The sequence below is a fragment of the endosymbiont of Riftia pachyptila (vent Ph05) genome (assembly GCF_000224455.1).
Lineage (GTDB): Bacteria > Pseudomonadota > Gammaproteobacteria > Chromatiales > Chromatiaceae > Endoriftia > Endoriftia persephonae.
In genome coordinates this window covers 1-52,182 of the sequence record NZ_AFOC01000010.1, presented here as the reverse complement: position 1 = coordinate 52,182, position 52,182 = coordinate 1, and the positions used below count along the sequence as shown (strand labels likewise).

Here is a 52,182-nt window from a genome sequence, read left to right as displayed (position 1 = left end):
CGTATTGGTGCGCACCCCCAGCAGATGGAAACGCACCCGGCGGGTTCCCACCGGTACCGCAACGAACCGGCTCTGTTGCTGCCAGCGGCTCTGCTCACCGATCAGATGGGGGCTCTCGGCCAGCTGACTGCCATCGGCGGCATGGAAGCTGACGAAGACCTCAGGGCGATCGTTGTTGCGCGACCAGGGACGCAGACGTGCGCCAAACAGCACCCGGCCCCCACCCTGGTCGATGGTCCCGGCCTGGGCGCTGAGATCGACCTCCTGATAGGCCTCGCCGATGGCGCTCTGCCCAGAGCAGATACCACCAACGACAAAGTAGCTCTCGCCAGCATCGGTGCCGGGACCACGGCAACCGCCGATCCGCTCACCGTTACGCCAGACCTGTACCGTACCCTGGGCCAGGGTCCAACCGACCATCCCCTGCTCCGCCCCCGGATTGACCAACAGATTGTTGCCGCTCAGCTGATCCAGATCGGGGGTGTCGGCGGCCTCCACCGCGCCAAACAGCAGCCGCTCCGCCACCGGTCGGGCGAAGTCGTGGCGCACGATGTTGCAACTCAGCTCCATCGCCATCCGTTCCGGGATGGTCGCCATCAGGCTGTTGATCTGGCTGTTCGGCTGGCTCAACAGGCTGCCGCCATCGAAACCACCATAGAACTTGCCCTGCTGGGTACGCCAGGCATTGCCATCGCGGAAGTAGTACCAATCCTCGCCGGTCAGGCTCAGCAGCTTGTGGTTCAGCTCCTCCGGGGTCAGCAGCCGCGCCATCCCCAGATCGTGCAGTTCGGCGCGGCTCTGCGCATCCAGCCCATCGGCGGATGCGGCGCGGAACAGCGGACTGAGCACCAGCTCGACCAGCAGATCCTTGACGTTGAAGGGGCCATGACCCTGATCGCGAACGAACTGGCCGGCGATCTCCTCCAGCAACCGGTCCTGTTGGTTGTAGGCGGCCAACCGGGTGGCGTAGTCATCCACCGTGCTGCTCATCGGCGCGCTCAGCGGGTCACGCTTGAACAGGGCGCGATACCAGAAGTGGACGCCACCCTTGGCAAAGCGGGGGTCCGCCACCAGATGCCATCCCAGCCACTGCAGGCTACCGTTCACCCCCGCCTCGCGGCTATTCACCGCCGGCAGTTGCAGACGCAGCTGAGTGGCGTCGATATAGACATCCGAGACACTCCCCGAACGGCGCAGCCCGGCCATCCAATAGCGGATAGTGCGGGTGCCCCTGGGCAGGGTCACCGTCTCGGTATAGCGCCGCCAGTAGGGACGCTGGTTGCGCAACCGGTTGCTGACACCGATCGACCCACCTTGGGCGTCGAGGAACTCCAGATAGACCTCGGGACGATCAGACCACCCCTTGTCGCGCAGCTGGGCGCCGTAGATCGCCTGCACCTGACCGGCGTCGATGGCCGCCGCGTGGCGGGCCACGCTGAGATCCTGGTGGACCAGGGTCTGGCGCTCGCTCACACCACAGCCACCGAGCATAAACAGCTGGCTGCCGTTATAGGGCGCGGGGATGGTGCCACAACCCGCCGCCTGACTGGCCAGCAGCACCCCCTGATCGACCACCCAGCCCTCGACATCCTGCTCCGCACCAGGGTTCTGCAGCAGATTGTCGGTCACCTCGGTCGCGGCCCCGTAGCCGCGATGCCCCCCCGGCATCACTTGGTCGCCATAACCGGCAGGCAGGGCATCACGGTACCAAGCATCGCCAGGACGATACCAGAGCAGGCCGTTGTGGTCGGGTGGAAAATCCGCCGACTTATAGGCCCGCGGCAGGGAGTCCCGGTCGCCCTGGCTACCATTGAAGTTCTGCTGGTAGCGGGCCGCCGTGCCCCAGCTCTGGAAGGCACCTGCCACCGGGTCCATCGAGGTATGACAGACCAGACAGGCGGGACTCTCCAGGGTCGGCACCAGGAAGTCACCGTTGTTGCTGTCGTCCAACGGGCGCTGCCCCAGGGCCTCGATATCGATACCGAGGAACTGCTTGAAGACCGACTTCGAACGGTGGCGGTTGCGGTTGGTGTCGGTGGTCGGGAAGCGCGACAGCCAGGCATGGGTGGTCAACACTCCGGCGTGGGGGAAGGGCTTGTCGATGCGTGCCGAGATCCGCGCCTGACGTGCCGGCACGAACTGATCCTCGCCCGCAAAACTGCCAGAGATCGGCTCGGCCCCCATCACCCGGCCGATGATCGGATTGGCCATGGTGTAGTCGGCGGTGACGATCTCGCTCCAGGGGCGCTCGTTATCGACGATATAGCTCAGCAGATGGACCGGCTGGTGGCGCACCGCATCGTGCAACTGGCCACGCTCCGTCCGGCTCAACCCGGTCAGCGCTGGATAGTCGTCACGACTCAGGCCCCGACTCCCGTAGAGCCCGGCGGCCCCGTTACTGAGGAAGCGTTCAAACCCCGCCCGCTCGGCAAAGCCATGCAGCGCGTCCCCCGCCATCATCCCCCGCAGGGTCTGGCGCAGAGTCTCGTCGGAGTCTACCGCCGCCCGCTCCGCCGCCGTGGGTATCCGGTTCAACAACAGCAGGCTCGCCTTGCGTAGGGTCGCCTGGGGATCGAGCAGACGGACCCCATCGGGGGCGCTGGCGTCGCGCTGCAGGGTCAGGTTCAGGCTGCCGGAGCGACTCGAACGGTTGCCCGCCGCATCCAGCGCCAGGATCTGGTAGCGGTAGCTACCCTGTTGCAGACCGGTATCGGTGAAGCTGTTCCAGCGGGTCGTGGCGATCAACTGGCCATCACGGTAGATCTCGTAGCCGGTCACCTGCCAGTTGTCGTCAGCGTCGGTCCAGGTCAGGGTCAGCGAGTCGTTGGTGGTGGCCGCCAGGGCGAGATCGACCGGCTGGTCCGGGCCTTGGGTATCGGCCGCCTGACCGGCATAGAAGTGGGCCAACGCCTGAACCGCCTGGGGATCGACACGATGCGCCTGGTCGAGACCACCGCGCATCGCCGTGGGGGCCTGACTGCGATCCGCCAGATAGTCGCTCAACACCGCCTCCAGATAGGGACGCCATTGACCCGCCAGACGCACCCCGGTCAGACCGTTGTCGCGGCCGCTGTTGGTATGACAACTCTCGCACTCGCCCTGGTGCAGACGCTGACCAAGCTGCTGCAGGTTGGCATCGACCGACTGGCTGATCTGGCTCTGCGGCAGCGCGGCGAAGTAGTCGGCCATCGCCGCGATCTGATCCGCCGAGTAGCCCTTGGCGACCCGATCCATCATGCTGGCGTGGCGGCGGCCGCTCTGGTAGTCGTTCATCACCCGCACGAAGTAGCCACGATCGAACCCGGCGATGGCCGGCATCGCCGGGCCACCGCTGACGCCGTCACTGCCATGGCAGATGGCGCAGTTGCCCACCAACGCCGCCACCGGGATATCGCCAACAGTCGGCGCCGAACCGCCGCAGGCGGCCGGATCGTCCAGCTGGCGCAGGAACTCCGCCAGGTTGCGATAGGCGAGGCTCTGGGCATCACCAAACGGCGCACCGCCGCCGTGGGGACGCGTGCCGATACTCTTCTCCAGCAGCGTCGCGCCACCCAGCTGGTTGGCGGCATCCACCACCACCTTCTGGTTACGGCTCGCCGCATCGGTCCCCTGATGGAGCACGAAGCGGGTCATATGGGCGAGACCGCCGGGGTTGTGACAGCTGGCGCAGCGCTCCAGATGGGGGGCGACCTCGCGCACGAAGAACGACTCGGTGGCGGCGCAGGCCGCGGCCAGGCTGACATCGGCCGGGTTCGAAGCCGCGGAGAGGTTACCCGCTGCATCGATCGCCTTGACCTGATAGCTGTAGCTGAGGCCCGCCTCGGCGGAGCTGTCGGTGTATTCGGTCTGCATCGCGGTGGCTATCAGGCGGCCGTCGCGGATCACCCGATAGCCGCTCACCGCCTGGTTGTCCCGCGAGACCCCCCAACTGAGGCGCACGCTCTGGTTGCCCAGCAGCTCGGCGCGCAGGCTGGAGGGGGTGGTCGGGGCCTCGGTGTCACCGGTGCGCACCTCCACCACCTGACTTGCACTGGAGAGGTTGCCCGCCGCATCCAGCGCCCGGATCTGATAGCGGTAGCGGCTGCTGCCCGCCAGCCCCTGGTCGCTGTAGCTGGTGCTGGCCACCCTGGCGATCAGCTTGCCATCGCGCAGCACCTGATAGCCACTGACCCCAACGTTGTCGGTTGCGGCCTGCCAGCTCAGTTGCATCGAGGTGGCATCAGTGGGCTGTACACTCAGCCCGGTCGGGACCGAAGGTGGGGTGCCGTCATCGGTGGTGACGGTGAGCGCGGCGGTCGGTGGCGAGGCATTGCCCGCCGCATCCAGGGCGATCACCTGATAGCTGTAGTGGCTGAAGCTCTGCAGACCCTGATCGGTGAAGCGGGTCGCGTTGACCGTCGCCACCGGCTCGCCATTGCGCAGCAGCCGATAGCCAGTCACCGCGATATTGTCACTCGCCGCGCCCCAGCTGAGGGCGATGCTGTCGTTGCTCCGTGCTGTCACTTGCAACGCCCCCGGCACGCCGGGGGGGATGGTGTCCGGCACCGTCAATTCAACCTGGCTGGCGGGAGACTCGGTGCCGTTGGGCCAGACCGCCTTCACCGCATAGCGGTAGGCCTGACCAACCTCGACCTGGGTATCGCAATAGTCATTAGCATCGACACTACCCAGTAGCCGGCCATCGCGATAGACATGGTAGCGCCCAATCAGGTCGTGGGGCTGCCACGCCAGGGTCACCCCCTGATGGCCCTGCTCGGTGATCTCCAGCCCTGCCGGCGCCTGGGGCGCACCGCTCTGGTCCGCCTGCCAGACCAGCTGGGCTACGGCACCGCCTCCGACCTCGAAATAGTCCATCCGGATCTGGTGGCGTCCCTGGTCGAGAAAAACTCGCTGGCTATACTCGGTCGGCGCCATCGGCCGCCAGGCATCGATCAGCAGCTGGTCATCGACCCACAGCCGCACCCCGTCATCGGTGCGGCTGGTGAAGCTGTACTCACCCGCCGGCAGGTCGAATGCACCACTCCAGCGCGCCGAAAAGTGGTCACGCCCCTTCACCCCTAGCGGCTTGCCACCGCCCCAGTCGAAGTCGATCTTCGGCTCCTGGCGGATATCTGCCAGCGGCCCCTTCAGGTCACCCTGGTTGTAGTATTCGGCGCAGAACGCCCCACCGGCAGCGGGGAACAGTCATCGATCGGCTGCCAGTTGACCTTCAGTACGGCACCGCCCCAACCGTCGAAGTGCTCCACTCGGACCCGGTGTTTGCCCTGGGTCAGTTGACGCACCGCCCGGTACTCGGTGGGTTTCTGCTGGTTCCAGTAGTCGATGATCAGTTCATCATCGAGCCACACCCGCACCCCATCGTCGGCCAGCGCCGAGAAGCGGTAGAGCCCCGCCTCGAAGGCGAAATCCCCCACCCACTTGTCGGAGAAGGTGTCGTGCTCAATGTTGTCGATCGGCAGATTTGGCCAGTCGAAGTCGAGCCTATCGACCTCCAGGGTGTCGGCCAGCCCCCCCTTGAAGCCCATTTCTTCATAGAACTCGCCGCAGAAACGCCCCTCCGGCACCACCGAGCAGTCGGGGGCTTTGCTCCAGCTCAGCTTCGCCTTAGCCTTGCCCCAGGCCTCGTAGTACTCCACCTTGACCCGATGGGNGCCAGCCTCCAGCTTCAGTAGCGTGCGCTGCTTGCCGTACCAGGGCCAGCTGCGTTTCCAGGCATCGATGATCAGATCGCCATCCACCCAGACCCGGAAGCCGTCATCGGCATCGCTACGGAAGCGGTAGTAGCCTGCCTCGAATTCAAAGTCACCCTGCCAGCGGGCAGAGAACTTGTCGTGACTCAGCGCCTCGCTGGGTCCACCACCCTGCCAATCAAAATCTATAGCCGGATCGAGACTCGCCTCCAGCGGCTCGCCGGAGAGATCCTGATTGGGGAAGTATTCGCCACAGAACTCACCGCTGGGCACCGCGTCGCAGCTGGGCGCGGTCTCCCAGAGCAGGCCCACACTGGCGTTGCCCCAGCCTTCGCGGTATTCGACCTTGATCCGATGGTTACCCGCGCTCAGACGACGCAAGACCTGGCGTTTGCCGAACCAACTCCATTTTGGATCCCAAGCGTCGATCACCAACGCGCCATCGATCCAGACCCGCATCGCATCATCAAAGTGGCTTTTGAAGCGGTAGGTGCCGGCGGCAAATGGGAAATCCCCCTCCCAGCGAACCGAGAACTTGTTTGCCCCTACCCCTACGATCGGGTTGCCGCTGCCCCAGTCGAAGTCGATCTTGTCGTAGAGCCGCGAATCCACCGGATCGCCGCTCAGGTCGGTGGTGGCAAAGAAGCTGGCGCAGAACTGCCCTTCCGGCACCTGCGAACAGTCGGCGGTCTCCTCCCAGCGCAGCTTGGCGACAGCACCACCACCGCTCTCGAAGTACTCCATCTTGATGCGATGTGTGCCCGCTGTAAGCGGCAGCATGGCACGGTATTCGGTGGGCCGCTGATGGCGCCAGCCATCGATGATCAGCCGCCCATCGACCCACACCCGGATACCGTCATCCCCGGTGGCGATGAAGCGGTAGCCCGACGCCTTGAAGAGAAAATCGCCCTGCCAACGGACCGAGAAGTTGTCCTTCCAGACCCCGTCGATCGGCGCGCCCCTCTTCCAGTCGAAGTTGATGGCCGGGTCGACGCGCCCCTCGCTGGGTGCTCCGGTGAGGCCCTTGTTACCGAAGAACTCGGCACAGAAACGCCCGCTCGGCACCGCCTCGCACCCCGCCACCCGCTGCCAGTGGAAGTTGGCGCGGGCACTGCCCCAGCGCTCTTTGTACTCCACCCGGACCCGATGGCTGCCCGCCGTCAGCCGATAGAGCCGGTGCTGCTTGCCGTAGAGCGGCCACTTGCGCGCCCCATCCCAGCTGTCGATGATCGGCTCGCCGTCGATCCAGACCCGCATGCTGTCGTCGGCATCGCTGACGAAGCGGTAGGCCCCCGCCTCGAAGGTGAAGTCGCCCTGCCAGCGCAGCGAGAAGCGGTCGGTGCGCTTGCTATTGTCCGGGCTCCCCTTGCCCCAGTCGTGGGCGATCTGCGCCTCAGTCCAGCCATCCACCGGGTCGCCCTGCAGCTCTTCGTTGTGGAACAGCTCGGCGCAAAACTGGCCGCTCGGCACCGTGCCGCAACCGGGCACCGCCTCCCAGCGGAGATTGGCCCGGGCGTCGCTCCAGGCCTCGCGGTACTCCATGCGGATCTTGTGCAGCCCCGGGGCGAGACGCAGCAGGCGGCTGTATTTGCCGCGGTAGCTCCAATCCATGCTCCAGGCGTCGATCACCTGGCGATCGTCGATCCAGAGCCGAATGCCGTCATCCACATCACTGGTGAAGCGGTAGGCGCCACCGTCGAAGTTGAAACTGCCCTCCCAGCGCACCGAGAAGCGGTCGGGGTTGACCCCATGCATCGGCCGCTGCCGGCCCCAGTCGAAGGCGATGGCCGGCGTCTGCTCCTGACGCACCGGCTCACCCTGGAGCTGCTCGTTGTTGAAGTAGCTGCCGCAGAAGGCGCCGCTGGGCACGCCGCCGCAAGGGTGGCGCTGCTCCCAATGGAACTGGGCCGTGGCCCAGCCGCCATGCTCCTTGTATTCGACCTTGATCCGGTGGCTGCCAGCCGCCAGATGCAGATCCTTGAAATACTCGGTGGCGGCCTGGGGCTTCCAGGAGTCGATGATCGGCGCATCGTCGATCCACACCCGCATCCCGTCATCGGTGCGGGCGATAAAGCGGTAGTCGCCCTCGGTGAAGGTGAAGTCCCCCTGCCAGCGGGCCGAGAAGTTATCCTTGCCGATCACCCCCGCCAAGGGCGACTCACCCTTCCACTCAAAATCAATGGCCGGCACATTGGCGGCGTGGACCGGCAGCCCAGTCAGTTCGCGGTTGTTGAAGAACTCGCCACAGAAGGCCCCGTTTGGCACCGACTCGCAGCGCTGCCCCAGCTCCCAGCTGACGTGGGCACGGGCCCAGCCGCCCCACTCCCGATATTCGACCCGCACCCGCTGCAACCCCGCCGGCAGCGTGACCACCTGGTTGATGCGGCCACCGTGCTGCCAGGAGTCGATGAGCAGCCGATCACCGATCCAGACCCGCACCCCATCATCGGTGTAGCTGTGGAGGTTGTACTCCCCCGCCTCGAACTGGAACTCGCCCAACCAACGGACTGAGAAGTGATCCTTGCCCAGTCCGCCGGCGGGTGCCTTGTCCTGCCACTCGAACGCAATCTGTTGATCTTCACGCACCAGCGCCGCATCACCGGCCAGGTCGTGGTTGTCGTAGTAGGCACCGCAGAAGCGCCCCTGGGGAATCGCCCCGCAGCCGACGGCGGCGGCCCAGCTCAGCTCGGCCACGGCGCCACCGCCAGCCTCAAAATATTCGGCGCGGATGCGGTGGCTGCCCGCCTTCAGCCAGAGGCTCTTCTGATGGAGGGTCGGCGCTTGCCCATGCCAGCTGTCGATCACCGGTTCACCGTCAACCCAGAGGCGGAAGCCATCGTCGGTCCGTACCTGGAAGTTGTAGCTGCCATCCTGATCAAACTGGAAGTCACCCTGCCAGCGTACCGAGAAGTTGTCCCGCGGCAGGCTGGCATCAGCGCTGCCGTTGCCCCAGTCAAAGTTGACCTGTGGGTCAATGCGCACCAGCGCCGGATCACCCTCCAGGTTTCGGTTGGCAAAATACTCGGCACAGAACTCACCCGCCGGCACTGAAGCACAATTGACCAGCTCAGCGCCCAACGGCTGCCAGTCGAGGGAGAGAAAGGCGTTGCTACCGAGACGGTACTCCAGCGCCAGCAGATGGTCCCCCTGGCTAAGATGAGCGGTGCGCATGGCATCCACTGCCCCGCCATCACTGCTGCCCTGGTAGAGGGGCTGACCATCCAGCGACAGCTTCAGCTCACGGGCGCCATGGCTGAGCATAAACTGGTAGTCGCCCTGGGCGAACACGAAGGAGCCGCTCCAGCGCAGCAGCAGGCCATCCGCCGCCACTCCCACGGGCAGATCGCCGAGGCTAAAACGCAGGCCGTTGTCGCTGATCTGGAGCTGCGCCTGCTCTAGAGGGAGCCACTGAGCACCGTCGAAATATTCAAGGCAGAAGCCACCGCCAGGTTGCAGGCAGCCGACCCGCTCCAGCGCCAGACCCAACGCTGCCTCGCCGCTCAGGTCCTGATAGTCGAGGCGCAGCTGATGATAGCCCTCGGACAGGGTGAGATAGCTACCCAGGGTACGTTGCGGAGATGGGGCGTCCCAGGCGTCGATCAGCGGTGTGCCATCGAGCCAGAGCCGCACCTTATCGTCGGCATCGAGCTCAGCACGGTAGATGCCAGCGCCCGGGTTGAGGCTGCCGATCCAGCGCAGCGAGAAGCCGTCCCGGCCAACACCGGCATCCGGACCGCCCAGCCCCCAGTCCCAATCGAGCAGCTGCTGGCGGCCACTGGCGGCGGTCGAGGCCGGCAGATCACCGGCCAGCGCCAGGGCCGGAGCGCCTTGGGGATCATCCTGGCCACTGTATTCGAGGCAGTAGCGTCCCTCGGTCACCCCCTCGCAGTGCGCCAGTTGCAGCCCAGGACGCTCCTCCAGCCAGAGTCCGGCGCTGTCGCCATCCACCGGAAGCAGCGCGGCGGGCAGACGCAGCTCGACCCCATCCCAGCTCAGCAGGGCCGGGTAGTCGCTAAGCGCCATCTGCTGGGCCGCCCGCCCCGGCTGGGGACGCGGGGTGACGCGCCAGAGGCGCTCACCGGGGTTGCCGGCGCTGGTGATGATAAAGGGGCGGGCGCGCTCGATCAGGCTGTCGATGCGGGCCCTTTTGCCCGTCGCACCCAACCGCTGCTGGAGTTCGCTCAGGGTTGCGGAGAGGAGTTGATCATCCTGCAGATCGCTATGCCCGGCCAGGTAGTCACTGACCCCGGACAGGCCGGCGTGCAGGATCAGCTCGCGGTAGAAGAGGCCACCCTGGCTGACCGATTGGCTGTCGCTGCCAAAGATCAGGCTCCCCTCCAGCAGCGGATGGATCGGCCGGTCCGAGGCCAGCGCCATACCGCGCAACCGGTCGATGGCGTCGCTAAGGCTGTCGAAGGGGGCGTTCTGGTTGCCGGAGAGGGGGTTGGGCTCGCCCTCCAGCAGCAGTTGTGACTGATGTGTGCCGACCTGGGCAGCAGGGTTGGCAAGCCGGCCCCAGACCGGGGCGACCGCAAAGGCGGCGTTCTGATCGTAGAACCCCTGGACGGAGACCTGGGCGGCGGGAAACCAGCGCTGTAGCGGCGTCACCACCACCTGCGCCAGCCAGGCGGCGCTGCGGCGGCCCATCAGCCGGTCCCAGGTGGGATGGGCCTCACCGTTGCGGCCCGCTGTTAGCAGCGCAGACGCATCTTTCAGGCCGATCGATTCGGCCAGCGGCACAAAGCCAGGACTGACGGTCAGGCGATTAAAATAGGCGTCAGGGTCGCCCTGCAGCAGACCACGGGCGTAGAGCCCCGCTACCGAGAGATCGCTGCTGGAATCGATGCTAAGCAGGTCGAGCTGACCACCCAGCCCGGCATAACGGGCCAGAAACGCCTCGACCAACGCCTGGCTCGTCTCGGCGCTGGCCTGCCACCAATCGGCCTGGCCCTGGGTGATCGCCGTATCCACCCCCGCACTGATGCGTTCACCGACCAGCAGCAGCAGACCCCGCTGGCCCGACGCAAGGTCACCGGTAGCAACCGCCGCCTCGGCAGCCAGTGCCTCCACCTCGGCAACGGAGCTGACCCCACTCAGATCGATCCGCTGAAGCTGAGGCAGGTTGGCAAACTGATCGGCAGAGGCATACAACCGGTAGCCCAGTGGCTGGGTGCCACCCATGGTCGGAAAGCACAGCCCCAGCAGCAACAGAATGGGCAGGAGGGTGCATCGGTAATGTTTCCAGCTGGCGATCATATCCATGCCTTCCATGAATCGAAATGGTACCTGCGTCGACTGCTGCCGCCTGGGATCAAGCACAGCAGAGACCGCCTCTCAGGGAATAATCTGAAATGCACAAACGAGCGTCATTCAGCCTGCCCAAACTGCAGAATTTGGGAATAAAAAGCGGATTAGGAATTTATTTAATCAATTTGCGGCGCAAATTGTGAAGCGCTAGACGCACCTCATGTGACATATGTCACATTTTTTTGATCGACGGGTCCGATCAACCCCGCCGGGCAATCACCACCCGAATCGCCTCTGGGCCGAGCCAGCGCTCCAGCCGCCGCAGCAGTTCGTCGCTGGGATTGACCCGCCAAGCCTCCCCCAAGTGGATCTCAGCGCTGGCCGTGGCAGAGCGATAGTGGAGACGGATCGCACATGTGCCGCCGAGAAACGGGCTCAGCAGCTGTTGCAGCTGCTGACGGAATTCGGCCACCTCGGTGGCGACCGGTGCAACCTTTAGGTCGAGGTGGCTGGCATAGAGTCCGCGCGCCTGCTCCACCGTGAGCAGGTTGTCGGCGCGCACGCTGAGGCCACCCCGGTACTCGTCGTAACTGAGGCTGCCGGAAACCACCAGCAGGTTGTCGCTGACCAGCAGATCGCGGTGCGCCTCGTAAGCCTCGTTGAACAGGGTCACCTCGATGCGACCGCTCTTGTCATCCAGCAGCAGGGTGCCCATGCGGCCGCGTTGGGTCTGCCGATGGCTGGCGGAGACCACCAGCCCCACCACCACCACCGGCACACCGCGCCGGCGACCGCCGCCTCCACCGCCGTTGTTCTCAACCGAGAGCTCGGCGATACGGCTGCTGGCCAGCTGTTTGCGATCCTGCTCGTAGCGGTCGATGGGGTGGCCGGTGAGATAGAGGCCGAGGGTCTCCTTTTCGCCTTGCAGACGCTGCTCGTCATCCCACTCCTCCACCCCCTCGGGCACCACTGCCGGCTCGGCCCCGCCCTGTGCCGATTCACCCATGCCGAACAGGTCATCCTGACCAACCTCCTGGGCCTCATGCTGCTGCTCCGCCATCTTCAGGGCCAGCGGCAGATGCAACATCATGGTGGCACGATTCTCGCCCAGACCATCCAGCGCACCGGCGCGAATCAGCGACTCCAGCACCCGCCGGTTGACCCGCTTCATATCGATACGGCGGCAGAAGCTGAACAGATCGGCGAACGGGCCGTTGGCATCACGCTCGAGAACGATGCTCTCGATCGCCGACTCCCCCACCCCCTTGATCGCGCCCAAGCCGTAGATAACGGTCTTCTCATCAGCGATGGTGAACTTGTACTGGGACAGGTTGACCTGGGGCGGCTCCACCTTGAGCTGCATGCGCCGCGACTCGTCGATCAGCGGCACCACCTTGTCGGTGTTGTCCATATCCGCCGAGCAGACCGCCGCCATGAAGGCCGCCGGGTAGTGGGCCTTGAGCCACATGGTCTGGTAGGAGACCAGCGCGTAGGCGGCAGAGTGGGATTTGTTGAAGCCGTAGCCGGCGAACTTCTCCACCAGGTCGAAGATCTTCATCGCCAGTTCGGCGTCGATGCCGTTGTTCTCCGCGCCCTCCTTGAACACCGCACGCTGCTTGGCCATCTCCTCCGGCTTCTTCTTGCCCATTGCGCGGCGCAGCATGTCGGCGCCACCCAGCGAGTAGCCAGAGAGCACCTGGGCGATCTGCATCACCTGCTCCTGGTAGAGAATAATGCCGTAGGTAGCATCGAGAATCGGCTTCAACGACCCATGTTGATACTGGGCGTCTGGGTAGGAGATCGCCTCGCGGCCATGCTTGCGGTTGATAAAGTTGTCGACCATGCCCGACTGCAGCGGGCCGGGCCGGAACAGCGCCACCAGTGCAGTGATGTCGTCGAAACTGTCGGGCTGCAACTTCTTGATCAGCTCCTTCATGCCGCGGGACTCGAGCTGGAACACCGCGGTGGTCTCGCACCGCTTGAGCATCTTGAAGGTGGCCGGATCGGCCATGTCGATGGCGCTAATATCGATCGGCTCCAAGCCCTGTTTGGCGCGCCCAGCATTCACCGTCTGCAGAGCCCAGTCGATGATGGTAAGGGTGCGCAGGCCGAGGAAGTCGAACTTCACCAGCCCCGCCTGTTCCACATCATTCTTGTCGAACTGGGTCACCAGGTTGCCACCGCCCTCTTCACAGTAGAGCGGGGCGAAGTCGGTGAGCAGGCCAGGGGCAATCACCACGCCGCCCGCGTGCTTGCCAGCGTTGCGCGCCAGCCCCTCAAGCTTGCGCGCCATCTTGATCAGCTCACCCACCTCCTCATCGGTGCGGTAGGCGTCGGCCAGATCTTCGCTCTCCTCCAGTGCCTTCTCCAGGGTCATGCCCAGCTCGAAGGGGATCATCTTTGCCACCCGGTCGGTAAAACCGTAGGGGTGGCCGAGCACCCGCCCGACGTCGCGCACCACCGCCTTCGCCGCCATCGAGCCGTAGGTGATGATCTGCGACACCGAATCACGGCCATACTTGCGCGCCACATAGTCGATCACCTCATCGCGCCGATCCATGCAGAAGTCGATATCGAAGTCGGGCATAGAGACCCGCTCTGGATTGAGGAAGCGCTCGAACAGCAGTTCGTGCTCGATCGGGTCGAGATCGGTGATCTTCAGCACGTAGGCGACCAGCGAGCCGGCGCCGGAGCCGCGCCCCGGCCCCACCGGGATAGCGTTGTCCTTGGCCCACTGGATGAAGTCGGCAACGATCAGGAAATAGCCGGGGAAGCCCATCTGGTTGATCACGTCGAGTTCGATCTGCAGCCGCTCGTCATAGGGCTTGCGGATCTCCGCAAAGTCGGCGCTGCTAGTGTCGAACAACTGCTCGAGTCGCCACTCCAGCCCCTTGCGCGACTCCTCGGAGAAAAACTGCTCGATGGTCATCCCCTCGGGGATCGGGAAGTCGGGCAGGAAGTGCTTGCCGAGAGTTAACGCAAGGCTGCAGCGCTTGGCGATCTCGACACTGTTGGCGAGCGCCTCTGGGATGTCGGCAAACAGCTCGCACATCTCCTGCTGGGTGCGCAGATACTGCTGCTCGCTGTAGAGCCGCGGGCGGCGCGAATCCTCCAGGGTGCGGCCATCGTGGATGCAGACCCGCACCTCATGGGCTTCGAAATCCTCGCTGGCGAGAAAACGCACATCGTTGGTCGCCACCACCGGCACATCCCGGGCCGCCGCCAGGGCTACCGCGGCGTGCAGATAGGCCTCCTCATCGGGACGACCGGTGCGATTCAGTTCCAGGTAGAACCGATCACCGAACAGCTCCAGCCAACCCGCCAGCAGCCTCTCCGCCGCGGCCTGGTTGCCCGCCAGCAAGGCGCGCCCCACATCCCCGTCACGCCCTGCTGAGAGGGCGATCAAGCCATCCACGCTGCCTTCGAGCCAGGCCCGATCCAGCATCGGCCGGCCTAGATGCTGGCCCTCACGATAGCTGCGCGAGACCAGCCGGGTCAGGTTGCGATAACCCTCAAGATTCTGCACCAGCAGCAGCAGACGGAAGGGCTTGTTGACATCATCCGGATTGCGGAGCCACAGATCGGTGCCGGCGATCGGCTTGATACCGCCGCCCAGCGCCGCCTGGTAGAACTTGATCAGAGCAAACAGGTTGGATTGATCGGTGAGCGCCACCGCCGGCATGCCCAGCTCCACCGCCTTTGCCACTAGCGGTTTGATGCGCACCATGCCATCGACCAGGGAGTATTCAGAGTGGACGCGGAGGTGGATGAAGTTGGGTTGCATGGGGCGTGACTTAAGGTGCTCGGTGCGGCGGCTAATTGAGGATGCAGAGCTTACCAAATCGCCCCGGCCAGGCGCGACCCTCGCCCCCCCCGGCCGGCTCAATCGAGCAGCCGGCGCACCGGGGCGAAGGAGCGGCGGTGGATCGGGCTGACCCCCAGCTCCTGCAACGCCTGCAAGTGGACCTTGGTAGGATAGCCTTTGTGACGGGCCAAGCCGTAGCCGGGATGGTGTTGATCGAGCTCGACCATCTCCCGGTCGCGCGCCACCTTGGCGATGATGGAGGCGGCGCTGATCGCCTCGACGCTGCTGTCGCCGCCGATGATCGCCTCCACCGGGCAGGCGAGCTGCGGGGCATGTTTGCCATCCACCAGCACCCGCTGCGGCGTCAGTGCCAGTGCCTCCACGGCGCGGCGCATCGCCAGCAGGCTCGCCTGCAGGATGTTGATCTGGTCAATCTCCTCCACCTCGGCGCGCCCCAGCGCCCAGGCCAGCGATTGGGTGCGAATCTGCTCCGCCAGCTGTTCGCGACGCTTTTCCGAGAGCTTTTTAGAGTCGGCCAGTCCCTCAATCGGCTGCGCCGGGTCGAGGATCACCGCCGCAGCCACCACCGGGCCGGCCAGTGGCCCGCGGCCCACCTCGTCGACCCCCGCAACAAAGATATGATCAGTCACTTTTGTTCTCCATCAAGCATCGCCAAGATCGCATCCGCAGCACGATCGGCTGCGTTGCGCCGTAGGTTTTTGTGAATCTCGGCATAGCGTGTGGCGATTTCGGCACGCCGCTGCGGATCATCGAGCAGCGCCAGCAGCGCAGAACCCATCGCCTCGGGTTCTACCTGCTGCTGCAGAAACTCTGGCGCCAGCTCCTCTTCTGCCAGCAGGTTGGCCATCGCCATGTAGGGGATCTTCACCAGATTGAGGCGGGTCACCAGCCAGTAGGTGAGTGCTGCCAGCCGATAGGCAACCACCATCGGCCGCTTCAGCAGCAAGGTCTCCAAAGTGGCGGTGCCGGAAGCGGTGAGCACCAGATCCGCCGCGCCGATCGCCTCGCGCGGGCGGCCATCCAGCAAGGTCAGGGGCAGGCCGGGGGCGAACTCTGCGGCCGCTATGGAAAACGCCTCGCGGAGCCGCTGGTTGACCATCGGTGCGACAAACTGCAGTTCGGGGCGCTGCTGATGGCACCAACTAGCGGTCTGCAGAAACGCCGCCGAGAGCATCTTCAGCTCGCTCATGCGGCTACCCGGCAATAGTGCGATCACCGGCCGCTGCGGATCGAGGCCTAATTCATGACGCAACTGCTGCGCATCCGCCGGCTCGAGTGGGATCTGATCCGCCAGCGGGTGGCCGACATATTCGGCACGCACCCGGTTGGCGCGCAGAAATTCACTCTCGAAGGGAAACAGGCAGAGCATCAGATCGACCGCGCTATGCAGATTTTTGACCCGCCCCTGGCGCCAGGCCCAGACCGTGGGGCTGACAAAGTGTGCGGTGCGGATGCCATTTTGTTTCAGACGGCGTGCCAGCGGCAGATTGAAATCAGGGGCATCCACGCCGATGAAGAGATCCGGCGGGTCGGTGCGAAAATGGTTGTAGAGACGGCGGCGCATCGCCAGCAAGGCGGGCAGATGTTTCAGCACCTCGACCAGCCCCATCACCGGTTCGATACGAGCCAGAGGCTGGCAACCGGCCGCCTCCATCTGCGGCCCGGTCACGCCTTCGAAGCGCAGCCCCGGACGTTTCGCCTGCAGTGCCTCGATAAGAGAGGCTGCGAGGATGTCGCCCGAGACCTCGTTGGCGACGATGCCAATACGTATCATCAGCGGATGAATGCCGCGTCCGCTGTCGTGCAGAAAATCGACCATCAGATCCACCTCTGGTGTCTCTGCGGCGATCACCCGCAGGTCGTCGAGCGCCTCTTCGAGACGCTGATTCGACATGTAGATCGCCTTGTAAGCGCGCTTGATCTGCTGCATCGCTGTCTCGGAGAAGTCGCGTCGACGCAGCCCTTCGCGATTGATGCCGTGGGGTTTGGCGGGTTGGCCCGAGACCATCAGGTAGGGCAGCACATCCTTGCTGATCGCCGAGCCCATGGCACAGAAGCTGTGGGCGCCGATGCGGCAGAACTGGTGCACGATAGTGAAACCGCCGAGGATGGCGTAGTCGTCGATAATCACATGGCCACCCAGGGAGGCGGCATTGGCCATGATCACGTTGTCCCCCAGCTGACAGTCGTGGGCGACATGAGTGTAGGCCATCAGCAGGTTGTCGTTGCCGATGCGGGTGGTCGCTGTATCCTGCAGCGTGCCGCGGTTGATGGTGGTGAATTCGCGGATCACGTTGCGATCACCAATCTCCAGCCAGGTCTCTTCGCCGGCGTACTTTTTATCCTGGGGATCTTCACCGACCGAGGCGAACTGGAAGATGCTGTTGTCCTGGCCGATGCGGGCCGGCCCTTTGATCACCGCATGGGGACCCACTCTGGTGCCTTTGCCGATCTGTACACCGGCACCGATGATGCTGAACGGGCCAACCTCGACCCCCTCCTCCAGCTCAGCCGACGGGTCGACGATGGCACGCGGGTCGATCAGGGTCATATCTCCCGGGCGGTACAGATGATGTTGGCGGTGGCTGCGACCTTACCATCCACCGTCGCTTTGCAGGAGAACATACCCATACCGCGACGCATGGCGGTCTGCTCCACCTCAATGCGCAGCTGATCACCCGGCTCCACCGGGCGTTTGAAGCGCGCCTTGTCGATGCCGACAAACAGGTAGATGGTGTTTTCACTGACAGTGGAAGGGTTTGACTCCATCGCCAGCAGACCGGTAGCCTGGGCCATCGCCTCGACGATCAACACCCCCGGCATCACCGGCTTGATCGGGAAATGGCCGTTGAAGAAGGGTTCGTTGTAGGTGACATTCTTCAGCGCCACCAGCCGGGTATCTTTTTCAAATTCCATGACCCGGTCGATCAACAAAAACGGGTAGCGGTGCGGCAGCAAGCTGAGCACCTTTGTAATATCCATAACGGTCAAAACGCTCTCCCCACTCTTCAATCTTTTGGCTGGCTGACATTACCCAGCAACTCTTTGACTTGTTTTTCAAGTTGCTTCAGGCGCTTGGCAAAATCATCCAGATGGCGGATCCGGGCCACGGCCCTTTTCCAGGCACTATTCTCGGTCGCAGGCAGGCCGCTGCTGTAGTAGCCCGGCTGTTCAAAGGAGCGGGTTACCAGCGCTTGACCGGAAAAGTGCACATTGTCACCGATTTTGATGTGTCCAACCACACCGGACGCACCGCCGAAAGTACAGCCGCGGCCAATTCGGGTTGAGCCGGCGACGCCGCTAAGCCCCGCCATCGCGGTATCTTCTCCCACCTGCACGTTGTGCGCGATCATGATCAAGTTGTCCAGCTTGACCCCGTCCGCCAGTACCGTATCGTCCAGGGCGCCACGGTCGATGGTGGTGTTGGCACCAATCTCGACCCGCTTGCCAACACGCACCCGCCCCAGCTGCGGTACTTTCTCCCAGCGCCCCTGGTCGTTGGCCAGGCCAAAACCGTCGGCGCCCAACACCGCACCGGGGTGAATCAGGCACCGCTCACCGAGCTCGGTATCGCGGCAGAGGGTGACCCGCGCTACCAGCCGCGATCCCGCCGCAATTTTACAGCCAGGCTCGATCACGCAGCCCGGCCCAATATAGACTCCGGCACCGATCATCACATCGGCACCGACCACCGCACAGGGTCCGATCCAGGCGCTGGCATCTACCGCAGCACTCTCATCCACCACGGCACTGGGGTGACGGCCCGGCTCAAATCGCGCGGGCGGAAACAGCTGCGCGGCGATACGCGCATAGGCCAGGTGCGGATTATCACTGATCACCACTGCGGCGTGACAGTGCTCCGCATACTCGGCAGAGAGAATCACCGCAGAGGCTTTGGTATCCGCCAGGTAGTGCCGGTATTTCGGGTTGGTGAGGAAGCTGATCTGGCCGGAAGTCGCGCCGGAGAGCGTACCGACCCCGCTGATCCTGAGATCAGGATCACCCCGAAGTTCCGCCCCAACAGAGGCAGCAAGGTCCCCCAGCCGGCTCACCATACCCCACTCCTCCCGCTATTTCGAAACCAGTTCCCGCAGCTTCTCCAGCACCATCTCTGAGATATCGATCCGCTTGCTGAAGTAGACCACGCCGTCGGAGACGATCAGGTCGATATTCTCCGCCTTGCCGACATCGCGGATCACCTCCCGCACCTGGGTCCGCAGCTTTTTGAACTCCTCGTTCTGGCGCAGGTTGAGGTCCTCGCGAAACTCGGTCTGTGCATTTTTCAGCTTGCGACGACGGGAGAGAATGTCGCGTTCAAGGCGTTTGACCTCGGATTCGCTCATCACCGTACCGTCCCGCTTCAGCTTTTCCTCCAGCTGCTTCAGTTGGCTCTGGCTCGACAGCAGATCCTTCTCACGGCGGGAGAACTCCTTCTGTAGCCGCTTGCGGGCCGCCTGGTACTGGGGGGACTCCTCAAACACCTTGGTCGCGTTGACAAAGGCGATCCGGTAATCCTCTGCCATCGCGGCGCTTGCGCCGGCCAGCAACAACACCAGAAAAACAAATTTCAAAACTCTATTCACTATTTACTCCTACTGCATCAATAGGTCGTACCAAAACTGAACTGAAGCGTCTCGACTGAATCACCCGACTTATCATTCAATGGATGACCGAGACTAAACGCCAATGCACCCACTGGCGATAGCCAGGATACCATTACGCCAGTGGACATCCTGATCTCATCCCAATCGATACTGCCTCCATCACGCAGATCAAACACATTGCCCGCATCGAAGAAGACCCCCCAGCGCATGGTTTTTCTGAAGGAATCCATTGGCGGCGGCATCAAAAGTTCGACCTGGCCGATCAGCTTGCTGTTCGCCCCCAACGCCCTGTCGGTGGAGTCCTTAGGACCGAGGGTATTATCTTCGAAGCCACGCACCGATCCGATACCACCGGCGAAAAAGTTGCGGAAGAAGGGCAACTCACCGCCAGAGTAACCCTCGCCATAGCCAAGTTCCCCGTTGAGACGCAGGGTCAGCGAACGGCTCAGCGGCAGATAGTGGGTATGACGGTAGTTGATCCGGTAATATTGGAGGTCACTGCCCGGCACATTCATCTCCAGCGACAGGCGTTGATGCCCGCCCCGGCTGGGAAATATGGCGCTATCGCGACTGTCGCGGTTCCAGCTGGCCATCAACTCCACGTCGTCAAATTCGTCGCCGTTGCGGTCCTTGAAGTCGATCACCTCGTCGGAAGGGGAGTCTCCCAACACAAAACGGGTATGTTCATAGGCGAGACTAAGCCTGAAGCGATCATGCTCGGTCAGCGGCAGACCAAAGTTCACTCCCAGACGACTCACATCGGTGGAGTAGCTAGAGATATTCAATTCGGAAAAGTCGGTCTCCTGGAAGATCGCCTCAAAGCCGCGACTGATGCCATCGATGGTGTAGTAGGGGTTGGTATAGGAGAGGTTGACCCGCCGGTTGGCCTTACTGGTGTCAAAGCCCGCGCTGACATGTTTGCCGGTACCCAGGAAGTTATCCTGGGAGATACTGCCGTTAAAGATGATGCCCTGGCTCTGCGAGTAGCCCACACCAGCCGCCAGGTTACCCGAAGGCTTCTCGTTCACCTTGATCTCGATATCCACCTGGTCATTGCGGCCGGGTACCGCCGGCGTCTCCAGCGTGACCTCATCGAAATAGCCCAGACGCTGCACCCGCTCGCGGCTCAGCTTGATCTTGCCACCGGAGAACCAGGCAGATTCCATCTGACGCAACTCACGCCGCACCACCTCGTCACGGGTATTGGTATTGCCGCTGATGTTGATGTTACGCACATAGACCCGGCTGCCGGGATCGACGAAATAGGTGATCGCCACCTCGCGCTTCTCTCGATCGATGTCGGGGATGCTGTTGACGTTGGCGAACGCATAGCCGGCGTCTGCGAGTTTGCTGCTGATGCGCTCCGCACTGGCGGTAGTCTGCTTGCGTGAGAAGACCTCGCCACGTTTCAAGTGGATCAGCGGGAAGAATGTCTCGGTGGGCAGCTCCAGATCACCCGCCAGTTTGATCTCGCTGATCGTGAAGACATCACCCTCGGTGAGTACCACGGTAACGTAGATGTCCCTCTTGTCCGGGGTGATCGAGACCTGGGTCGAGTCGATCTTAAAGTCGATGTAGCCGCGATCGAGGTAGTAGGAGCGAAGCTTCTCCAGATCTCCGGCGAGTGCCTGCTTGGAGTATTTGTCCTTGTCCGAGAAGAATTCGTACCAGGCCGGCACACCGAGCTGGAACTCATCCAGCAGATCGTCGTCATCAAATGAATCATTGCCGATGATGTTGATCTTCTTAATGCGTGCCGAAACGCCTTCAGAGATCGTTATCGCCACCGCCACCCGATTGCGCTCCAGCGGCGTCACCGTGGAGTCAATCTTCACTCCGTACTTGCCACGGGAGAAGTATTGCCGGTTCAGCTCCTGCTCCACTCGCTCCAGCAGGGCGCGCTTAAAGACTCGACCCTCGGCCAGTCCAATCTCCTTCAGCCCCGCCTTGAGCTTATCGGTCTCCAGATCCTTGTTACCCTCGAAGCTGATCTCGGCAATAGCGGGGCGCTCCTGCACCACTACCACCAACACATCGCCATCCTGCTCCAGTCGGATATCCTTAAAAAAACCGGTCTTGAACAGGGCACGGATGACCTCAGCCGTATCACCCGGCTCCAACCGCTCTCCCACCTTCACCGGCAGATAATTGAAGACGGTGCCCGCCGCAATGCGCTGCAGACCCTCGACGCGGATATCGCGCACCACAAAAACGTCCGCCCCGGCAACAGCGGCCATAGAGAACAGCAGAAATCCGACCAGGGATCTTGTCAGCGCACCCATAAAAGACTCAAAAACCTGATTAGTATCCGTGTGGCACGACCCACCACCAAAGCCTGTCTCCAGGCCCCAGCGTTCCCGACAACAAAAGAGTTGGAAAAACCGGACGTTATTATTACAGCCGCGCTAGTATAAGGGATCTTCCCTGGTTAGCCTACCGCGCCCATCCCCCTGCAACGTTTCAGCCGAGCAGCCGATTGATGTCCACGTAAAACGCCAGCCCCATCAATGCCAACAACAGCAGCATGCCGATCTTCTGCCCCTGCTCAACAAACCGTTCCGACAGGGGACGGCCCTTCACCGCCTCGAGCAGGAAAAACAGCAGATGACCGCCATCGAGCACCGGCACCGGCAGCAGATTGAGCACACCGAGACTGATACTCACCACCGCCAGAAACTTGAGAAAATAGACCAGCCCGTAACTGGCCGACTTGCCAGCCGACTCAGCGATCGAGATCGGCCCGCTCAGGTTCTTCACCGAGACCTCGCCGATCAGCATCTTGCCGAGCATCTTCAGCATCAGCGAGGAGAGATCCCAGCTCTTCTGCAGCGCCTTACCCAGCGCCTCCACCGGTGGATAACTGACCTCCACCTGGAACTCATCCATCAGCCCTTCAGGCACCTGCACGCTGGCGCCAATGCGCCCAATCGGCTTGCCCTCGCTCTCGATCTTCGCAGGTGTCAGCTCGACAAAGAACCGCTCATCGCCCCGCTCGACCTCGACCTGCATCGGTAACGCAGGATGAGCCCGCACATACTTCACCCAGGCGCTCCAGCTGGCCAGCGGCTCGCCATCGACGCTGAGCAGCCGATCCGCCACCTGCAGACCAGACTGTTCAGCCGGCTCACCCGGCAGCAGAGCACCGATCACCGCCGGCAGATGGGGGCGCTTCGGGGCCAGCCCCAGACGCAACAACAGCTGCCCATCCTCTGCCATCTGATGCAGATTTTTGGTCTCAAGCCAGCGCACCCGCTGACGCCCCGACTCATCTTCAGTAGTTACCGCCAAGCGCTGATGCTCGATCGATTGCGCCAGCAACGCGTAGACGACGCTCTCCCAGGTGAGCGTCTCCTCACCGTCCACTGCCAGGATCTGATCATTTACCTCAAAACCGGCCTGCGCCGCCAGCGATTCCGCTTCGACACTCCCCACAAGGGGCTTCAGACCGATGTCGCCACTGACAAAGATCAGCCAGAAGGCGAAGATCGCAAACAGAAAGTTGAATAGCGGACCGGCCACCACGATGGCACTGCGCACCGCCAACGATTGCCGGTTGAAAGCGCGATCCAGCTCCGCTTCAGGGACCGGCGCCTCACGCTCATCCAGCATCTTGACGTAGCCACCCAGCGGGATTGCCGCCACCACATACTCGGTCTCATCCCGCTTGCCCTGCCAACGCCACAGGGTGCGGCCAAAACCGATCGAGAAGCGCAGCACCTTAACCCCAAGCTTGCGCGCCACCCAGAAGTGGCCAAACTCATGGACTGCGATCAGGATCGCCAGCGCGAGCAAAAAGGAAAGTAGCGTAAACAATAGGGAACCCATCGAAACCTCCGGCAGTCAGGGCGTCAGACCCTTTCCCGCACCACTTGTTCCGCATACTCCCGTGCGCGGTGATCCTGCTCCAGCAGCAGTTCGAGAGTCTCTGCCGGTTCGACGGCAAAGGCATTCAAAGTCTGCTCCACCACCTGTGGGATGCCAAGGAAGTCGAGATTTCCCTCAAGGAAGCGTGCCACCGCCACCTCATTCGCCGCATTCAACACCGCCGGCGCGGTACCGCCCGCCTCGATCGCCTGATAGGCGAGACGCAGACAAGGGAATCGCTCGGTGTCTGGGGCCTCGAAATCGAGCCGCGCCACCGCAAATAGATCGAGGCTGCCGACCCCCGACTCGATCCGCTCCGGCCAAGCCAGGGCGTGGGCGATAGGGATTCGCATGTCAGGATTACCCAGCTGCGCCAGCACCGAGCCGTCGTTGTACTCCACCATCGAGTGGATCACACTCTGCGGATGCAGCACGACCTCGACCTGCTCTGGTGAGGTGCGGAACAGCCAGCAGGCCTCAATCACCTCCAACCCCTTATTCATCATGGTGGCGGAGTCGACAGATATTTTGCGCCCCATCTCCCAATTAGGGTGGGCGCAGGCCTGCTCCGGGGTGACCGCACGCAACTCATCCAGGCTGCTGCGGCGAAACGGTCCGCCGGAAGCGGTCAGTAGGATCTTTTTCACGCCGACCTGCGCCAGCCCCCGCTCAAAGTCAGCCGGCATGCACTGGAACACCGCGTTGTGCTCCGAATCGATGGGCAGGATCTCGGCGCCATGCTGGCGCGCCTCCTCCATAAACAGATGCCCGGAGACCACCAGCGCCTCCTTATTGGCCAGCAGCAGCCGTTTGCCGGCGCGCACCGCCGCCAGCGCCGGCAGCAGCCCGGCGGCGCCGACGATCGCCGCCATCACATAGTCAGCCTCGGGCATCGAAGCAACCCGCTCCAAGCCGACCACACCAGAGAGCACCTCGATGTTTAGCGACTCATCCCTCAGCCGCCCGGCCAGCGCCTCCGCCGAAGCCTCATCGGCCATTACCGCCACCTGCGGGCGGAACGCCTGGCACTGTTGAAGCATCCCCTCCACATCGTGGTTGGCAGTCAGCGCCACCACACGATAGCGCTCCGGGTGGCGCGCCACCACGTCCAGAGTGCTGACTCCGATCGAACCGGTGGAACCCAAAATCGTCAGCCCTTTCATCACACTCTGCCCATCACTATCAGACCCAAAACGAACACCGGAGCTGCCGCGGTCAGGCTGTCGATCCGATCCATCATGCCACCGTGGCCCGGCAGCAGCGTACCACTGTCTTTCATGCTGCGCTGACGCTTCATCAGGCTCTCAAACAGGTCACCGGCTACTGAGAAGATCGTGGTCAGCAGACAGAGCAGCAGCAGCCCGGGATAGTCGGCCAGTGGCGCCTCCAGCCACCAGCCGAGCCAGAGTCCCAGCAGCAGCGCACTAACCAGCGCTCCATAGACTCCCTCTCGACTCTTGCCCGGGCTGACCCGCGGTGCCAGCTTGACCCGCCCCCAGCGCCTGCCGGCAAAGTAGGCACCGCTATCTGCACCCCAGATCAGCACCAGCAGGAACAGCATCAGGCCGGGGCCCCGCTCTGCGGTGTAGTGAAGATAGACCAACGAAAACCAGGTCGGCACCAGCACCAACAGCCCTTCGGCCGCCTGTAGCGGGCTGAAACCCTCGAGGCTCACGCCACCCGGGTAACGCCACAATCGCAGGATATTAAACAGCCACCAGAGCACCACCAGACTCAGCAACGGCATGACCCAGCCGTGCTGATCAAACAGCAGCGATACCGCCAGCAGCGCAACAGTGACCAGCAAGATATAGAGGGAGCGGTGCAAACAGAAGCCAAGACCTGAGAGTCGCCCCCACTCATTGGCTCCTAGCGCCAGAGCCAGCCCCAGCAGCATCGCCAGATAGAGACTTGGGAGCAACAGCACCGCTGCTACCACCAGCGGCACCAGTATCAGAGCAGTCAGCAGGCGCTGTTTGAGCATGTGCTCAGAGATCCTTGGCCGATTGCGTCTCCACCACCTGCTCGCCGGTGCGACCGAAACGACGCTGCCGACGGGAATAGTCGGCAATCGCCGCGTCGAGGGCAGCGGCATCGAACTCAGGCCAGAGCAGATCGGTGAAGTAGAGCTCGGAGTAGGCCGCCTGCCAGAGCAGAAAGTTGCTCACACGGCACTCGCCGCCAGTACGGATGAAGAGGTCGGGATCAGGCAGATCAGGGAAGGCAAGCTGCGCCGCCAGTGCCTGCTCGTCGATGGCATCGACATCGATCTCACCGGCAGCCGCCTGCCGGGCCAGTCGACGCGCCGCGCGAATGATATCCCAGCGGCCGCCGTAGTTTGCCGCCACCTGTAATATCAGACCACTGTTCGCCGCAGTCAGCGCCTCCACCTCATGGATGCGTCGCTGCAGTTTTTCCGGAAAGGCTGTGCGGTCGCCGATCACCCGCAGCCTGACACCGTTGCGGTGCAGGCGTCGCGCCTCCTTTCTGAGGGCGCGGATGAACAGATCCATGATCAGGCCGACCTCTTTCTTCGGCCGCTGCCAGTTTTCACTGCTGAAGGCGAACAGGGTGAGCACCTCTATGCCCTGCTGCACGCAGTGTTCCACCACCTTGCGCACCGATTCGACACCGGCGGGATGACCAGCGTAGCGCGGTAAACCCCGCTGCCTTGCCCAACGACCATTGCCGTCCATAATGATTGCAATGTGCCGGGGAAGCTGGGGGGGCGTCCCGGTGCTGTCGGTCTGGCCTGCTGTGCTCATAAGGAGCTGAAATCCTGTTGCTAATCTCGCCTTGACGATCAGAACTCCATCAGATCTTTCTCTTTTACCGCCAGGACTTCATCGATGGTCTTGACGTGCTGATCGGTCAGTTTCTGGATAATCTCCTGGCCACGGCGCTCGTCGTCCTCGGAGATCATCTTCTCTTTCACCAGATCCTTGAGATCGTGGTTGGCGTCGCGGCGGATATTGCGCACCGCCACCCGTGCTCCCTCCGCTTCATTGCGCGCTATACGGATCATGTCCTTGCGGCGTTCTTCGGTAAGCGGCGGCATCGGCACCCGGATTACGGTGCCCGCCGACATCGGATTGAGGCCGAGGTCGGAGGTCATGATCGCCTTTTCCACCGCCTGCACCATGGTCTTCTCCCAGGGGGTCACGGCCAGGGTGCGAGCATCCTCGATATTGATGTTAGCCACCTGATTGAGTGGCGTCTCGGAACCATAGTAGTCGACCTTGATGTGGTCGAGCAGGCTTGGATGGGCCCGCCCGGTGCGGATCTTGGCCAACTCGTTGTGCAGCGCTTGGACACTCTTGTCCATGCGTGTTGCTGCATCGCTTTTGATATCGTCGATCATCTCACTCTCCGCTCTCAACCAAGGAGCCGATCGCCTCTCCGCGCATCAGACGCATCAGGGCACCATGTTCGTTGACATTCATGATACGCAACGGCATGCCATTGTCACGACAGAGCACGATCGCCGTTGCGTCCATCACCTGCAGATTCTCTGCCAGCGCTCGATCGTAACTGAGCACCGGATAGAATTCAGCATCGGCCACCTTCACCGGATCGGCGGAGTAGACGCCGTTCACCTTGGTCGCCTTGATCATCAGATCGGCCTTGATCTCAATCGCCCTCAGCGAGGCGGCGGAATCAGTGGTGAAGTAGGGATTGCCGGTGCCGGCCGCCAGGATCACCACCTCACCAGCCGCCAGACAGGCACGCGCCTGACGAGCGGTGAAGCCCTCGCAGACATCCGGCATCGCCAGCGCCGACATCACCCGCGTCGGCACACCGATGCGCTGCAATGCATCCGCCATCGCCAGCGAGTTCATCACCGTCGCCAGCATCCCCATGTGGTCGCCGGTGACCCGGTCGATGCCGCCCTGGGCCAAACCGGCGCCGCGGAAGATGTTGCCGCCGCCGATCACCATGCCGACCTGCACGCCAGCCTCGCTCAGTTCTTTGACCTCGCCGGCAACCCGCGCGATCACATCCGGATCAATGCCGAAGTCGCCGCTGCCCATCAGGGCCTCACCGCTAAGTTTGAGTAGAATCCGCTGGCAGATCAGTTCCGACATGGTTTACCGCATTCCTTGTTTTGTAGGGATTGGAAGACTAGGCTGCCGCCCCTGGTGGGGCAGCGGCCAGATTTCGCATCAGAGTTTGGCCTGGGCCATCACTTCGTCGCGGAAGTTCTCCTGCTTCTTCTCGATGCCCTCGCCCACTTCCAGACGCTGGTACTGGATGATCGAAGCACCTCGACTCTTGAGCAGTTTCTCCACGCTCTGGTCGGGATCCTTGACAAAGGCCTGTCCCAGCAGGGTGTTCTCGGCGAGATACTTGCGCATCCGCCCCTCCACCATCTTCTCGACGATGTTATCGGGCTTGCCGCTCTCCTGTGCCTGGGCGGTGACGATCTCACGCTCTTTCGCCAGCATCTCCTGGGGCATGCTGTCGGCATCCAGGCAGACCGGGTTGGTAGCGGCGATATGCATTGCCAGATCCTTACCCAGCGCCTCGTCGCCACCCTCCAGCTCGACCACCACACCGATGCGCACACCGTGACGGTAGCTCACCAGGCTGCCTTTGCTGCTCTGCAGGCGGGCAAAGCGACGCACATTCATGTTCTCACCCAACTTCGACACCAGCGCCTCGCGGGCCTGTTCGACGGTGGTCTCCTCGCCCTCGTGCAGCGACTGCCCCATCAGCGCGGCGACATCCTCAGCACCGCTGCTGAGGGCGCGCTCGGCCACTGCGTCGGCAAATGAGGTGAAGTTCTCGTCCTTACCGACGAAGTCGGTCTCACAGTTGACCTCAACCATCACCGCGCTACTGTTGTCATCAGAGAAGCTGATCACGATGACGCCCTCAGCCGCGGTTCGGCCGGCTTTCTTCGCCGCTTTCGCCTGACCGGACTTGCGCATCGCTTCGATCGCGGCCTCAACATCGCCATCCGTCTCAACCAGTGCCTTCTTGCACTCCATCATGCCTGCGCCGGTACGCTCGCGCAGCTCTTTAACCAGAGAGGCTGTAATCGCCATGTTCTGTCCTACCTCTGTAGATTCGTAACTTCAAACGAAAAGCGACCGGATCGCGCCTACCACGCGGATCCGGTCTGAGCAGAATATCGCTATCGGGGTTTACGCGTTGTCGTCTTTGACCTCGACAAACTCATCCCCAGCGCCAGATGCCGCCACATGGGCCGCGCTGGCGCGCCCCTCCAAGACTGCCGCAGAGGCGCCCTGCACAAACAGTTGGACCGCGCGGATCGCGTCATCGTTGCCGGGAATAACGTAATCGATGTCATCTGGGTCGTTATTGGTATCGACCACGCCGACCACCGGAATACCGAGCTTGCGCGCTTCAGCCACTGCAATGTTCTCGTTGCCCACATCGATGACAAACATCGCATCGGGCAGACCGCCCATATCTTTGATACCGCCGATGCTGCGATCGAGCTTCTCCATCTCACGCTTCAGGCCCAAGCCTTCCTTCTTGTTAAAGCGCTGCTCGACACTGCCGTCCTCGAACATCGCCTCAAGCTCTTTCAGACGTTTGATCGACTGCTTGATGGTCTTAAAATTGGTCAACATGCCGCCCAACCAGCGATGGTTAACGAAGGGCATGCCGCAGCGCTGCGCCTCTTCGCGGACCGCATCACGGGCAGCGCGCTTGGTACCAACAAACAGAATCTTGCCGCCGTTGGCGGAGAGAGAACCGATGTAGTTCATCGCATCGTTGTAGAGGGGCAGGGTCTTCTCAAGATTCACGATGTGAATCTTGTTGCGATGACCGAAGATGTAAGGACTCATCTTCGGGTTCCAGTAGCGGGTCTGATGACCAAAGTGCACACCAGCCTCAAGCATCTGGCGCATAGATACAGAGCTCATATAAATCTCCTAATTGTATCGGGTTAGGCCTCCATACACCCCATGCCCCGACCCCGCAGCAATGCTGCTGAGCACCCCGGTACATGTGTCGATGTATGTGCGGATTTGGTGGACTGCGGCACGATCTGCGCCTGCCACCACAATAATGCGAACCGTTTGCGATTCGGCGGGGCGTTTTATACCATACCCGCCGGACTGCGACAAACCCTCCCGCCGCTTCATGTGGCTGTATCCCCCGGACCACCAACCAAATTCAAGCCCATGAGCGTCACCATCAAAACCGCCCAGGAAATCGAAAAAATGCGCGTTGCGGGCCATCTTGCCGCCGAGGTCCTGGAGATGATCGAGCCGTACGTGAAACCGGGCATCACCACCGCAGAGCTCGACCAGATCTGCCACGACTACATCGTCCACCAGCAGCAGGCGATCCCGGCACCGCTCAACTACCGGGGCTTCCCCAAATCGATTTGCAGCTCGGTCAACCAGGTTGTCTGCCACGGCATACCCAACGAGAAACGACTGAAGAAGGGCGACCTGATCAATCTCGACATTACCGTGATCAAGGATGGCTACCATGGCGACACCAGCCAGATGTTCCTGGTCGGTGGAGGTAGTGTGTTGGCGAAACGATTGATGGATATCACCCAGCAGGCGCTGTGGATCGGCATCCAGCAGGCCAAGCCCGGCGCCCAGCTGGGCGACATCGGCCATGCGATCCAGGATTTCGTCGAACAGCACAACTACTCGGTGGTACGCGAATATTGCGGCCACGGCATCGGCAAGGAGTTTCACGAAGACCCGCAGGTGCTGCACTACGGCAGCCCCGGCACCGGCCTGGTGCTGCAACCCGGCATGTGCTTCACCATCGAACCGATGGTCAACTCAGGCAAACGCCATGTGAAGCTGCGCCCGGACGGCTGGACCGTAGTGACCCGCGACCGCAGCCTCTCAGCCCAATTCGAACACACCCTGCTGATCACGCCCGAAGGCTGCGAGGTACTCACCCTGCGCCAGAACGAGACCCAGTTCGCCAGCGGTCACTGACATCCATGCCCAAGATTGAATTTGACTTTCAACCACTGGATCAGGCGTTGCAGGCCGACACCTTTCCGTTCGCCAAATTCCAGACCACTCTGAAGCAGGGTACGGCGCTAATTCAGGAAAAATATCATAAGGGTGTGGCGATCGATCAGCTGGTCTGCGCCCGTGCCCGACTGATCGATGAGTTGCTGGTCCGTGCCTGGCGCCACCATTTCAGCGACGCCAGTGGGGTCGTGCTGGTGGCAGTGGGGGGCTATGGCCGGGGCGAACTCCACCCCGCCTCCGATATCGACCTGATGCTGCTGCTCGAGAGCGAGGCCGAATTCGAACAACAGCGGGAGCCACTGGAGGCGTTTCTCACCGCCCTCTGGGACATCGGTCTGGAGGTGGGTCAGAGCGTGCGCACCATCACCGACTGCGTGCGCGAGGCGGAGCAGGACATCACCGTCGCCACCAACATCATGGAGTCGCGGCTGCTGACCGGGCCTCTGGCGCTGTTTGAATCGATGCGCGAGGCCACCGGCCCCGACCGGATCTGGAACAGCCGCGAGTTCTTCGAGGCAAAGTGGAAGGAGCAGCAGGCGCGCCACGCCAAATATGAAGACAGTGTCAGCAACCTGGAACCCAACATAAAAGAGGGGCCAGGCGGCCTGCGCGATATCCAGATGATCGGCTGGGTGGTGAAACGCCACTTCCGCGCCGAGACCCTGCAGGATCTCGTGCTGCACGAATTTCTCACCCAGGATGAGTACAACACCCTGATCGAGGGCCAGAACTTCCTCTGGCGGGTGCGCTTCGCCCTGCACACTCTCACCGGACGCGCCGGGGACCGTCTGCTGTTCGAGCATCAGCGCGCGCTGGCCGCCGAGTTCGGCTATGACGACGACTCGGCCAACCTGGCGGTAGAGCAATTTATGCAGCTCTACTACCGCACCGTGATGGAGCTAAGCCGCCTCAATGAGATGCTGCTGCAGCTGTTTCAGGAGGCGATCCTGCTGAAAAATCGGCTGGACGAGCCGGTGCAGCTGAACCGCCGCTTCCAGCAACGCAACGGCTTCCTCGAGGCCAGCAGCCCCGAAATCTTCAAGCACACCCCGATCGCCCTGCTGGAGCTGTTTCTGACCCTGCAGCAGCATGCCGAGCTGAAAGGGGTGCGCGCCCGCACCATCCGCCTAATCCGTGACCACTGCCACCTGATCGACGACGCATTCCGTCAGGATATCCAGGCCACCAGCCTGTTTATGGAGATCCTGCGCCAGCCCGAAGGTATCACCGAACAGCTCCGACGCATGAACCGCTACGGCGTGCTCGCCGCCTACATCCCGGCGTTTGCCAATATTGTCGGGCGCATGCAGTACGACCTGTTCCACGTCTACACAGTGGACGAACACACCTTGATGGTGATCCGCAATCTGCGTCGCCTGGCGGTACCCAGCCACAACCATGAATACCCGCTCTGCAGCCAATTACAGCAGAATCTGCCCAAGCAGGAGCTGATCTATCTCGCCGCACTGTTCCACGACATCGCCAAGGGACGCGGCGGCAACCACTCAGAGCTGGGGCAGGAGGACGCCCTGGAATTCTGTCGCCGCCACCACCTCAGCGAGTACGATAGCCGCCTGGTGGCCTGGCTGGTACGCCGCCACCTGCTGATGTCGATGACTGCGCAGCGCAAGGACATCAGCGACCCCGAGGTAATCCAGGCCTTCGCCGAGCAGGTGGTAGAATTGAATCGGCTCGACTACCTCTACCTACTCACCGTTGCCGACAGCCAGGCAACCAATCCAAAACGCTGGAACTCCTGGAAAGAGGCCCTACTGCGCGATCTCTACACATCAACCCGACAGCTGTTGCAGCGCGGCCTCGGCAACCCGCTGGCGCAGGAGGAGCTAATCAGTGAAAAGCAGGCGGAGGCGCGCCAGGGACTGATAGCACAAGGCTACTCTCAGGAGCGCCTGGAGCAGCTCTGGCAGAGCTACAACCCCGAATATTTCCTGACCCATTCGGTAAACGCCATCTGCAGCCAGAGCCGCCTGATCCTCGACACTCCGAAGCGCGAACTGCCACTGATCGCGATCCGCCAGACCGAACATCGCGGCGGCACCGAGGTGATCTACTACGGCATCGAACGGGACAACCTGTTTGCCCTCAGTACCACCCTGCTCGACCAGATCGGCCTCTCTATCGTCAACGCACGCATCATGAGCACCAGTCAGGGCTACTCACTCAACTCCTTCCTGGTCCTGGAAGAGGATGGCTCACCGGTCACACCAGGTGAGCGCACCGATGAGATCCTCGACAGCATGCGCCTCGGCATGAGCCAGACGGAGGCCGACTGTTTCCGAGTGCAACGCCGCATCCCGCGCCAGCACAAGAGCTTCGACACCCCAACCCGGATCTTCTTCTCCCAGGATCTGACCCACCACCGCACCACCATGCGGCTAGTCACCCTCGACCGACCCGGCCTGCTCTCCGAAGTCGGGCAGGCCTTCCTCGCCTGCGGCATCAGCCTGCAGCACGCCAAGATCTCCACCATCGGAGCTCAGGTGGAGGATATCTTCTTCATCACCGACCGCGATAAACAACCCCTGCAAGAAGAGCAACAGTTGGAGTGCCTACGGCGCTCTATCGCCGAGCGGCTGCCAAAGACACCCGAGGAGTGAGCCGACCTCAGGGCTTGATCGCCTCAATGCTGGCCGAAACAACATACTCCTCCACGCTCCGGCCTGGCGCCCAATCCTTGATGAACGCCCGCGAGCTATCCTTTGGCTCAATGCCGATCTCGACCAAGCCGGCGGCAGCCATGAACCGCAGCTGATCGATGATCAGCGAAGCACCGACCATGCACCCGGAGCTGTCACAATCTGAAGCAGGACCCGATCTCCATTCCCGCTCCCGCCCAACGCGAATTTATTTCCTGTGACCCTTGTCACGGTCGCTATTCCGAGCAAGGTTTAGGATCTCTTCAACAAAGAGAGCTGAGTAGCACTGCCATAGCAGCACGGCAACTGCTACTGAAAAGCCTATTTGCTAGCCCCTCCTCTGAGCAGCACTTATAGCCCCCGAAAGGGGGTTTCTTTTACCCGCACGTACAGTCGCGCCCCGCCTGAAGCGACCGTCTCCTACCCGATCACTCACGCCGCACGCTTCTCTTCGCCGCCTTCTTCAGCTTCACAACACGCACGATCTCCCAGATCATGCCACCCACCGACCCCCAAAATCCGCCCAGGATAACGAACATGAAGAGGGGACGGGTGGCGAGAGATTTCAGCAACAGACTATCAGTGGCATCTACCATAAAAGAGACAAGCCAGGCTATCAGCAGTGCCCCGAGCAGGCCGGCGATCAGTGCATGCAGCATGCCTGCCTCCCGGCTGCTCTTGGCGCAGAGGAGCCCGGCCAGGATCCACAGCGCCGAGGCGGTGAGCAGTTGCGGGCCAGTCGCCTGAGTGGCGCCAGCCAGCAGAGCCAGGCCGATCATCACTGCAGTCAGCACAAGGACCAGCAGCATTCCCAGCAGAATAGCTTGATAGCGCATTTCAAGAGTTCCTGTTTAGAAGAGAAGGTTATGAGGCAGAGAGCGGAGTCTCGACAAACTCCAGCGCGTTGCCATCGGGGTCGCGGCAAAAGAGTGCGCGCCGTCCGGAGCGGCTCAGAGTATAGGCGACACCGGCCGGCTCCAGCCGCGCCTTGAGTCTGTCGAGATCAGCGACCTGCAGCGCCAAATGGCGATCCCGCCCACCATGAGCGGGACGCCCCGCGACCGGATCGGGATTGGGCAACTCCAGCAGATGGATCTGCTGCTCACCCAGCGCCAGCCAGGCTCCTGGAAAGCCCAGATCAGGACGAGCCTTGATCGACTCCAGCCCCAGCAGACCGGAGTAGAAGCTGAGTGCGGTATCAGTATCTGCCACGATCAGGCTGACATGATGGATGCCATTGATCAGATCACTCATGGATGGTTACTCTCCAACAGTTGCAGAATCGGCTGGGCTCGACGCCAGAAACGACGCATGGCGCCAGAGGTGACCCGATAGCCACGACCAGTGCAGGGATAGATGGTGAGCTGCCTGAACTCGCCCTGTCGCAGCAGACTCGCCACTTCCGCCTCCAACTGCTCAAGCGCCTCGATCCAGAGATAGGGGTCGGCATTCAACACCGGGGAAAGCAGAGCAGACCAAGTACGCAGGGTTGCCCCATCGCTGGCGATAAATCCATCCCGCTCATCGGCATGCAGATCGACAGCTGCCAGCCGCGCCAGTCCGAGTGCGGTCGGATCATCCGAGCAGACAGCTGCAAAGCGCGGCTTCGGCGACTGCGGCAGGCGCCCGCCCCCCGACAGCCAGAGTCCGTTGATCGCGATCCGCCCGGCAAGCTCACGCTGACGGTTGGGCTCCGCATTGAACAGCAGCATCTGCATCTCGTTCAGCAGCCTGCGCCAGTGGCGCGCATCGTCACCCTGGGGCAGAAACATCTCGATGTTGCGCCCCACCACCGACTCCAGCGACCGGGTCTGCAGATCGGGAGCCTCAACAAGGCGGAGATACCAGCGATCGGGGTGGGGGGCGATCAGCTCAAGGCCATCGTCGGCAAAGTGCCGATTGAAGAGCGCCAGCAGCGTCTCGGACTCCTGCTGCTCAATCTGCAACAGCTGATTGTCAAACAGCAGCAGCCGGTCGCGATCGGGACGCAGATGCACCGGGTCGGCGCGCATCCAGAAGCTATCCCCCGGAGCCACGCCATCACCCAGCAGATCCACCGCACCGCGGGGCAGATCATGCCCGGTTTCCGCTTCGATACCGAATAGGCCGAACAGGGTTGATGGGAAATCACTGCCCTCCACCGGCACCTGGTCAGCTCGGGCCAGCAGGCGTTCGATCAGTGGGATTGCCGGCAGCCGGCCGGAAGCGGCCAGATTCGGCATCGGCCCCAACAGACCGGGGATCAGCAGATGGAGTTCGGCGTTGGATTTCGCCATAGAGATAAAACGGGCAGGAGCGCTGCTGGCGGCGCGAACAGACTGGCTCAGCCTTCGCACCTCAAGCGGCGCTCCTACGGGTTTTGATTAGTCAGCCATATTGTCGAGGATCGCGCGCTTCACCGCTTCCAGCTCCGCGTCGACGGTCATCACCGGCGAGGTCGACTGCTTGATGGCGGTGTCAGGATCCTTCAGGCCGTTGCCAGTGAGGGTGCAAACGACCTTGCTGCCCTCGGGGATTTTGCCCGACTTGATGTCGCGCAGCGCACCGGCTAGGGAGGTGGCGGAGGCGGGCTCGCAGAACACGCCATCAGTCTGCGCCAGCAGCTTCTGCGCCGCCAGGATCTCCTCATCGGTACACTCATCGAACCAGCCGCCCGACTCCTTCTGCACCGTCCACGCCTTGTCCCAGGACTGGGGGTTACCAATGCGGATCGCTGTGGCGATGGTATCCGGATCCTTCACCGGACCGCCACGCATGAAGGGCGCGGAACCAGCCGCCTGATAACCCACCATGGTCGGCTTGTTGTTGACGTTGCCGTGCTCGAAATACTCCGTGTAGCCCATCCAGTGGGCGGTGATGTTGCCCGCGTTACCCACCGGCAGGCAGTGGTAGTCGGGGGCGCACTCCAGCTCTTCGATGATCTCGAAGGCGGCGGTCTTCTGCCCCTGCAGGCGGAACGGGTTGATCGAGTTGACGATGGTCACTGGGGCACGCTCGGCGATATCTTTCACCAGTTGCATACCGTCGTCGAAGTTGCCGCGGATCTGCAGGGTGACGGCGCCATACATCATCGCCTGGGCCAGCTTGCCCATCGCGATCTTACCCTCGGGGATCAGCACAAAGGCGGTGATGCCGGCCCGTGCCGCATAGGCTGCCGCCGATGCCGAGGTGTTGCCCGTGGAGGCACAGATGATCGCGGTAGAGCCATCCTCCACCGCCTTGGTCACCGCCATGGTCATGCCGCGATCCTTGAACGAGCCGGTGGGGTTGAGCCCCTCATACTTGACGTAGATATCCACATCCTTGCCGAGCGTGCGGGGGATGTTGTTGAGACGGATCAGCGGGGTGTTACCCTCACCGAGGGAGATGACGCGGGTGTCGTCGTGCACTGGCAGGCGATCGCGGTACTTGTCGATCAGGCCGGTATAACGGGATCTGAATGGCATGATGGCTCCTAAAATACTTTTAAATATCGTTTGGCCAGACCACTGCAGCTGATCTGGCGCTTTAATTCGCTCAGGCGTCGAGCTGCTCAACACGGATCCGCATCACCTGGCCGCTGACGCTATCAAGGGCCTCGATCTGCGCGATCGCCTGGTTCATCTGCCCCTCCACCACCCGGTGGCTAAGCATCACCAGCGGCACCAGGCTCTCGCCCTCTGCCGGCTCCTTCTGCTGGATCGCCTCGATGCTGATTCCCGCCTCGCCGAGGATGCCGGCGATGCGCGCCACCACACCGGGTTTGTCCTCCACCTGGATGCGCAGATAGTAGGCGGTCTCGACCTGTTCCATCGGCAGGATCGGCAGGTCGGCCAGCTCGCCGGGCTGGAACGCCAGGTGCGGCACCCGGTTCTCCGGATCGGTGGTGAGGGCGCGTACGATGTCGACGATATCAGCCACCACCGCCGAGGCGGTGGGCTCTGCACCAGCGCCGGCACCATAGTAGAGCGTTGGACCCACCGCGTCGCCCTGCACCAGCACCGCGTTCATCACCCCATCAACATTGGCGATCAGGCGTCGCTCCGGGATCAGGGTCGGGTGTACGCGCAGTTCCACGCCTTTGTCGGTCTTGCGGGCTATACCCAAATGCTTGATGCGGTAGCCAAACTGGTTGGCGTACTCCACATCCTGGCGCTCAATTCGGGTGATGCCCTCGGTGTAAGTCTTGTCGAACTGGAGCGGGATGCCGAAGGCAATCGAGCCAAGAATCGCCAGCTTGTGCGCCGCGTCTATCCCCTCCACGTCGAAGGTGGGGTCGGCCTCAGCGTAGCCCAGCGCCTGGGCCTCCTTCAGCACATCATCGAAGTCGCGCCCCTTGTCGCGCATCTCGGTGAGGATGAAGTTGCCGGTGCCGTTGATGATGCCGGCGAGCCACTCGATCCGGTTTGCCGCCAGTCCCTCACGCACCGCCTTGATGATCGGGATGCCACCAGCCACCGCCGCCTCGAAGGCCACGGTGACGCCCTTGCGCTGCGCTGCCTCGAAGATCTCATTGCCGTGCATGGCGATCAGCGCCTTGTTGGCGGTAACCACGTGCTTGCCGTTCTCGATCGCCTTCAGCACCAGCTCTTTGGCCGGAGAGTAGCCGCCGATCAGCTCGACGATGATCTGCACCTCCGGGTTGTCGACCACCGCAAAGGCGTCGTCGCAGACCTCGACCTGATCCAGCCCCAGCAAGCTGTCGGCATCATAGGCCTTGGCAGCAGCGTGGGTGATGCGAATGCCACGTCCGACGCGGCGCGCAATCTCTGCCGCGTTGCGGGTCAGTACATTCAGGGTACCGCCGCCGACGGTGCCCAACCCCAACAGACCTACTTTGACCGGATTCAAGCTTACTCTCCTTCAATTTCAATTCGACCCTGAGCGGACTCAGGATTTGATCAGACCGTCGCGACGAAACATGTCACGGATGCCGCGCACCGCCTGGCGGGTGCGGTGTTCATTCTCTATCAGGCCGAAGCGCACATGGTCGTCGCCGTGACTGCCGAAACCGACCCCCGGCGAGACCGCCACCCTGGCCTCCTGAAGCAGTTTCTTGGAGAACTCCAGCGAGCCCATCTCTTTATAAGGTTCAGGGATCGGCGCCCAGACGAACATGGTCGCCTTGGGTTTTTCCACCTGCCAGCCGATGTGGCAGAGCCCCTCGCAGAGCACATCACGACGACGCTGGTACATGTCGCGGATCTCTTCCACACACTCCTGCGGCCCCTCGAGCGCAGCGATGGCCGCCACCTGGATCGGCGTGAAAGTGCCATAGTCGAGGTAGGACTTGATCCGCGACAGGGCTCCCACCAGGGTTTTGTTGCCGCACATGAAACCGACTCGCCAACCCGGCATATTGTAGCTCTTCGACAGAGAGTAGGACTCGACCGCGATATCCTCAGCACCAGGGATCTGTAGGATCGAGGGGGCCTTGTAGCCGTCGAAGACGATGTCGGCGTAGGCCAGATCGTGTATCACCCAGATATTGTGCTGCTTGGCGATCGCCACCACCTTCTCGAAGAAGTCGAGCTCGACACAGTGGGTCGTGGGATTACCGGGGAAGTTGAGCACCAGCATCTTCGGCCGCGGCCAGGAGTCCTCGATCGCCTTCTGCAGCTCCTCGAAGAAGTCCACATCGGAGCGCATCGGCACATGGCGCACATCGGCACCGGCGATGATGAAGCCGTAGGGGTGGATCGGGTAAGCCGGGTTGGGCACCAGCACCGAGTCGCCCGGGCCCACGCAGGCCAGCGCCAGATGGGCCAGCCCCTCTTTGGAACCGATGGTGGCGATCACCTGGGTCTCGGGGTCGAGATCCACGTCGTAGCGGTTCTTGTACCAGCGGCTCATCGCCCGGCGCAGTCGCGGGATGCCCTTCGACATGGAGTAGCGGTGGGTGTCGTTGCGGTTCGCCACCTCGGTCAGCTTGTCGACGATATGCTGTGGCGTCGGCTGATCCGGGTTGCCCATGCCAAAGTCGATGATGTCTTCGCCCCGCGCCCGCGCCGCTGCCTTGAGTTCGTTGACAATAGCGAACACATAGGGCGGCAAGCGCTTGATTCTTGGGAACTCTTCCATCTCGGACGTGGACACGGGGACCTCTGCTCTCTTAATAGGTGACAAGGGCGGGTAAATTAACTGAGCAGCAGGGAAAGATCAATTTTGCTGGGGCATTAGCAGAGCAGCATGGGGCCGGGGCCAATATAGAGGCGAGGCGCGCCCAGCGAACGGGATGTCGATTTTTCTACACCACCTCTGCAACACATGAGAAGCGCGATGCCCTGATATATAAGGTGGGATGGCCCAAGTTTTCAGAACAAGCAAAGCTGAGGGGCACGCAGTCAACACTACCGTCGGGATTCTTTACACCTTTCAGCGGGAACAGCCAAAGTAAGCTAACTTATTGATAGGACATGCATTCCTGTCAACACACAGACAATTCCTGGCGTTTTCTGTTGAATTTATAGCCAATATCGGAGCGATACCAGCAATAGATGCGTCGAAATTCTTTACACATCAGCCAATTCGCCAATATCCAGCCAACACACCATCTGAAAACGACATAAGTAGTGTCGCATCACGGTTTGATTATTTTGCCCGTATTCCTTTCACGCAAAGACCAGAAGTGTGATCCAGCTCCTATTAATCAGACAGCATATATGTCGCATAAATTTCTTCTGCTTTTGGCATGGTACCTGCGCTATCAGACTCGTAGTCATCTGAACAAGCCAAGACTACAAAACATGCCACAAGCTTTTGACACAAATTTTTAGGGGACGGAAATGAAAAAACTGTTGAGCTGCTCAGGAATTTACTTAAGCCTCTCGCTCTTGCTTCACTCAACATCATCCTTCGCTGTTTATCAGTTTCTTGACATGAATACCCTTCCTACCGAAGAAGGCTGGTCTGTCTGGGCAGCTGAGGGTGGTTCGGCTGAAATTATAACTGTTGCTGATGGAACGTATAACGACAGTGACGTTCTAGAAATCAAAGGCAATAGCTATTATGAGTTTTTCGCTCCAAACGATTGGAAGAATAATGTCAATCAAAATCATTATAAGTGGTGGTGGGTTGAAACTCGCATGCGTGTACTAGCAAATGAACAGGGCTCTGGAGACCCGTTCATCTGGATCAATGAAGCTGACCAACTTTCGATATTTAGTTTCTTTGAGGATGGAGTCAAGTTTACCTATCCAGAAACCACTGACCTTATCTCTTTTGACACCTCAGACTGGCTCACCTATTACTTGATGGGCTCTATATTTGACAACAAGGTTTATCTTCAGGTTGAAAAGGAAGGGACATTACTTATTGACGACTGGTTTATATATGAACCTTCATGGCCTGGCTCAGGAACACCAGGTTTAATTTTCGGGAATGGAGGTGGAAACAGTTACCAACGCACGCAATGGGACTACTTCACTTACTCGATTCCAGAGCCAAGCAGCATCTTCCTTATGGGCACCGGATTAATCGGTATTGTATCTTTAAAGCGACATCGCAAAAACACTCACAAATACCAGTAGACCAATAGAGCCAAGCTCGCTGATCAAGAATAGGGGACAAACCACAGCGTCCAGACTTCTAGCGAAGCCGTGGGCTGCCCCCATTCATTTACTGAAGACAATATATAGTATTGGATAATCATTAAAACAAAACCAACCATAATTGCCGTCTGATTACATTACAGAAAATCGAGCCCCTCTCAGATCAGACCAGCCAATCAACACAAAGAGGACCAAATACAGATGAAAAACACAAAACGCACCATAATTAGCGGCTGCATCTGCACTGCCCTCATGTTTACTGCCGGTGCAGCTCAGGCGATACAAGTAACCTTGAACATGAATACACATCCAACAGATGAAGGGTGGATTGTGTCTGAAGACACGACAAATCAGGGCCTTTCATTTGTAAACAACGGGATTTTAACTATCTCCACCCCTACCCTAGGCTTTTATTCATTTCGAGACCCAGGCAATTGGTTTGCCAATGTAGATCACTCCGCTGGATGGACTGTCAAAACCAGAATGCGACTAGTTGCATCAGAAGAGCCTCAATGGAATGTAGACCCCGCTGGCATCTGGATAGATGACAAAACCAATCATGAAATATTTGGTGTTTATGCTGACGAAGTAGGCTTTACACGCACCTACCAGAATAACCAAGTTACAAAGCTCATGTTTAGTATCGACACATCTGAATTCCATACTTATGAAATAATCGGCCAAGGTGACATAATTAAGCTATTTATTGACGACCTACTTGCATTAACGCGCCCCATAATTGGCAATACTGGGCTTCCGCCAGGCCAGCTTGTTTTTGGCAATAACACTGGCAGCGCGAACGTGACCCAGTGGGATTATTTCTCATACACGGCAGGAGTGCCGGAACCTGCAAGTCTAGCCCTTCTGATCACTGGCCTACTCAGCCTGGTCGGCGTACGCAAACAAATAAAGACTCAATCAAAAAAACCCATAGAAAACAATAGGGGACAGACCAGAATGGCACTGACTTAAGCCCAATCGATTGATTAGCTAGGCATAATTAGGGGACAGACCACAGTTTCTTTAATTATATGAAATTGTGGCCTGATTATAAAAGGACGGCACAGCCTGTCACTCAACCCATCCATTCCTATCCAAGTTAAAGAGAAAGGCCATGAAAAAAAGACACTGATTATTTCGCTACTCGTTCTTTCTTTTGCCTCCAACGCTCAAGCCTTTGATTGCACTGGCACCTGGGATCTGATTGCTAATGGTTTCAATTTAGAAATTCACATCGTTGGAGCTGGCGGAAATAATTTCAGTGGTACGATAATAGGCAACGAGCCAACGACGCGCGTCTACAATGGATCCTGTAATGATAGTGATCATAAGATCACTTTCTTGCGTCAATCCAATCCTATTGGCAATATGGGAGCAATACTACGAAGGGTATTTCTGGAGAAAAAATAATAAAACAGGTGCTGCAGGCAGCTTTTCCCAGAATACAGGACGCAAGCGCAGCTTTTACATGCTGAAGAAATAAATGTGAACAAGAAATCAATGGAGCCAGACTCAAATGGCACTAAGTTAAGGGTATTTAGCATGACCCATCAATAGCTGGCCCCCTTTGCAACGTTACTTATCCAGATACAAGCTTCGTGCAAAAGAAGTTTAACTTAGTGCCATTTAGATCAGGCTCGATTGATGGCCAGAATAGAGGCAAACCACGCTTTTAAAATGAAAACATGGTCTGTCCTTTTTGCCCTACCACCAACTCTTCCCTCCCCTATTTTTCACTGTGGTTGTTACCTCGCCGGACCACTTGCCACACCACCCCAGACCGACCAGCGCAAGTTCGTCATCGCATCTTGACCCCTTCGTCCTTCCGTAATACCTTCATTCCATTAGCGAATCACCAAGCGACGCCGCCTTTGTGAGACAGGCACTCAGGGCAGATGCTCGCATTCCCGCCGCGCAGACAGGGATATTGAGGCCCATACAGAAGAATTTCCCATGCAACTCTCCACCTATCAGTATTCACCTGACCGTGGATGGGATAAGCCGTTAGATCCCGCTCTGGACTCCGACCAGACATGGCTGATCCTATTCGGCACATCAGACATCGATGCCTTGGCATCGGGCATGGATAATCTTCGCACAGCCTTTCCGCAGGCGATCTGGATCGGCTGCTCAACGGCGGGCGAGATCCTCGGCCCCACGCTCAGCGATCACACCCTCTCCGTGGCTGTGCTCAGATTCACCCATACCAAACTGCGCTGTGCGGTGCGTGAAATCGACGATACCCATGCCTCCTTCAAGGCGGGTACACATCTAACGCAATCATTGTCAGCACCGGACCTCAAGGGAGTGTTCGTGCTCTCCGACGGCCTGAAGGTCAACGGCTCGGAACTCGTCAAGGGACTCTCTGAGAACCTGCCGGAAAAGGTCATCGTCACGGGCGGGCTGGCCGGTGATGGCGATCGCTTCCAGAAGACCTGGGTAGTGGTGGACAAGCACCCCCGCTCCCACCATATCGTCGCGGTCGGACTGTATGGCGAACATATTGGCATCGCCCACGGCTCACGCGGTGGATGGGATGTGCTAGGCGTAGAGCGCGAGGTCACCCGCGCCGAAGGCAATGTGCTCTATTCTCTGGACGGCCAACCGGCGCTGACACTCTACAAACGCTTTCTGGGCGAACGCGCGGCGGGCCTGCCAGCCACTGGACTGCTATTTCCCCTGGCGATCCGTAACGATCTGGAAGAGGATGGCTGGACGGTGCGCACCATCCTCTCCGTCGACGAGACCAAAAACGCCATCACCTTCGCCGGCGACATCCCCCAAGGCAGCTACGTGCGCCTAATGCGAGCGAATTTTGAGCGATTGATCGACGGTGCAGCCGACGCGGCCGACAGCGTCACGCTACAGGATTATCCTGGCGGCCCTCTACTCAGTGTGGCAATCAGCTGTGTCGGGCGCAGGCTGGTGCTAGGCCAGCGCACCGAGGAGGAGATCGAGGCCTCGCTAGACGGCCTGCCACAAGGCACCGAGCAGATCGGCTTCTACTCCTATGGAGAGATATCACCCTTGGCGAGCGGGCGCTGCGACCTGCATAATCAGACCATGACCCTGAGCCTGTTTTGGGAAAAGTGAACGAAGAGCTCCACCGGCTGCTCACACGACAGCTGCGCAAACTCAGCCTGAGCCCCGACCAGCCACCTGAACCCGCATCCTGGCAGGAATTATTATCCCGAATCGACCAGGCCTATCACGACGCCGACCAGGATCGCTACACTTTGGAGCGTTCGCTCACCCTCTCCTCGGAGGAGATGCAGGCCCTCTACCAACGCCAGAAATCCTCCTACGAGACGCGCCTGCACGCGATTGTTGGCGCGCTTCACGATCTGCTCTTTCTCAACGATGAGGATGGCCTCTATCTGGAGGTGCTCACCGCGCGCAATGATCTGCTCTACCGACCTGCGGAGGAGATTAAAGGTAAGACGATCCATGACATCTTCCCGCCCGAAATGGCGGAGCAGTTCCTCTCCACGATCCACAAGGCCCTGCAGAGCCAGACCCTGCAGGTCATCGAGTACAACCTCAACATTCCATCCGGTTCCGACTGGTTCGAGGCCCGCATAATGCCCACGGAACTGATGGTTAACGGCAAACAAACCGTGATCTGCCTGGTGCGAGATATCAGCGAACTCAGGCGCTCGCGCGAAGCACTGAAGCACATGGCCACCCACGATCCGCTCACCGGCCAGGCGAACCGCAAACTATTCGAGGAGAGACTCGACCAGGCCCTCAGCCGCGCAACCCGCACCGGCCATGCCGGCACTGTCATGTTCCTCGACCTTGATCGTTTTAAGATCATCAACGATTCACTTGGCCATGCAGTAGGCGATGAGCTGCTCAAACAGGTAACCGGACGACTGAAAGAGGTGTGCCGGACGGAGGACACCATCGCGCGCCTCGGCGGTGACGAGTTCGCCCTGCTGATCGAGGATATCGACTCCAAGGCCGACGCAGAACATATCGCCGACAAGATCCTGCAGCGCTTCTCCGCACCCTTCTTTGTACAGGGGCACGATCTGGACATTACCGCCAGCATCGGCATTACCCTGTTTCCTTTGCACGGTAACGACGGGAGTGAGTTGATCAGGCAGGCGGACGCCACTATGTATTCGGCCAAGAACGCTGGACGCAACTGCTACCGCCTGTTCAACCATGCGATCTCCCAACGTGATCAGGCAGCATTCGGTCTGGAACGACAGCTGCGACGAGCAATAGTCAACGAGGAGCTGTTTCTTGAATACCAGCCTCAATTCAGACTCTCGGATGGGCAGCTGACCGGCCTCGAGGCCCTAGTGCGCTGGCGCTCTCCTGGGCGCGGCCTGATACCGCCCGGTGAATTCATCCCCATCGCCGAAACCAGCGGCCTGATCGACGAGATCGGCCTATGGGTGTTCCACAGCGCCTGTGAGCAGGCCGCCGCATGGGATAAGGAGGAGCTGGAGTATTGCAGGCTTGCCATCAACATCTCACGACGCCAGTTGATGCACAATCACCTGGGGCACTCCCTCGCCGAGGTCCTGGCAGCCACCGGCGCCCGCGCCAGCCGACTTGAGTGCGAAATTACCGAGAGCGCCGTCATCGAAGAGGCCAGTGTCGCCAGCCACAACCTGCTGGCCATGTCGCAACTGGGCCTGCAGCTAGCCATCGACGACTTCGGCACCGGTCACGCCTCACTTGCAAACCTCAAGCGCTTCCCGCTGAACCGACTCAAGATCGACCGTACCTTCGTCAATGACGTGGGACGCGATCCCGACGACGAGGCGATCATCCGCGCCACGGTCTATCTGGCGCACGGACTGGGCCTGGAGGTCATCGCAGAGGGTGTGGAAAACGAGATCCAGAAAGGTTTTCTTCGTGAGACAGGCTGTGACGAGATACAGGGCTATTTATGCGGCCGGCCGATGCCGGTGGAGCAGGCCACCGCACTGTTGCGCAAAGATTGAAGCAGCCCGCAAATAGATGGCCCTGTCGGAGCCGCTTCAGCCACTCCGAAAAATCGGGTATGGTCGCCCCATGAAATTCACTCAGGATATAAGCAGCGGCCAGAACGTGATACGCGCCTATTCAAAAGGGCATATCTCGATCAACGGGATCGCATTTGAAGAGAGCCTGATTATAACGCCGGCGACGATTATCGAGCAGTGGCGGCCACAGCGTTTCGAAGATCTGTGCGAGGATGACTTCGCAGCAGCCGTGGCCCTGGAACCGCAGCTGGTAATACTCGGCACCGGCGATCGCCACGCCTTCCCCCACCCATCGCTGCTGCGGCTGCTGGTAGAGCGGGGAATCGGCCTGGAGTCGATGTCCACCGCGGCAGCCTGCCGCACCTACAACATCCTGGTCAGCGAGGGGCGGCAGGTCGCCGCCGCACTGATCATCCGTTAGGTTCCTGGCTGATTCTCCGGCTCTGCGAGCGCCACCACACCATCAGGCTTGGGATATTTCAGCAACAGGCTGCGGGGCATCTTCTGTTGGTCGGTCTGGTGCAGCGCATCTGACTCCATGATGATCAGGATCAGTACGGTCACCATCACCGGCAGGATGCTGCCCCCTCCGACTACCGCATAGACCGCCACCTCCATCATGCCGAAGTAGGTGTAGCCGATCCATCCCGCAAAACACACCAGCAGGGCGAACATGATCATGCCAAGAAAGACACGGCTACGGGCCGCAGCCAGCTGCCAGTGGCACATCACATACCACTCATCGACCTGGCACGAGCGGCGTGCCCGCCACAGGGTATAGAAGAGCGTTATGAGCGACACAACGGGTACCAATGCGACCGGTTGCCAGAAGGAGCGCGCCACCCCCAGCGAGGCGACAAACCAGAGGATGTGGTTGCCAATCAGGTTGGTGAGGAAGACTTCATGGGGAATCTTCGCCTTGTGTGCAGCCGCTTCGGATATCTCGAATTTCATCGGGCTCAGGTAACTCAGCAGGGGAATGGGATCAGGCAACCCAAGTTACCATATCGCAACCGGAAATTTCATCTCACGCCATCGACTTCTGCATCCCCGCCGGCGCGGCCCTTGCAAATTGACAAGAGCCAAAGCGAGCCTAGCGTTGTAGAATCCCCCATTGCCGGCGGACCCGGGATCATCGATCTGCTCTCGTCCGCCTCCACAATTACCAGCCATTAGCAGAGTCAGATGGATAGAAAAATCCTCTTCGGAATCCTTGCCGCCACTCTCGTCGCCGTCAGCCTGGCCGTCATGCTGCCCGGAGGAAAGGCCCCTGACGCAGAGCCAAAACTCCCCTGGAGGATCAGCCTGGATGCGCTGGGCAACTCCCGCGTGTTCGGCCTCACCCTGGGCAAGAGCACCCTGGCGGATGCCCGTCATCTGCTCAGGGATGAAGGCAAGGTCTCACTCTTCATCTCCAAGGGCGAAGCCCCGGTGCTAGAGGCCTATTTCGAACGCATGGCACTGAGTGGCCTGAAGGCCGATTTCGTGTTCGTATTGGAGGCCGACGAGAGTCAGCTGCAGGGCTTCTATGAACGGGGGGCGCGCATCGCCCGCACCACAGAGATGACCAGCAAGGTCGATCTCGCCTTTGAGGATATGCAACAGGTGGCGCAACTGCCGATCAAGCTGATCAACTACATCCCGGTCACCAACCTGGACGAGGCGTTGATCCGCAGCCGATTTGGCGAGCCCGACTCGCAGATCCCGGAGGGTGATTCTGGGGTGATGCACTGGATCTATCCGGCGCAGGGTCTGAGTATCAGCCTCAACCCGGAGGGTAAAGAGGTGCTGCAGTACACCAACCCCGCAGCGATAGAAACGCTGATCGAATCGATCAAAAACAACGCCGCTCAACCCTCGTCCTGATCCTCGGCATCGGGCATACGCCGCTCCGGGGAGCGGCGTTTCTTCTTCGGGTCAGCATCATCGTCCATCAGGATGCGGTGGGCCTCACCCTCGAGGTCATCGAACTGCCCACTGCGGGCGGCCCAAAATAGCACCACCACCGCCACCAGGCCGAGGAAGATCATGCCCGGAATCAAACCATAGATAACTTCCATCCAATACCCCCAAGTTAATCTAATAATTCTAGCGGGAGTCGACACCGCGGAACAGGGTGCGAATGCGGGCCGCATTGCTGATCACTGCCAGCGAACTGATCGGCATCGAGATCGCCGCCACCAGCGGTGTCACCACCGCCGCCATCGCCAGCGGCACCATGATGATATTGTAGAGGATCGAGATACCGATATTCTGGCGGATGGTGCGCAGAGTGCGCCGTGACAACCCGGTCGCCAGCCGCACCTTCTCCAGCTCACTGCTCATCAACACGATATCGGCGCTGGCGATGGAGACATCGGTGCCCGATCCCATGGCAATGCCGACATCGGCGCGTACCAGCGCCGGCGCATCATTGACGCCATCCCCCACCATCGCAACCTTGTGGCCGTCCCGCTGCAGTCCGGCGATCACCTGATCCTTCTGCTCGGGCAACACCTCGGCGATCACCTCCATTCCGCCCAGACGCTCAGCGATCGCCTCCGCCGTCTGGCGCCGGTCACCGCTCAGCAGGGTCAGCTGCATCCCCTCCGCCTTCAGGTCAGCGATCAGCTGCGGCGCGTCGGGCCTGATCCGATCTTCGATGCCGATCAGCAGTTGCTCTTTGCCATCCAGCGCCAGATGGATCACCCCCACTCCCTGGGCCTGCAACTCCTGCTCGGCCTGATCCAAATTACTCAGACGCGTTACCTCTGAGCGCTCCATCCAGGCAGCACTGCCTGCAATCAACTCGCGCCCGGCCACTTCGCCGCTGATCCCCATGCCTGGGTGGTTTTTGAAACTGTTGACCGCAATCTTGCGGTAGTCGCCGCCCTGCTGTTCTACCCAGCTGAGAATCGCCTGTGCCGTGGGGTGTTCCGAGTAGCGCTCCAGTGCCGCCAGCTGGCGCAGCAGATCGACGAGCGGCTCGGGCATCGACTCATCGTCGCTAATCTGCCAGCGACCTGCTGCGCTATGAACCGCCACCAGCGACATACGCCCTTCGGTGAGGGTACCGGTCTTGTCGAACACGACATGATTGATGCTGGAGAGGCTTTCGAGCACCTCGCCGTTCTTCACCAGGATGCCATACTTGGCCCCTAGGCCGGATGCCACCGCGATCGACATCGGCGTAGCCAGACCAAAGGCGCAGGGACAGGTGATAATCAGCACCGAGGTGGCCGCCAGCAGGGCCACCTCAAAATCGGTTTGCAACCACCACAGAAAGGTGGCGCTGCCCAGCGCCAGGGTGACCGCCACGAACCAGGGCACGATCTGGTCCGCGACACACTGGATCGGCGCCTTGGAGGCCTGTGCCTCTTCTACCAGACGGATGATGCGCCCCAGCGCAGTGTCCTTGAGCGCGCCTTCGACTTCAATCTTCAGCATGCCATGGCCGTTGATGGTACCAGCTGAGACCGACGCGCCGACCCCCTTCTCCACCGGCAGCGACTCGCCGGTCAGCAGCGCCTCATCCAGGGCACTCTCTCCCTCGACGATCGTACCATCCACCGGAATTCGCTCGCCGGGACGCACCAGCACCAGTTCGCCCCGTTGCACCGCGCGGATCGGCACCAGTTCCTCCTGGTCATCGCGCAGCACTGTCGCCACTCGCGGCTGCAGATCGAGCAGGCGCTGGGTGGAAGCCACCGCTTGGCGCTTTGAGATCGCCTCCAGATAGCGGCCAACCAGTATCACAAACAGGAAGTTGACCACCGTATCGTAGTAGACATCTCCCAACTGCGAGCCGGAAAGAGTCACATAGACCGAGTAGAGGTAGGTGATGGAGGCGCCGATGGCGATTGGCAGATCCATGCCGAGGTGGAAGTTCTTCAGACCTGCCCAGGCGCCTTTGAAAAACGGATGGCCTGAGTAGAGCAAGACCGGTGTCGCTAGGGCAAAGCCGACCCAGTGAAACATGCCGCGAAACTCACCCTGGTCCGCGCCTGAGTAGAGCGCAATCGAGATCCATAGCAGGTTCATCATGCCGAAGCCGGCAAAGGCCATGCGGTAGAGCAGATTACGATTCTGCCGTTTCAGCTTGCCCTCGGCCACTTCGGGGTCGTAGGGCACCGCCGCATAGCCGATCTGCCCCAGGCGCTCGATGATGCGGGAGAGCTTCAGCTGTTGGTTATGCCACTTGAGATGCAGCCGCTTTCCCGACAGGTTGACACTGGCATGGGCAACCCCTGGCATGGCGCGCAGAGTGTGTTCGATCAACCAGACACAGGCGGCGCAGTGGATCCCCTCCACCAGCAAATGGATATCGCGCAGTTCACCCAGATCACCAACGAACTCCTCCTGCACCTCATCCAGATCATAGAGGGCGAGCTCTTTGGGCAGTTCAGGCGGCGGCGCCAGACTGGCGTCCTCCGGGGTGCGTCGATAGAAGCCCTCGAGGCCAGCCTCGTAGATCGCCTCACAGACCACTTTGCAGCCAGTACAACAGAAGTGCTGCTGCTCGTCCTCGATACGGGCGACCACATCGTCATCTGGCGGTATCGGCAGGCCGCAGTGGAAACAACCCGACTCCGGTATCGTCCCATCAGGCGTTTCGCTAGACAAAACCCGGCCCTCTAACATCTACTCTCAGGGCATCCAGTCGATACCGACCCCGATCCGCTTGGGCGTATTGAACTCATCCTCACCCCGTTTCACGCTGACCAGGATGTCCCAGGCGCCGAGCAACGGAAAGCGCAGTTCCGCTTCATAGACTCCAGGCGCCACCTGCAGCATCGGTACCGAGAAGTCCTCTGCTGCATCCGAGGGACGATAGGCGTGGAACATCACCTGATCTACCGTCACCGGCTGATCCGACTTGTCTTTGACCGTGAAACGGGCAGCAATTAGCTGGTCAACATCGATCTTGCGCGGCAGCTGGATTTTCATCTGCCAGCCCGGATCATTGGCACGCCGCTTCATCATGTTCTCTTCGTAATCCTGACCACGCTCATAAAAATCTTCATTCACCAGGCCGGGATTGTTATCCACCGCCATGAAGATCATGAACAGGTTCATCGAGAAGAAGATGGCTACCATCGCCACCCAACCGATCACCCAGGGGCTGCGCCATGCGGAATTCTTGTCTGCCATATCGTCACTAATCGTCACTTAAGCCAAAAACAGAGGGGCGGACCACTGGTCCGCCCCTGGAGCCTACTTAGTATATAGAAGTCAGTACCTTGGACCAATAAAGATACTCTCTCGCTGGGCCTTCAGTAGCTCTTCACCCAGCTGCCCCTCCACATGGAAGATGATCGGTGTCGTCTCCTGCTTGAGCAGCTTTTTCGGCACCCTCACAAAGACAGTCCGCGGGGTGACCTTGCCGTGCCGGGCGGTTGTCACCAGGTCGGCATCCACCAGGATCGCTCCGTCAATACCACTGATGCTGATCTTGGCCGGTATGTCGCCCGTCATCTTGTTGAGGATTTTGAGCGTGTATTTGTTCTGGATCGAGCCATCACTCTGCAGCACGAACAGCGGCTGACGGGAGTGAATCACCTTTATCTCGAGCGCATCGAGTGTACTCATGCCATAGCCTATCCCCAACAGGGCAGCCGTCATGATGATGCTGTAGACCCAGACCCGTGGACGCTTCAGCAACGGGCGACTTTCCTTGCCATTCAGGGCATCCAGCGACTCGTAACGAATCAACCCCGTTGGCCGACCAAGCTTCTTCATCACCGAGTCACAGGCGTCAATGCAGAGCGCGCACATGATGCAGCCCTCCTGCTGGCCATGGCGGATATCGACACCGGTCGGACAGACTGCGATGCATTGGTTGCAGTCGACGCAGTCGCCAGTCGTGCGCTCCTCTTCGGAAACACCTTTTTTCACGCGTCCGCGGGGCTCGCCACGATGGAAGTCGTAGGTTGGCACTACCGTGGTATTGTCGATCATTACCGCCTGAATACGGGCATAGGGACAGAGCCAGAAACAGGTCTGTTCACGCAGGAAACCTGCCAGCACATAGGTGCCCACGGTAAATAGGGCAATGGAGATGATGGCTGTCGAACCCAGAGTGAAGCTCACCAAATCCGCCCACAGTTGGAAGGCATCAACAAACCAGGCGACAAAGCTGATACCGGTGAGGAACCCGATAACCAGCCATAGCAAGTGCTTGGTCAGTTTGATACGGATCTTGTTGACATTCCAGGGCGCCTTGTCGAGTTTACGGCGCTTCTGAGGAGCCCCCTCCAGCTTATCTTCAATCCAGGCATAGATATCGGTCCAGACAGTCTGAAAGCAGAAAAAACCGCACCAGATACGTCCAGCCAGAGCTGTCACTACAGCCAGCAGAATCGCAAAGAACAGTAGCGTGAGGGAGAGCATCCAGAAATCCTGTGGCAGGATGGTCACGCCGAAGATATGAAACTGGCGGTTGGGAATATCAAACAGAACTGCCTGGCGATCTCCCCAGCGCAGATAGGGACCCAAAAACAGGATCAGCCAGAAGGAATTTGCATACCATTTATAGCTGCGCCATTTGCCTTTCATGCGCTTGGCATGAATGGTCTCTTCGCCGGTATTAAGCTGCCAGTGTTCCGCCTCGTCGTACAGTTCCTCCATTGAGGATTGCTGGGAAGTGCTCTTTTCTGCGCTCAACGGCCTAGCTCCTATTGGATGAAGAATAATCCAGATTGTTCCCCATCATATCCGGCAAATATCATCAAAACCAATGCGTTTTATCAATCCAAGAATCGCTCTGAAGATATCTTCAGATGTATGCAACAACACCATCAGACAAAGTGCATGGCCTCACC

Annotated in this window: 36 protein-coding genes and 2 pseudogenes; 8 read left to right on the top strand and 30 right to left on the bottom strand. The window is 60.6% G+C overall.

The features are described from left to right. From RIFP1SYM_RS02775 to rpsB, 18 genes and pseudogenes are all read right to left on the bottom strand, one after another. Positions 1-5,109: fibronectin type III domain-containing protein (locus tag RIFP1SYM_RS02775; protein ID WP_240991998.1), on the bottom strand; the 5,109-nt coding region annotated here is incomplete at its 3' end. Between the two features lie 17 nt (positions 5,110-5,126). Continuing rightward, positions 5,127-9,713: a PA14 domain-containing protein gene (locus tag RIFP1SYM_RS02770; protein WP_476756433.1), complete on the bottom strand. Its 4,587-nt coding sequence runs from the start codon at positions 9,711-9,713 to the stop codon at positions 5,127-5,129. Between the two features lie 1,483 nt (positions 9,714-11,196). Further along, entirely contained in the window at positions 11,197-14,721 is a 3,525-nt protein-coding gene (gene dnaE / locus RIFP1SYM_RS02765; RefSeq protein ID WP_039959631.1) for a DNA polymerase III subunit alpha, read from the bottom strand. Positions 14,722-14,819: 98 nt separating this feature from the next. Then, on the bottom strand, positions 14,820-15,392 hold the full coding sequence (gene rnhB / locus RIFP1SYM_RS02760) for a ribonuclease HII (RefSeq protein WP_005959120.1): 573 nt from the start codon (positions 15,390-15,392) through the stop codon (positions 14,820-14,822). After that, positions 15,389-16,516: pseudogene (gene lpxB / locus RIFP1SYM_RS17300) on the bottom strand (lipid-A-disaccharide synthase); the annotation flags it as partial. The gene rnhB and the pseudogene lpxB, both read right to left, overlap by 4 nt. 30 nt (positions 16,517-16,546) lie before the next feature. Next, positions 16,547-17,314: pseudogene (gene lpxA / locus RIFP1SYM_RS17295) on the bottom strand (acyl-ACP--UDP-N-acetylglucosamine O-acyltransferase); the annotation flags it as partial. Further along, on the bottom strand, positions 17,311-17,745 hold the full coding sequence (gene fabZ, locus RIFP1SYM_RS02745) for a 3-hydroxyacyl-ACP dehydratase FabZ (RefSeq protein ID WP_081417690.1): 435 nt from the start codon (positions 17,743-17,745) through the stop codon (positions 17,311-17,313). The pseudogene lpxA and the gene fabZ, both read right to left, overlap by 4 nt. Positions 17,746-17,771: 26 nt before the next feature. After that, complete coding sequence (gene lpxD, locus RIFP1SYM_RS02740) at positions 17,772-18,818, bottom strand: UDP-3-O-(3-hydroxymyristoyl)glucosamine N-acyltransferase (protein WP_005959117.1); 1,047 nt, start codon at positions 18,816-18,818, stop codon at positions 17,772-17,774. 15 nt (positions 18,819-18,833) lie between these two features. Beyond that, positions 18,834-19,346, bottom strand: a complete 513-nt coding sequence (locus RIFP1SYM_RS02735) for an OmpH/Skp family outer membrane protein (RefSeq protein ID WP_005959116.1) — start codon at positions 19,344-19,346, stop codon at positions 18,834-18,836. A gap of 17 nt (positions 19,347-19,363) precedes the next feature. Further along, positions 19,364-21,649, bottom strand: a complete 2,286-nt coding sequence (gene bamA / locus RIFP1SYM_RS02730) for an outer membrane protein assembly factor BamA (RefSeq protein ID WP_005959115.1) — start codon at positions 21,647-21,649, stop codon at positions 19,364-19,366. A gap of 178 nt (positions 21,650-21,827) precedes the next feature. Next, positions 21,828-23,192, bottom strand: a complete 1,365-nt coding sequence (rseP, locus tag RIFP1SYM_RS02725; RefSeq protein ID WP_005959114.1) for an RIP metalloprotease RseP — start codon at positions 23,190-23,192, stop codon at positions 21,828-21,830. 23 nt (positions 23,193-23,215) lie between these two features. Next, positions 23,216-24,394: a 1-deoxy-D-xylulose-5-phosphate reductoisomerase gene (gene ispC, locus RIFP1SYM_RS02720; protein ID WP_006475412.1), complete on the bottom strand. Its 1,179-nt coding sequence runs from the start codon at positions 24,392-24,394 to the stop codon at positions 23,216-23,218. Continuing rightward, positions 24,394-25,215, bottom strand: a complete 822-nt coding sequence (locus RIFP1SYM_RS02715) for a phosphatidate cytidylyltransferase (protein WP_005959112.1) — start codon at positions 25,213-25,215, stop codon at positions 24,394-24,396. The genes ispC and RIFP1SYM_RS02715 overlap by 1 nt, the downstream gene beginning before the upstream one ends. Before the next feature lie 4 nt (positions 25,216-25,219). Next, positions 25,220-25,996, bottom strand: a complete 777-nt coding sequence (locus RIFP1SYM_RS02710) for an isoprenyl transferase (RefSeq protein WP_005959111.1) — start codon at positions 25,994-25,996, stop codon at positions 25,220-25,222. A 38-nt stretch (positions 25,997-26,034) separates the two neighbouring features. Continuing rightward, positions 26,035-26,592: a ribosome recycling factor gene (gene frr / locus RIFP1SYM_RS02705; RefSeq protein WP_006475414.1), complete on the bottom strand. Its 558-nt coding sequence runs from the start codon at positions 26,590-26,592 to the stop codon at positions 26,035-26,037. Between the two features lies 1 nt (position 26,593). Continuing rightward, a complete protein-coding gene (gene pyrH, locus RIFP1SYM_RS02700; RefSeq protein ID WP_005959109.1) occupies positions 26,594-27,316 on the bottom strand; it encodes a UMP kinase in 723 nt (240 codons plus the stop codon). 78 nt (positions 27,317-27,394) lie between these two features. Further along, positions 27,395-28,279 (bottom strand): translation elongation factor Ts, encoded by an 885-nt coding sequence (gene tsf / locus RIFP1SYM_RS02695; RefSeq protein ID WP_005959108.1) that lies wholly within the window; start codon positions 28,277-28,279, stop codon positions 27,395-27,397. Positions 28,280-28,378: 99 nt separating this feature from the next. Then, entirely contained in the window at positions 28,379-29,113 is a 735-nt protein-coding gene (rpsB, locus tag RIFP1SYM_RS02690; protein WP_198295043.1) for a 30S ribosomal protein S2, read from the bottom strand. A 276-nt stretch (positions 29,114-29,389) separates the two neighbouring features. On the opposite strand from rpsB, the gene map reads away from it, so the two are divergent. Together map and glnD are read left to right on the top strand one after the other, a co-directional pair. After that, positions 29,390-30,172 carry a type I methionyl aminopeptidase gene (map, locus tag RIFP1SYM_RS02685; protein ID WP_006475415.1) on the top strand — a complete coding sequence of 261 codons (783 nt, stop codon included), beginning with the start codon at positions 29,390-29,392 and terminating at the stop codon, positions 30,170-30,172. Between the two features lie 5 nt (positions 30,173-30,177). Further along, positions 30,178-32,832 (top strand): [protein-PII] uridylyltransferase, encoded by a 2,655-nt coding sequence (glnD, locus tag RIFP1SYM_RS02680; RefSeq protein ID WP_005959105.1) that lies wholly within the window; start codon positions 30,178-30,180, stop codon positions 32,830-32,832. Positions 32,833-32,839: 7 nt separating this feature from the next. Here glnD and RIFP1SYM_RS17800 read toward each other — a convergent pair whose 3' ends face one another. From RIFP1SYM_RS17800 to alaC, 7 genes are all read right to left on the bottom strand, one after another. Beyond that, positions 32,840-33,013, bottom strand: a complete 174-nt coding sequence (locus tag RIFP1SYM_RS17800) for a class I SAM-dependent methyltransferase (RefSeq protein WP_005959104.1) — start codon at positions 33,011-33,013, stop codon at positions 32,840-32,842. 286 nt (positions 33,014-33,299) lie between these two features. Further along, entirely contained in the window at positions 33,300-33,707 is a 408-nt protein-coding gene (locus RIFP1SYM_RS02675; RefSeq protein WP_005959103.1) for a hypothetical protein, read from the bottom strand. Between the two features lie 28 nt (positions 33,708-33,735). After that, on the bottom strand, positions 33,736-34,125 hold the full coding sequence (locus RIFP1SYM_RS02670) for a VOC family protein (protein ID WP_005959102.1): 390 nt from the start codon (positions 34,123-34,125) through the stop codon (positions 33,736-33,738). After that, on the bottom strand, positions 34,122-35,207 hold the full coding sequence (locus RIFP1SYM_RS02665; protein ID WP_005959101.1) for a hypothetical protein: 1,086 nt from the start codon (positions 35,205-35,207) through the stop codon (positions 34,122-34,124). The genes RIFP1SYM_RS02670 and RIFP1SYM_RS02665 overlap by 4 nt, the downstream gene beginning before the upstream one ends. Before the next feature lie 27 nt (positions 35,208-35,234). After that, positions 35,235-36,317 carry a threonine synthase gene (gene thrC / locus RIFP1SYM_RS02660; RefSeq protein WP_005959100.1) on the bottom strand — a complete coding sequence of 361 codons (1,083 nt, stop codon included), beginning with the start codon at positions 36,315-36,317 and terminating at the stop codon, positions 35,235-35,237. Positions 36,318-36,387: 70 nt separating this feature from the next. Next, complete coding sequence (locus RIFP1SYM_RS02655) at positions 36,388-37,701, bottom strand: homoserine dehydrogenase (protein WP_005959099.1); 1,314 nt, start codon at positions 37,699-37,701, stop codon at positions 36,388-36,390. 39 nt (positions 37,702-37,740) lie between these two features. Then, positions 37,741-38,931 (bottom strand): alanine transaminase, encoded by a 1,191-nt coding sequence (alaC, locus tag RIFP1SYM_RS02650; protein ID WP_006475418.1) that lies wholly within the window; start codon positions 38,929-38,931, stop codon positions 37,741-37,743. A gap of 704 nt (positions 38,932-39,635) precedes the next feature. On the opposite strand from alaC, the gene RIFP1SYM_RS02645 reads away from it, so the two are divergent. The 5 genes from RIFP1SYM_RS02645 to RIFP1SYM_RS02625 all read left to right on the top strand — a co-directional run bounded on the left by RIFP1SYM_RS02645 (position 39,636) and on the right by RIFP1SYM_RS02625 (position 45,803). After that, the gene (locus RIFP1SYM_RS02645) at positions 39,636-40,379 is read left to right on the top strand and encodes a PEP-CTERM sorting domain-containing protein (RefSeq protein ID WP_081417689.1); all 744 of its coding nucleotides are present in this window, start codon (positions 39,636-39,638) and stop codon (positions 40,377-40,379) included. A 222-nt stretch (positions 40,380-40,601) separates the two neighbouring features. Next, complete coding sequence (locus RIFP1SYM_RS02640) at positions 40,602-41,372, top strand: PEP-CTERM sorting domain-containing protein (RefSeq protein ID WP_039959626.1); 771 nt, start codon at positions 40,602-40,604, stop codon at positions 41,370-41,372. 981 nt (positions 41,373-42,353) lie between these two features. After that, positions 42,354-43,493 carry an FIST signal transduction protein gene (locus tag RIFP1SYM_RS02635; protein WP_005959097.1) on the top strand — a complete coding sequence of 380 codons (1,140 nt, stop codon included), beginning with the start codon at positions 42,354-42,356 and terminating at the stop codon, positions 43,491-43,493. After that, positions 43,490-45,361 carry a putative bifunctional diguanylate cyclase/phosphodiesterase gene (locus RIFP1SYM_RS02630; protein ID WP_240991705.1) on the top strand — a complete coding sequence of 624 codons (1,872 nt, stop codon included), beginning with the start codon at positions 43,490-43,492 and terminating at the stop codon, positions 45,359-45,361. The genes RIFP1SYM_RS02635 and RIFP1SYM_RS02630 overlap by 4 nt, the downstream gene beginning before the upstream one ends. Before the next feature lie 70 nt (positions 45,362-45,431). Beyond that, complete coding sequence (locus RIFP1SYM_RS02625; protein WP_006475419.1) at positions 45,432-45,803, top strand: Mth938-like domain-containing protein; 372 nt, start codon at positions 45,432-45,434, stop codon at positions 45,801-45,803. Here the strand turns inward: RIFP1SYM_RS02625 and RIFP1SYM_RS02620 are convergent. Next, positions 45,800-46,336: a hypothetical protein gene (locus RIFP1SYM_RS02620; protein WP_006475420.1), complete on the bottom strand. Its 537-nt coding sequence runs from the start codon at positions 46,334-46,336 to the stop codon at positions 45,800-45,802. The two genes, RIFP1SYM_RS02625 and RIFP1SYM_RS02620, sit on opposite strands and share 4 nt — an antisense overlap. 231 nt (positions 46,337-46,567) lie before the next feature. Between RIFP1SYM_RS02620 and RIFP1SYM_RS02615 the strand changes: the two genes are divergently transcribed. Next, positions 46,568-47,248: a hypothetical protein gene (locus RIFP1SYM_RS02615; RefSeq protein WP_005959093.1), complete on the top strand. Its 681-nt coding sequence runs from the start codon at positions 46,568-46,570 to the stop codon at positions 47,246-47,248. Here RIFP1SYM_RS02615 and ccoS read toward each other — a convergent pair. The 4 genes from ccoS to ccoG all read right to left on the bottom strand — a co-directional run bounded on the left by ccoS (position 47,233) and on the right by ccoG (position 51,988). Further along, positions 47,233-47,442 carry a cbb3-type cytochrome oxidase assembly protein CcoS gene (ccoS, locus tag RIFP1SYM_RS02610; protein ID WP_010085314.1) on the bottom strand — a complete coding sequence of 70 codons (210 nt, stop codon included), beginning with the start codon at positions 47,440-47,442 and terminating at the stop codon, positions 47,233-47,235. The genes RIFP1SYM_RS02615 and ccoS overlap by 16 nt on opposite strands. A 28-nt stretch (positions 47,443-47,470) precedes the next feature. Further along, positions 47,471-50,002, bottom strand: coding sequence for a heavy metal translocating P-type ATPase (locus RIFP1SYM_RS02605; protein WP_005959091.1), 2,532 nt, complete (start codon positions 50,000-50,002; stop codon positions 47,471-47,473). 6 nt (positions 50,003-50,008) lie between these two features. Continuing rightward, positions 50,009-50,512 carry a FixH family protein gene (locus RIFP1SYM_RS02600; RefSeq protein WP_039959621.1) on the bottom strand — a complete coding sequence of 168 codons (504 nt, stop codon included), beginning with the start codon at positions 50,510-50,512 and terminating at the stop codon, positions 50,009-50,011. 81 nt (positions 50,513-50,593) lie between these two features. After that, complete coding sequence (ccoG, locus tag RIFP1SYM_RS02595) at positions 50,594-51,988, bottom strand: cytochrome c oxidase accessory protein CcoG (RefSeq protein ID WP_006475423.1); 1,395 nt, start codon at positions 51,986-51,988, stop codon at positions 50,594-50,596. Between the last annotated feature and the right edge of the window lie 194 nt (positions 51,989-52,182).

Bases quoted from the DNA above. Each gene is read 5' to 3' on its own strand.
- dnaE (WP_039959631.1), bottom strand. From the start codon at position 14,721: ATGCAACCCAACTTCATCCACCTCCGCGTCCACTCTGAATACTCCCTG.
- fabZ (WP_081417690.1), bottom strand. From the start codon at position 17,745: ATGGATATTACAAAGGTGCTCAGCTTGCTGCCGCACCGCTACCCGTTT.
- lpxD (WP_005959117.1), bottom strand. From the start codon at position 18,818: ATGGTGAGCCGGCTGGGGGACCTTGCTGCCTCTGTTGGGGCGGAACTT.
- bamA (WP_005959115.1), bottom strand. From the start codon at position 21,649: ATGGGTGCGCTGACAAGATCCCTGGTCGGATTTCTGCTGTTCTCTATG.
- rseP (WP_005959114.1), bottom strand. From the start codon at position 23,192: ATGGGTTCCCTATTGTTTACGCTACTTTCCTTTTTGCTCGCGCTGGCG.
- ispC (WP_006475412.1), bottom strand. From the start codon at position 24,394: ATGAAAGGGCTGACGATTTTGGGTTCCACCGGTTCGATCGGAGTCAGC.
- RIFP1SYM_RS02715 (WP_005959112.1), bottom strand. From the start codon at position 25,215: ATGCTCAAACAGCGCCTGCTGACTGCTCTGATACTGGTGCCGCTGGTG.
- RIFP1SYM_RS02710 (WP_005959111.1), bottom strand. From the start codon at position 25,996: ATGAGCACAGCAGGCCAGACCGACAGCACCGGGACGCCCCCCCAGCTT.
- frr (WP_006475414.1), bottom strand. From the start codon at position 26,592: ATGATCGACGATATCAAAAGCGATGCAGCAACACGCATGGACAAGAGT.
- pyrH (WP_005959109.1), bottom strand. From the start codon at position 27,316: ATGTCGGAACTGATCTGCCAGCGGATTCTACTCAAACTTAGCGGTGAG.
- tsf (WP_005959108.1), bottom strand. From the start codon at position 28,279: ATGGCGATTACAGCCTCTCTGGTTAAAGAGCTGCGCGAGCGTACCGGC.
- rpsB (WP_198295043.1), bottom strand. From the start codon at position 29,113: ATGCGCCAGATGCTTGAGGCTGGTGTGCACTTTGGTCATCAGACCCGC.
- map (WP_006475415.1), top strand. From the start codon at position 29,390: ATGAGCGTCACCATCAAAACCGCCCAGGAAATCGAAAAAATGCGCGTT.
- glnD (WP_005959105.1), top strand. From the start codon at position 30,178: ATGCCCAAGATTGAATTTGACTTTCAACCACTGGATCAGGCGTTGCAG.
- RIFP1SYM_RS17800 (WP_005959104.1), bottom strand. From the start codon at position 33,013: ATGGTCGGTGCTTCGCTGATCATCGATCAGCTGCGGTTCATGGCTGCC.
- RIFP1SYM_RS02675 (WP_005959103.1), bottom strand. From the start codon at position 33,707: ATGCGCTATCAAGCTATTCTGCTGGGAATGCTGCTGGTCCTTGTGCTG.
- RIFP1SYM_RS02670 (WP_005959102.1), bottom strand. From the start codon at position 34,125: ATGAGTGATCTGATCAATGGCATCCATCATGTCAGCCTGATCGTGGCA.
- thrC (WP_005959100.1), bottom strand. From the start codon at position 36,317: ATGCCATTCAGATCCCGTTATACCGGCCTGATCGACAAGTACCGCGAT.
- alaC (WP_006475418.1), bottom strand. From the start codon at position 38,931: ATGGAAGAGTTCCCAAGAATCAAGCGCTTGCCGCCCTATGTGTTCGCT.
- RIFP1SYM_RS02645 (WP_081417689.1), top strand. From the start codon at position 39,636: ATGAAAAAACTGTTGAGCTGCTCAGGAATTTACTTAAGCCTCTCGCTC.
- RIFP1SYM_RS02640 (WP_039959626.1), top strand. From the start codon at position 40,602: ATGAAAAACACAAAACGCACCATAATTAGCGGCTGCATCTGCACTGCC.
- RIFP1SYM_RS02635 (WP_005959097.1), top strand. From the start codon at position 42,354: ATGCAACTCTCCACCTATCAGTATTCACCTGACCGTGGATGGGATAAG.
- RIFP1SYM_RS02625 (WP_006475419.1), top strand. From the start codon at position 45,432: ATGAAATTCACTCAGGATATAAGCAGCGGCCAGAACGTGATACGCGCC.
- RIFP1SYM_RS02620 (WP_006475420.1), bottom strand. From the start codon at position 46,336: ATGAAATTCGAGATATCCGAAGCGGCTGCACACAAGGCGAAGATTCCC.
- RIFP1SYM_RS02615 (WP_005959093.1), top strand. From the start codon at position 46,568: ATGGATAGAAAAATCCTCTTCGGAATCCTTGCCGCCACTCTCGTCGCC.
- ccoS (WP_010085314.1), bottom strand. From the start codon at position 47,442: ATGGAAGTTATCTATGGTTTGATTCCGGGCATGATCTTCCTCGGCCTG.
- RIFP1SYM_RS02605 (WP_005959091.1), bottom strand. From the start codon at position 50,002: ATGTTAGAGGGCCGGGTTTTGTCTAGCGAAACGCCTGATGGGACGATA.
- RIFP1SYM_RS02600 (WP_039959621.1), bottom strand. From the start codon at position 50,512: ATGGCAGACAAGAATTCCGCATGGCGCAGCCCCTGGGTGATCGGTTGG.
- ccoG (WP_006475423.1), bottom strand. From the start codon at position 51,988: ATGGAGGAACTGTACGACGAGGCGGAACACTGGCAGCTTAATACCGGC.